This window comes from Bradyrhizobium cajani (genome assembly GCF_009759665.1).
Lineage (GTDB): Bacteria > Pseudomonadota > Alphaproteobacteria > Rhizobiales > Xanthobacteraceae > Bradyrhizobium > Bradyrhizobium cajani.
Map to the genome: position 1 here is coordinate 1 of NZ_WQNE01000026.1, position 57671 is coordinate 57671.

The window sequence follows — 57671 nt, forward strand, 5'->3', positions numbered from 1 at the left end:
GCGTTTCGCTGGTTCCTTTCCCTCGGCGACCCATCTCAGTTCCTCTCGATCTGAGTGAATCTGCTCTAATACCTCGATTCTCAGTTCGATCGGATTGCGATTTTCTGACTCAGTAAGACTAAAGCGCCATGAGATTAGGATGAATCGTCATCGCGCTTTAGGTTGTTGTTTGAGCATGATCTTTTCGGAAAACCGCTGCGCACTTTTCCGGATCATGCTTTAGAACCGCTCCGGCCGGTAGGGCGCGGGATCGATCGCCGGCGTTTCGCCGCTCATGATCTCGGCGAGCAGGCGTCCGGTCGCGGGCCCCAGCGTAAAACCCTGGTGGCCGTGGCCGAAATTCATCCAGAGGCCGTGGTGGTGTGGAGCCTGGCCGAGCACCGGCAGCATGTCGGGCGTGCAGGGCCTCGTGCCGAACCACGGATCGGGCTCGACGCGCTTGCCGAGGTCGATCAGCTCGCGTGCGGAGGCCTCGGCGCTGGCGAGCTGCACGGGCGTTGCGAGTGCATCGCGGCCGGTCAGCTCGGCCCCTGTGGTGATGCGGATGCCCCTGGCCATCGGACCCATGGCATAGCCGCCGCCCTTGTCGACCAGCGGCAGGTCGAGCGATGCACCGCCGCTGTAATGCATGTGGTAGCCGCGCTTGCGCACCAGCGGAATGCGATAGCCGAACTTGTAGAGGAGGTCGGGCGACCACGGTCCGAGCGTCACGACGGCATGGGGAGCGTCGATGCGTCCCTTGTCCGTATCGACCGACCAGCCGGTCGCGGTCTGCTGCAAGCTCTGGGCATCGCCGAGCACAATGGCGCCGCCGAGGCGCTCGAACAGCTCGGCATAGGCCGTGACCAGCGCGCCGGGATCGGACACGGTCCAGGTGTCGAGCCAATGGATGGCGCCGGGGAGATCGTCGCGCAGGATCGGCTCCGCCTTGGCAAGCTCGCTGCCCGAGAGCACGCGGAAGTTCACGCCGAATTCGCGCTGGTCTTCCTCCGCCGTGCTGATCGCAAGATCGAAGGAGGCGGGATCGCGATGCAGCACGCGATAGCCGGCGCGGCGGATCAGATTGTCGGCATGGGCTTCGCGAATGAGGATGTCGTGCTCTGCCGTCGCGTAGGCGATCAGGCGCGCCCACGCCTCGATCGCCTCGCGGTGCCGCTTCGGCGCCGAATGCCACCAGTAGCGGAGCAGGGGCTCGATGTGGAGATGAAGCGACGACAGGCTGTAGCGCACGTCATTGGTGCGGCCGGTCGCTATCTTCAGGAGCGTCGCGAGGTCGCGCGGCATCGGGTAGGGGCGAACCGCCTCGGCCTGGATCATCCCGGCATTGCCGTAGCTGGTCTCGCGGCCGGGCTCCCTGCGGTCGATGAGCGTGACGGACCAGCCGCGCTGCTGGAGGTGCAGCGCCGCACTGACGCCGATCATGCCGCCGCCGAGAACAACTGCACTTTGCATCGGATGTGTCCTCGCCAAATCAAAACCGCCCGGTTTGGCCGGGCGGTTTGAACTGGATGCTCGTCTTACTCGCCGCCGCCGAAACGGCGTGACCACCAGCCGGCGCGACGCGGCGCGGCCGGCGTTTCGTTTGCCGCTTCCGGCGCGGGCTCAACTACCGGCGCGGGCGGGATGACCGGTTCGGTTGCCTGTGCAACCGGCGTTGCGGGCTCGGGCTGGGCGTTGAGCATGAAGCTCACCTTCTCGCGAACCGTGGAGCGGCGTCGCGCGGCTTTGTCGTCGGCCGGCTCTTCTTCCGCGGCAGCGGCAGCCGCAGCCGGCTCGGGCTGGACCGGCGCCTCGGTCTGCACCTCGGCGTGCGGCTCGGGCTGGCTGAGCTGAGGCTCAGCGCTGTGTTCGTCCTGCGCGATCGAAGGTGAAGCCTCGCCGCCCACGCCATCGAAATCGGCGACAGCATCGGTCGCTTCCGGCGGCGCGTTGCCAGTGAGCTCATCGCCGATCGAGCCGGCAAGACCTTCCTCGCCGCTACCGCCACGCCGACGGCGACCACCGCGACGGCCACGCCGGCGACGGCGCTCGCCGCTGCCCTGCTGCTCGCCACGGGCCTGAGCCGCCTGGTCCTCGCCTTCCTCGCCGTCCTGCTCGGACTCGGCATCTTCCTCGCCATCGCCGGCAACCATCGCCGGTTCGGGAAGGGCCGTCGCGCCGTCCTCGCGCAATTCGCCGTCGCGCTGGCCACCGCGGCCGCGCCGACGCCGGCGGCGCTTGCGGCGCTGGCCGTCCTGCTCGGAAGCCGCTTCGCCCGCAGCCTGCTCTTCGGTGAGACCTTCGGTCTCCTCGGACTCGACCTCGGACTCCAGTTCCGCATCGAACTCCTCGTCGTCATAGGCTTCTTCGACCACCGGCGGCGGGCTCGCGGAGGCTTGCGCCGCGAGCAGCGCCTTGGCGGCTTCCAGCGTGTGCACCTGCTCGCCGCGGTCGATGAGGTAGGCCTGCGGCCCGCTGACGCTGGGATCGGCGATGATCGACAGCGTGACCTTGAAGCTGTTCTCGAGGTCGCGCAGATGGCCGCGCTTGTGGTTCAGTACATAGAGCGCGACGTCGGTGCGGGTGCGGACCACGAGATTGTGGGTCGCGCCCTTCATCAGGATCTCTTCGAGGCCGCGCAGGAGCTGGAGCGCCACCGAGGAGACCGAACGCACGTGGCCGGTGCCGCCGCAATGCGGGCAGGGATCGGTCGAGGATTCCAGAACGCTGGCGCGGATGCGCTGGCGCGACATCTCGAGCAGGCCGAAATGCGAGATGCGGCCGACCTGGATGCGCGCGCGATCCTGCCTGAGGCAGTCGGACAGCTTGCGCTCGACCGCACGGTTGTTGCGCTTCTCGTCCATGTCGATGAAGTCGATGACGATCAGGCCGGCGAGGTCGCGCAGGCGAAGCTGGCGGGCGACCTCCTCGGCCGCTTCCAGATTGGTCTTGAGCGCTGTGTCCTCGATATGGTGCTCGCGCGTCGAGCGCCCCGAGTTGACGTCGATCGAGACCAGCGCCTCGGTCTGGTTGATCACGACATAGCCGCCGGAGCGTAGCTGCACGGTCGGCGAGAACATCGCGTCAAGCTGGCTCTCGACGCCCATCCGCGAGAACAGCGGCTGGCCGTCGCGATACTGCTTCACCGCACTGACATTGGCGGGCATCAGCATCTTCATGAAGTCGCGCGCTTCACGGTAGCCGGATTCGCCGGCAACCTGAATCTCGTCGATCTCCTTGTTGTAGAGGTCGCGCAGCGAGCGCTTGATCAGCGAGCCTTCCTCGTAGACGAGGGTCGGGGCCTGCGACTTCAGCGTCAGGTCGCGCACCGTCTCCCACATCCGGATCAGGTACTCGAAATCGCGCTTGATCTCGGGCTTGGTGCGGGAGGCGCCTGCGGTGCGCAGGATGATGCCCATGCCCTCGGGCACGTCGAGATCCTGCACCACTTCCTTCAGGCGGGAGCGATCCTGGGCGCTGGTGATCTTGCGGCTGATGCCGCCGCCGCGCGCGGTGTTCGGCATCAACACGGCATAGCGGCCGGCGAGCGAGAGATAGGTCGTCAGCGCCGCACCCTTGTTGCCGCGCTCTTCCTTGACCACCTGCACCAGCATCACCTGGCGGCGCTTGATGACTTCCTGGATCTTGTACTGGCGGCGCGGACGGAAGGTACGCTCCGGCACCTCCTCCAGCACGTCGTCGCCGCCGACGGATTCGACGACTTCCTCTTCGGCTTCCTCGCCGTCCTCGTCTTCATCCTCGCCGTCGTCGGCCGGCACTTCGGCGGTCTCGGCATGCGGCGCCTCGGCGGTTTCGCCGGCAGCGTAAACGGCATCCGCCGGCTCGTCGGCGGAGGTCACGGCCTCGGCCAGGGCGTCGGCGTGCGCTTCCGAGGCTTGAGCTTCGAAGGTCTGGGCTTCTTGCTCACCAACGGTCTCGGCCGCGACGACGGGTTCGGCGCCGACGGCTGCAACCGGCGCGGGCGTCTCGTCGGCATGATGATGATCGTGATGATCGTGCTCGCCATCATGACCATGGTCGTCGTGGTCGTGACGGTGATCGTCATCATGGGCGTGATGCTGGTCGTCGTGCCCATGCTCGTCATGATCGTGCTCGTGATGATCATGAGTCTCGTGCTCGCCGTGATGCTCGAGATCGACGTGCAGAGCGTTCTCGGGCAGCGCCTCTCCCTCGACCGGCTGGGCCACCGGATCGGCGCCGGCCTCGAGGCCTTCGACGATGTCGCTGCGCACGCGTTCGCCATGACCGCGGCGGCGGGCGTTGCGGTGGCGCGAGCGGCGGCGGCCGTGGGAGCGGTTCTCGCTCTCTTCCTCGGCCTCGCGATGAGCCTGCTCTTCGGCCTCGATCAGAGCCTGCCGGTCAGCAACCGGGATCTGATAGTAATCGGGATGGATTTCGCTGAAGGCGAGGAAGCCGTGGCGGTTGCCGCCATATTCGACGAAAGCGGCCTGGAGCGAGGGTTCGACCCGGGTGACCTTGGCGAGGTAGATATTTCCGCGCAGTTGCTTGCGTTGCGCGGTCTCGAAATCAAACTCTTCGACGCGATTGCCGCGGACCACGACGACCCGGGTCTCTTCCGGGTGGGTGGCATCGATCAACATCTTGTTGGGCATGTCTTAACTCTTGGCGGCGGCGGGCGCGGTTCACCGTGGGCGCGTATCGCGCCGCCGGGTGACGCGACGGTCCACCTGATTCGGGGGTGAGGGGAAGGCCGAAACGCCGTCTCTCGCGCCTTGCCGAAGCGGAAGCTTCAGGACCGAGGCGGCGCGCGGAATGGTCACTCCGCAGCGTCGCGAACGGTCCTTCAGAATTCGTCGGCACACTCTGGCGCATCAAGCGTCGGCCCGTATGAAACATTGGGCGGCGGGGCCGCCCCTCAATCAGTTGCTGCTGGCCAGGCATGGCGCGAGCGCGCTCGCCCTGGGATCACGAACCGCTCCCTCGGGATCCAAGGCTTGGGATCCAAGGGACCGGGTAATGGGTTACGTCGCTGTCAGAACCGTCCCGGAAACGTGAGCGGTAACCGGGGACCGTCCACCGCCGGGGCTTGACCCGCTCCACCTCGCTGCCGCGCACCGCGCTGGCCTTAGAGGAGAACGGAAAAACGCTGGAATTCCCAAACCTTGGGAGCTCCGGCGCTGCACCGGGAGGCTGAATGCGACACAACCGGAAATATCGGCCGTCAGCACTCCGTACATACGAGGAATGGACCATCGGTGCAAGGGAGCGTCGCACGGCGGTCACAGTCAGCTAGTTTCGCGTTTCCGTCATTAAGGATCAATTAACCCTGTGGTTCTATTGCGTTAAAAGAGCTGCTCGGAGGCACGGAATCGGTGGCGAGCCGCGCAAAACAAAGGGTTCTGCTGGGATGCGCGCTTCTGTGCGCTGCGGCATTGCCTTGTGCTGATTCCTCTCGCTTGAGCGCGGCGGAAAGTCAGGCGCAACCCTCTGTTGCGGCGGCGAATTTTCCAATCGCCTCGGCAGCCCGGCTGGCCGGCGATGGCAAGCAGACCCGCTTCATCCTCGACCTCGACCAGAGCGTCACCTTCCGTGCCGTGACGCTCGCCGACCCGTACCGGGTGGTGGTCGACGTGCCGCAACTCAATTTTCAGCTGCCCGCCGGGACCGGGACGGGACGGGGACTGGTCAAGGCCTTCCGCTACGGGCTCGTCATGCCGGGCGGCTCGCGAATCGTGTTCGATTTGACGGGGCCGGCGAAGATCGCCAGTTCCCACGTGCTGGAGGCCGCCAACGGCCAGCCGGCCCGGCTGGTGCTTGAGCTGGAGGAGGTCGACCGCGCCGCCTTCGCGCCCTCGGTCGCCTCGGAAAACCGACCCGAGCTGCGGCCCGCGATCGCTGCCGCCCCGCCTGCAACGGTTCCCGCCACGGCCGACGCGGCGCAGCAGAAGGTCGATGACCGCCCGGTGGTCGTGATCGATCCCGGTCATGGCGGCATCGACAACGGCACGCAGTCGAGTGGCGAAAGCGAGAAGAACCTGGTGCTGGCCTTTGGCCGCGCGCTGCGCGACCGGCTGGAAAAGACCGGCAAATACCGCGTGGTGATGACGCGGGACGACGACACCTTCATCCCGCTCAATGACCGGGTCAAAGTCGCCCGCAACCTCAAGGCCGCCTTGTTCGTCTCGATTCACGCCGACGCACTGCCGCGCGCCGAAGGCGATGCGCAGGGCGCGACGATCTACACACTCTCGGACAAGGCCTCCGACGCCGAGGCCGAGCGGCTGGCGGATGCGGAAAACCGGGCGGATGCGATCGCCGGCTTCAATCTGGCCGAGGAGCCGACTGACGTCGCGGACATCCTGATCGATCTCACCCAGCGGGAAACCCGCACCTTTTCAAATCGTTTTGCCCGCCTGTTGATGGGCGAGATGAAGTCGACGGTGCGAATGCACAAGCATCCCCTGAAGTCGGCCGGCTTCCGGGTGCTGAAGGCGCCCGACGTGCCCTCGGTGCTGGTCGAGATCGGTTACGTCTCCAACAAGGGGGATCTCGAGCACCTTGTCTCGGAGGGCTGGCGGTCCCGGGCTGTGGGATCGATGGCACAGGCGATCGACGCGTTTTTGGCCAAGCGGATGGCCACGGCCGGGGCCGGACCCGCGAATTGAGAAAGGGTTTTTCCGTCCCGCCGCAAAAGCCCTAGTTTGGCCACAGCGGGCGCTTTATAAAAACGCCGCAGGGGGTTCCGGAATCGACGAGAATCCCGCTCGGCAAGCGTCTTTAGGTCCGGCATTGGTGTAATTGTGTAGGCCGGTGAACTCGTGACGTGACGTTGGCGCCTGTTTGGGGTGCCTTGGGCTGATGGATTGAACGGATAAACAGATAATGCGCTTGCTGGTGCGGTTCATGGGCTTCCTGTTCGCCGCGGGAACAGTGCTGTTCCTTGTCGGTGTCGGGGCCGTGGCAGGCCTGATCTGGCATTTCTCCAAGGACTTGCCGGACTACTCTCAGCTCCAGGATTACGAGCCGCCGGTGATGACGCGTGTGCACGCGGTCGACGGTTCGCTGCTCGGCGAATACGCCAAGGAGCGGCGGCTGTACCTGCCGATCCAGGCGGTGCCCAAGCTGGTGATCAACGCCTTCCTTGCGGCCGAAGACAAGAATTTCTACGAGCACGGCGGCATCGACTACACCGGCATGGCGCGCGCCGGATTGGTGTATCTGCAGAACTACGGCTCCAACCGCCGTCCGCAGGGCGCCTCCACGATCACCCAGCAGGTCGCCAAGAACTTCCTCTTGACCAACGAGGTCTCCTTCGCCCGCAAGATCAAGGAAGCCTTGCTGGCGATGCGGATCGAGAAGACCTACTCGAAGGACAAGATCCTCGAGCTGTATCTGAACGAAATCTATCTGGGCCTCGGCGCCTACGGCATTGCGGCTGCGTCGCTGGTCTATTTCGACAAGTCGGTGAACGAGCTGACGGTGGCTGAAGCCTCCTACCTGGCGGCGCTGCCGAAGATGCCCGCGACGCTGCATCCGGTGCGCAACCGCGATCGCGCCATTGAGCGCCGCAACTACGTGATCGACCGTCTGTTGGAGAACGGCTGGATCAAGCAGGCCGACGCCGACAAGGCGCGCAAGGAGCCGCTGGCCGTCACCAGCCGCTCCAACGGCGCCCATACCTTCGCCGGCGAATATTTCGCCGAGGAAGTCCGCCGCGATATCTTCGAGCGCTACGGCGAGAAGAAACTCTACGAGGGCGGTCTCTCTGTCCGCACCACGCTCGATCCGAAGATCCAGGTCATGGCGCGCAAGACCATGGTTTCGGGTCTCGTGAACTATGACGAGCAGCAGGGCTATCGCGGCGCCATGAGCAAGCTCGATACGTCGGGCGACTGGGGCGTCAGGCTCGCCGAGATCAAGTCGCTCTCCGATATCTCGCCGTGGCGCATGGCGGTGGTGCTGGAGACCAGTGACCAGTCCGCGCGCATCGGCTTCCAGCCGAGCCGCGAGCTCGGCGGTGCCGTCAGCAAGCAGCGCGAGACCGGCATCGTCACCGTCGACGGCGTGCGCTGGGCGCGGGCCGCGCAGGGCGGCACCAAAGGCAAGACGCCGACGGCCGTGTCGCAGGTGCTTCAGCCCGGCGACGTGATCTACGCCGATCCGCTCTACAAGGACGGCCAGCCCGTCGAGGGCCAGTACCGGCTGCGCCAGATTCCCGAAGTGTCGGGCGCCATGGTGGTGATGGATCCCTGGACCGGCCGCGTGCTCGCCATGGTCGGCGGCTTCTCGTTCGACCAGAGCCAGTTCAACCGCGCCACGCAGGCCTACCGGCAGCCGGGTTCGTCGTTCAAGCCGATCGTTTATTCGGCCGCGCTCGACAACGGCTATACGCCGTCGACCGTCGTGCTCGACGCGCCGATCGAAATCGACCAGGGCCAGGGCGCCGGCGTGTGGCGGCCGGAAAACTTCTCCTCGGGCAAGTTCCAGGGACCGGTGACGCTGCGCAACGCGCTGCGACAGTCGCTGAACACCGTGACCGTGCGCCTCGCGCAGGACATCGGCATGCCCCTGATCGGCGAATATGCCCGCCGCTTCGGCGTCTATGACGAGCTGCCGAACTATCTGTCCTACGCGCTCGGCGCCGGCGAGACGACGGCGATGCGCATGGTCACGGCCTATTCGATGCTCGCCAATGGCGGCCGCCGGGTGAAGCCGACGCTGATCGACCGCATCCAGGACCGCTACGGCCACACCATCTTCAAGCACGACCAGCGCGAATGCCGCGGCTGTGATGCACCGGGCGGCTGGAAGAACCAGCCCGAGCCGCAGCTGATCGACCGCCGCGAGCAGGTGCTGGATTCCATGACCGCCTATCAGATCACCGAGCTGATGGAAGGCGTGGTGCAGGCCGGTACGGCCACGGTTATCAAGGCGGTCGGCAAACCGATCGCCGGCAAAACCGGTACCACCAACGAGGCCAAGGATGCCTGGTTCGTCGGCTTCTCGCCCGACATCGCCGTCGCCATCTACATGGGCTACGACAAGCCGCGCCCGCTGGGTAAGGGCAACGCCGCGACCGGCGGCCATCTGGCAGCCCCGATCGCGCGCGACTTCCTCCAGCTCGCGCTCGCCGACAAGCCCGCGGTTCCGTTCAAGGTGCCGGCCGGCATCAAGCTCGTGCGCGTCGTTGCCAAGACCGGCATGCGCGCCGGTCCGGGTGAATCCGGCGGAACCATCCTCGAAGCCTTCAAGCCGGGCACGGCGCCGCCGGATAATTATTCGGTCATCGGCGTTGCCGATGCGGACGGCCGTATGCCGGCCTCGCAGCAGCAGCAGCCGGATTCCGGCTTCTTCATGCGTCCAGGCACCGGCGGGCTGTACTAGCGGATAACGCCGACGTTTGAGGGAGCGGGCGGTTGCGCTTTGGCGCCTCCGCCGCTACATCGGCGTTGCAATCAGACGCGGGAACAATTCCGCGAGACCAGAGAACGACATGCGCGCCGAAATCGAACGGTTGGTAGAAGAGATCAAGCAGTCAGTCGGGCTGCTGAGGAGGCATCTTTGACGTCGAGAAATCGACGGCGCGCCTCGCTGAGCTGAACAAGCTCGCAGAAGATCCCAACCTCTGGAACGATCCCCAGAAGGCCCAGAAGCTGATGCAGGAGCGCACCTCGCTTGAGGATTCGCTGTCGGGCATTGGAAAGGTCGAGCAGCAGCTCGAAGACGACATCGGCATGATCGAGCTCGGCGAGGCCGAGGGCGACGATGGCGTCGTTGCCGAAGCTGAAGCCGCGCTGAAGAATCTGAAGAAGGAAGTTGCGCGCCGCGAGCTCGAGGCCCTGCTGTCGGGCGAGGCCGACCGCTTCGATTCCTATCTCGAGGTCCACGCCGGCGCCGGCGGCACCGAGAGCCAGGACTGGGCGCAGATGCTCTTGCGCATGTACACGCGCTGGGCCGAAACCCACGGCTTCAAGGTCGAGTATCTCGAAGAGTCCGAGGGCGAAGAGGCCGGCATCAAGTCCGCGACCATCCAGGTCTCCGGCCACAACGCCTATGGCTGGCTGAAGACCGAGGCGGGTGTGCACCGTCTCGTCCGCATCTCGCCGTTCGATTCCAACGCGCGTCGCCACACCTCGTTCTCGAGCGTGCAGGTGTTCCCCGTCATCGACGACAGCATCAAGATCGACATCAAGGAGTCCGACGTCCGCACCGACACGATGCGCTCGGGCGGCGCCGGCGGCCAGCACGTCAACAAGACCGAATCCGCGGTGCGGCTGACCCATATTCCGACCGGTGTCGCGGTGGTCTGCCAGGCCGGCCGCTCGCAGCATAAGAACCGCGCCCAGGCCTGGGACATGCTGCGTGCCCGTCTTTATGAAATCGAGCTGAAGAAGCGCGAGGAGAAGGCCGCGGCCGACCAGGCTGCCAAGACCGATATCGGCTGGGGCCACCAGATCCGCTCCTACGTGCTCCAGCCCTATCAGATGGTGAAGGATTTGCGCACGGGCGTGCAGACCTCGGACACGTCGGGCGTGCTCGGCGGCGATCTCGACGAGTTCATGGCGGCGACGTTGGCGCAGCGCGCCTTCGGCACCACCACCGGTGACATCGAGGACGTGGACTGATCATGCCGCGCGTCGCCTTCATCGGGCTTGGGCGGATGGGCCACGGCATGGCCGGCCGCTATCTCGATGCCGGCTTCACGGTGACGCTGTGGAATCGCAGCCAGGCCAAGGCGGAAGACCTGATCGCGCGCGGTGCGCATTGGGCGACCTCGCCGGAGGATGCCGCGATCGACGCTGATGCCGTCGTGACCATGGTCGCGGACGACGAGGCCTCGCGCGCGGTCTGGCTGGGGCCGAAGGGCGCGGCCAAGACTGCGAAGGCAGGCACCATCGCGATCGAATGCTCGACCGTCTCCTATGACCACGCCCGCGAGATGGGCCGCGAATTGAACGCGCGCGGGCTGATCTACATCGACTGCCCGGTGACGGGATTGCCGGACGCGGCCTCAGCCGGAAAGTTGACGCTCCTGGCTGGCGCCGATGCCGCCGATCTCGCGCGCGCCCGCCCATTCCTCGAACCGATCGGCTCGACCATCCGCCATTTCGGCGCCGTGGGCACCGGCACGGTCTACAAGCTCATCAACAATCTGATGGGCGCAATCCAGATCGCGGGCCTCGCCGAGGGCCTCGCCATCGCCGAGCAGGCCGGCCTCGACATGAACCTCGTGCTGGAGTCGATCCAGGCGGGCGTCGCCGCAAGCCCGCAGGTGCAACGCCACTCGAGGCGCATGGTCGCTCGCGATTTTTCCGGCGCGACCTTCACGGCGGCGCTGCGGCACAAGGATGCCGCCTATGCCGTGAAGCTTGCCGAGAGCCTGCTGGCCGGCAAGCCGCTGGTCTCGCGTGCCGCGGTCGAGGCCTACGCGCAGGCGAAGGCTGCGATGCCGGATGACGATGAAGGCAGGATGATCGAGCTGGTGTCGCGGCCGAAGACGAAAACCTCTTAGCCGGTCATCTGGACATGGGGCAGCCTCGTTCGGAACGCGGTCTCGGCATTGCCCTCGTCATCGCCGCCGCAATTGCCTGGAGCACGGCTCCGTTCTTCACGCGCCTGCTTCCATTCGACCCCTGGACCATCCTGTTCTGGCGCGGCCTGTTCGCCGGCAGCCTGATCACGGTGTTTCTCGTGGTGATGCAGGGCCGCGCCGCGTTGGGGCAATTGCTGGCGCCGGGCCGCGGCGGCTTGCTGGTCGCATCCTTGTCCACGCTCGGAATGGTCACCTTCATTCCCGCGCTTCAGATGACCAAGGTGATGAACGTCGCGGTGCTGATTGCAACCCAGCCCTTCGTCGCCGCCGCGCTGGCGTGGCTATGGCTCGGTGAAGCCGCGACATGGCGCACGCTGATCGCGAGCGTCATTGCCTTTGCCGGTGTGGTCATGACGGTCGGCGGCGTTACGGCCGCCGGCGATATCGGCGGCGTGGCCCTGAGCTGCCTGATGGTGCTCGCCATCTCCTCCATGACGGTCGTGATCCGACGCCATCGCCAGACCTCGATGGTGGCGGCGGCCGCGCTGTCGAACTTCCTCGGCAGTCTCGTCAGCCTTCCGCTCGCCCACGACATCACCCATGTCGGCGGCAACGGTCTCGCCATCCTCGCCATGTTCGGCTGCCTACAGGTCGCGCTCGGCCTGACGTTCTACGTACTCGGCTCGCGCTGGCTGCCCTCCGGACAGGCCTCCCTGATCGCGACCCTCGAAACACCGCTGATGCCGTTCTGGATCTGGGTTGCCTTCCGCGAGATCCCGGCCGTTCACGCGCTGATCGGTGGCGTGCTGGTGATCGGAGCTGTCGTCGCCGACGTCGTTGGCGACGCCCGCTCGCGCGAACGGTCCTGAGACGCAGGCGCGTTGTCGGGAAACGGGTGGCAAACGCCGCCACGCCGTCCTAGTCGGCAGGCCCGGCCACCGAGATGAGACGCCATGCCCGTTACCGACAATCGGATCGACGCGCGCGACTGGTCGCTGCTCGCGGTGCTCTCGATTCTCTGGGGCGGCTCGTTCTTCTTCAACGGCGCGGGGTTGCGGGAATTGCCGCCGCTGACGCTGGTGTTCCTGCGCGTCGCGCTGGGGGCCGCCATTCTCCTGCCGTTGCTTCGCATGCAGGGGATCGGCTTTCCCAGCGGCCTTGCCGGCTGGAGGCCATTCGTTGCGATCGGGTTGCTCAACAATGCCATTCCGTTCTCGCTGATCGTGATCGGCCAGACCTTCATTCCGAGCGGATTGGCGTCGATCCTGAATGCCACGGCGCCGATGTTCACGGTCATCGTGATGGCGGCCGCAGGCGAAGAGACGTTGCAGATGCGTCGCGTGGCCGGGGTGGCGCTGGGGCTCCTCGGCGTGATCATCCTGCGCGGATGGGGCCTCGAGACGAGGGCCGGGCAGGGACTTGGCATCCTGCTCTGCCTCGGCGGCGCCTTCAGCTATGGCCTCGCGGCGCTGGCGGCGCGACGGCTGCTGAAGGACGCAGCCCCGCTTGGCACGGCGACGTTTCAGCTGATGGCCTCGACGGTGATGATGGCAGCCGTCGCCGGTGCGGTGGAGCAGCCGTGGCGTCTTCCGATGCCCGGCCCGACGACGTGGCTCGCGGTGCTTGGTCTGGCCGGCGTGTCGACGGCGCTCGCCTACATCGTGTTCTTTCAGATCCTGCGGCGCTCGGGCGCGACCAATGTGATGCTGGTGACGCTGCTCATTCCCGTCACCGCCATCCTTCTGGGTTGGTTGGTGCTGGGCGAGCCGATTTCGGCGCGCGAGATCGCGGGCGCAATCGTCATCGGCAGCGCGCTGCTCGTCATCGACGGACGTATTCTCAATCTGCGGCGGCGCGGCGTGTAGGTCCCGGCCGCTGGTGCGCTTCAATGGGCAGGCCACGAGCGCAGCAGCGGTCACGGCTGGCGGCCGGCTCTTGCCTTGAGGACCGTACCGCCGGCAACGCCGACGCCGAGCACATACATCCAGCCCTCGTGAAAATCGAACAGATGCGAGTTGAGCACTGAGCTCGCGATGTTCTGCACGACGGCGAGGAGGCCAATCCAGGCAGCAAGGCCGTTGCCCGGGAACAGGCGGAGATGCACGATCCACATCGCGTAGAGCAGGATGACGCCGAGCAGGCCCCACTGCATCGCGACGTTGAGGGTCTGGTTGTGCGGATTGCTGACGACCTCCGCATCGAGTTTGCTCTCGCTCGTGGCGGCGCGCTCGAACTGTCGCTTGATCGAGCCGGTGCCGTGGCCGATCAAGGGCGCCTCGGCAAAGGCATGGATCGCCTTGCGCCAATAGGTCAGCCGCTGCGCGGTCGAGGCGTGGCCGATGTCCTCATGGCCGTGGCGGTATTCGACGGCGATATCCGTGATGCGCTGGCGCAGATAGGCCGACGTGGTCCAGGCGAGCGCGCTCGCGGCAACCGCGCCGGCGAGCAGGACCAGTGCTGCCCGCCGGCTCAAATGCCTCCAGGCGAACAGGGCCAGCAGCAGCGGAATGCAGAACAAGGCCGTACGGGCCGAGACGACGAACACCATGTTGGTGGCGAACAGCAGGATCGGCGCCAGGCAGGCCGCTGTCGCGACCACGTTTCCGTTGCGCCAGAATGTCAGCGCAGGCAGCGCCAGCGCGAAGGCGCAGAGCGTGAATTCCTGGCTCTGGTCGATGTAGTTCTTGACGGGAACGCCAGCCGACGCGGTGGCGGTGATCTTCCAGGCGGGATCGAGCAGCACGATCCAGGAATAGACTGCAAGCAGCACACAGGAGGCCAGAAAGGCGAGGCAGACCTCGCTGCCGCGCTCCGACCGCCTGAAATGGTAGAGCAGGGGTGGGATGAGCACGAGCTTTGCTACCGGCTTGATCGCATGCAGCCGGTCCGGCCAGTCGCCGTCCGACCATAGCGTGCCGAGCAGCGCGAGCAGCAGCAAGGCGAAGGGCAGGACGAACACGGGCCTCGTGAGATCGCGCGCATAGGCGCGCCAGTCGATGGTCGGCGTTACCGCCATCAGCCAGAGCCCGACGAAGATCGAAGGCGCCGTGGTCGACCACGGCAGCGACGCCGCGATCAGGATGACCAGCACGTCTGCCGTGCGGATCAGCGCGGCGGAATTGCCGAAGGCCTGCCATCGGTCGCGCAATGTTTGCGGGCCGGGCCATGCCACGGGTTCGGCAGTCATGTGGGTGACGCCTACTGCGCTGCGACCAGGCATTCCCTAGGCATCTCATGCCCGAGGAAATCGCGCGCCTGGGTCTCGTAGCCGAAGCGTTCGGCCAGCTCGTGGCGCCTCGCCCGGATCTTGCCGCGGCACTCCTCCTGCCGCGTCAGCACGCGGGTGACTGAAGCTGCGATCGAATCGGTCGAGAACGGATCGAAATAGTCGGCGAGCTCGCCTGCGACCTCACGGAACACGGCGATGTCGGAGCACAGCACCGGCGTGTTCGCAGCGAGCGCCTCGATGATCGGCACACCAAAACCTTCGGCAAGGCTCGGCATGATCAGCCCGTGCGCCTCCGCGATCAGGGCCGCCTTTTCGTGCTCGTCGACATAGCCGGCGAAGCGGACGTTTTGGGGCAGGTTGCGCATCCGGCTGATCTCGCCGGCATAGCCGATCACGACGAGATCGGCGTGGGGTACGCCACGGAAGGCGCGAACGACGGTGGCGACATTTTTGCGCGGCTCGTTCGAGACGATGACGACGAAGCTCGGCCGCCCCGGACGCCCCGACGGGGCTGGCAGGTGCAGGACATCCGGGGCGTCGAACCGGGTGCGGGGATACACGACCCGCGCCGGCAGGTGCGCAAATTGCGGCAGCAGTTCCCTGAACCGCATCATGCTATAGTTTGAAACGAAGGCGAGCTCGTCAGCCTGCCGCAGGCTGGTGAGGAGCCGCGACAGGAACAACCGCGTGGCGACATCGCTGAGCTTGAGATCGGTCAGCGGCAACAAATCATGGACGACGCAGATCACCTTGGCATCGGGCCTGCGCCTGATCGCCACCCGGGTCGGGGTGTCCACGACGATGACGTCGTAGTCGCGCGCGTCGACCCGCGGCGGCGGCAGCAGGAAGAAGGCCGAAGAGTCCTGATAGCTGTAGAAGCCGGGCTCGAGCTGGAAGTCGCGGAACAGCTCGAGATGGCGCAGGTCCGGCGGGATGTATTCCAGCGCAGCGGTCCTGTTCTCGATCAGCCTTGCGTGTAGGCCACGCAGGCCGACGGCGCGCAGGAAGCAAAGGACATAATCCCACGACACCGACATGGTGGCCTTGTGGCGAAGCCAGTCGAGCGTGCGCCGCAAGCCGTTACGCGTCACTGGCTCGCTCATGTTGATCTCGTCGAGGAAGCGGTAGAGGGCGAGCAGTTCGATGTTGCGCGACTGCGCCGGAAACAGCCTGGTGCGCCGCTCGCGCCGATGCAACTTGCGATAGCGCCGATTGGTTTCCACCAGCAGCGTCAGCTCGTGCCCCTCCGCCGCGAGCGAGCGCATCAATTCGCGCGTGAAGTGGAAGATGCCGCGCTTGTGGTTGGGCTCGCCAAGCGCTTCGGAGACGACAAGGATGTTCTGCTTCATGCGCGTTTCTCGCGGAGCTCGAAAGGAAGTGCCGACGGCGGCTCGACCGTGACAGTCGAGGCGATGCGGCCATGGTCGAGGTTGATGATGCTGGTGCAGGTGCGGCGCAACAGCGGCTGGTCGTGTGAGGCGATGATCACGATCGCCGCCTGCGACACGAGGTTCAAGAGCCGCGCCTGCGCCTTCTCCGCAAAGTGCTCGTCGACGACGCTGAGCCATTCGTCGAGCAGGAGGATGTCGGCCGGAAACGCGGTGGCGGTCGCAAACAGCACCCGCATCAGCATGCCCGAAGAGAACATCCGCAGCGGCAGCCGCTGCATGCGCGTCTCGAGCTCGGTGAAGGCCCAGATCTCGTCGATCACGCTGCGGGTCGGCTTGCGGCCGCTGATCCGCAGCAGCAGCGCGATGTTGTCCTCGGCGACGAAATCCAGATTGACGCCGGCGTTGAGGCCGAGCAGGGGCATGATATTGCCCTGGATTGCGACGCTGCCGCTGCTCGGCGGATAGACGCCGGCAATGAGGCGCAGCAGGGTCGACTTGCCGGAGCCGTTGGGGCCGGCAAGTCCGATGCGGGCGCCGGCTTCGGCTTCGATCGCGACGTTGTCGACGGCGCGGATGATCCGCATCTCACCCGGCTCGCGGATGAGATGGCCGAGCAGCCGCCGTTTCAGCGAATAATCGTAGGCACCGTAGAGCGGATAGTCGAGACAGACGTTGCGAAGGCTGATCGAGACCATGCGTCAGATCCAGAATGCGGCTTTGCGCAGGTGGGCCAGCGTCAGCACGCTCGCACAGATCAGCAGCGCCAGCACGACCAGGACATAGATGATGCTGACCGGATCGACATGGCCGCCCGCCAGCGGCTCGCGCCACACCGCGAACAGATGCGTCAGCGGATTGATCCGCATCACCGTCGAGCGATGGTTGATCATCTCCGACGACCAGATGATGGGCGAGGCGAGAAAGGCGAGCATCAATGTGGATTCGATGATCGGCTTGAGGTCGCGGTAGCGCGTTGCCATCGCGCCGAGGACGAGGCTCAGAGCGAAGGTGCAGACCACGAAGAGGACGAGGCCGGGCAGCGCCGCCAGCGCGTGAGAGAGGTCGTGGGGCGTCAGGGCGAGCCACAGCACCAGCGGCACGCAGGCGTTATGAAGCGCGAACAGCGCCTGCCTGAACGTGCATTGCAGGAGGAAGATGACCGGCGGCAGCGCCCGGTCGCGGATCAGGCTCGCGGAGTTCTGAAGCGCCGTGGTGGCATCGAGGACGACACTGTTGAGAAAGGTCCAGGCCGTCATCGACAGCGCCAGCATGGGCAGGCGCGACAGGACATCGGCGTTCGACATCTGGCCGATCACCGAGCCAAGTACCGCGACCACGATCGCCATCTGGAGCGACATCCAGAACGGTCCGAGCAGCGAGCGCACATAGCGGTGGCGCATGTCGGACCAGGCCAGCGCCGCCGCGATCCGGACGGTGTCCACCCATCCCGCCGCCTGCGGCGGCTCGGCAGCAGCCGATCGCGCCTCGCGTGGCGCGGCGACGGCGTCGCGATAGACGGCCTCCATGCCTTGCTTGAAGGCCGTGGCCGAATAGCGGTTGAAGGCACGCGTCCGCGCTGCAAGTCCCATGCGGCGGCGGCGCTCGGGATCGCGGATCAGGGTGTCGATGGCTTCACCCAGCTTCGCGGCATCGCCGGGCGGAACGGTGATCGCCTCCATGCCGTGGCGGGCGACCCGCGGCACCGCGGTGTCGAGCGCCGTGTTCACGACCGGGCGGCCGGCCGCCATGGCCTCCAGCTGGACGAGGCCGAATGTCTCGGCATTGGTGACTGACGGCATCACGAAGACGTCAGCGAGGCACATCAGCTTGATGCGCTCGCAATCATTGACCGAGCCTAGCAGCCGGACGCGTTCCCCGAGGCCGAGCTCCCGGATCAGTTGCTCGAGCCGCGGTCGCTCGGCGCCCTCGCCGATGATCCAGACCTCGAAATTGTGCGCGGCCGCGGCGCGGATCAGCACGTCAAAGCCCTTGTAGGGAACCAGCCGGCCGCAGGCGAGCACCAGTCGGCCGCGATCATTGACCTGGTGTGGCTCGATCTTCGGCCAGTCGTAGCCCGTAGTGTCGATGCCGAACGGTACGACGTGGCATTTATCTTCGAATTCGCGCAATAGCGGCGTGCTGTCGACCAGCACCTCGTCCGAGACGATGATCGCCTTGGCGCGGCGCAGCGTCCGCCGCATCAGCGGTTCGATGAACCAGCGCAGGCCGGCATGAGTGACGATGTCGGCGTGCCAATGCACCACCAGCGGCCGCCCGGCGCCGAAGCCGAAGGCGAAAACGAGATCGGCGAGCGGGAAGGGCGCATGGAGGGCGAGCAGATCGTGCTCGGCGATCTTGCGCCACAGCCGCCAGGGATAGGTGGGCGCGACGGGCAGCGACAGCAGATTGCCGAGCGAGCGGACACGCTCGACCGGCACGTCGTTGACGACGATCTCGCGTCGCTCGGCCGATTGCGAGCAGACCAGCACGGCGGGGGCGAAGGCATCCTTCAGACTCGCGCAGATATCGCGGATCACCGTGAGCGTGCCGCCGAACAGGTCGGGATAATAGATCTTGAAGATGTGCAGCACCGACGGACGGCGCGGGTTGTCGTTGGTGTGATGCATGATGGCGGTCAGCCTGCAAGAAGCGCTGCGACGAACGGTGCGGACAGCACCGAGATGAAGATCACGCCGCGCAGAAGTGCGGGCAGTATCGGCTCGATTGCGCCGCGCCCCCAATCGGGAGCCGGCAGAGCACGCAGTGAACTGGAAGTGCAGACCAAGCGGTCGGCCATGGGTGTGAATCCCTTCTACGTCGCGCCCTCAGTGGTGTCCCGTATATGTGGGAAAATTTACCACGTCAATTGGCAAAGCGAAAAAAGTGGGATTGTGTCCCACGCAAGGCGCCGTTACACTTCAGACATGAATGCCAAGTCCGGGTCCAAGGCAGCGGCTCCGCAGCCCAATGCCGCCGCGAAGCTGCACGCGCCGCTGGCGCGGCTGCTGCGCCCGCTCGTGCGGCTCTGCATCCGCAGCGGCATGACCTTCCCGGCGCTGGCGCAATTGCTCCGCGAGCTCTTCGTCAACGTCGCCGAGCACGATTTTGCGCTGGAAGGAAAGGAGCAGACCGACAGTCGCGTCAGCCTGCTGACCGGCATCCATCGCAAGGAGGTGGCGCGGTTGCGCGGCGCGGGCGCGCCCGTGCACGAGGCGCCGGCGGCAGTCTCGCTGACGAGCGCCGTGATCGCGCGCTGGATCGCCGCGCCGGAATTCACCGACGCAAAGGGCGAGCCGCTGGCACTGCCGCGCACCGCCGAGGGCGATGCGCCCTCGTTCGAGCTGCTCGTCGCCTCCGTCACCAAGGACGTGCGCCCCCGCGCGGTGCTCGACGAATGGATCGACCGCAAGCTCGTCACCATCAACGATGATGACGAGATCGAGCTGGTCGAGGCCGCCTTCGTTCCGAGCGGCGAAGACGACGGCAAATGGCACTATCTCGGCCGCAATCTCCACGACCATATCGCGGCGGCGGCAGAGAACGTCTTGGGGCCGGCACCGCGCTTCCTCGAACGCGCGGTGCACTACAACAACATCTCGCCGAAGCTGGCGAGGCGCCTGGAGGCACGCTCGCGCGAGCTCGCCATGGACGCCCTGAAGACGGCTAACCGCGAGGCGAACCGCGCGCTCGCCAAGGACAAGGGTGGTGACGCCCGCTGGAATTTCGGCATCTACATCTATTGCCAGGACGCCGACGAAGCGGGCGAGGCGAAGGAAGGCGGTAGCACGCAGGGCGGCAAAGAGGGTGGTTCTTCATGAGCCGGCCGCCCCTGATCTCCCGGCGTCTGCTGCTGACCGGATTCTGGCTCGCGGGCACGGCCATTGCCCGCGCACAGGTCAAGCGCGGCACCGATCAGGGCATCGGCGGCACGGGAATCACGCGCGGCGATGATCATGGCATCGGTGGCACCGGCATCGTCGGTGTGATCCAGCGGTTCGGCAGCATCTACGTCAATGGCGAGCGCATCACCTATGCGAGCGACGTTCCGGTCCGGATCGACGGCGAAGCCACCAGCGCCAGGGCGCTGCGCATCGGCCAGCTCGCGCGCGTGGTCGCAACACGTCAGGCCGACGGCACGCTCGTCACGCGCAACATCACGATTGCGAGCGAGGTCGCAGGTCCGATCGAGCAGGTGAAGGGCAACGAGCTGACGGTGCTCGGTCAGAAGATCGTCGCGAGCGACAAGGAGAGCAAGCTTCGTGCGGGAGCGCAGGTGGCGGTCTACGGCCTGCGCCGGGCCGACGGCCTGATCGTCGCGAGCCTGGTGGAGCCGCGCCGCGATGCGGCTGCGCGCGTCACGGGTCTGGTCGAGCGCGGGCCGGACGGCCTGCGCATCGGCGGACTGAGGCTGAACGGCGTCGATCCCTTGCTGGTTGGTCAGCGCGTCCAGATCGAAGGCCGCGTGAGTCAGGGGGCGATGCAGGCCGCGCGCACGCGGATCGACGATTTTTCCGATCTCGTCGGCGCAAACAGGCTCTCGATCGAGGCCTATGTGCAGCGCGTGGGGGCGAACCTCCAGCTCGGCTCCGGATTCATCGCCCGCGACAGCTCGCGCTTCGGCCCTGCCGCGGGCGAAGCACGCATGGTGGTCAACGGCATGTTCGATCGCTCGCGCGGCTTCCAGGTGGATTCGGCGCAGGCCGTCGGTCAATTCCCTGGATCGTCGGGGCAGGCGCCGGGCGGAGCGGGCAATCCCGGACGCTCGCCGGGCGGCTCGATCCTGCATCCAAATCGCGGCGCCACCACGCCGGGTGGCGGTCCATCCGCTGCACCGGGGGCACCCATGCCGGGATCTCACGGCGGTGCGACGCCCGGCTCCGCGCCGACAGGGCCGGGCGGTCCGTCGGGCTCCGGGGGGCCGGGCTCGCCCGGCGGTCCCATGGGACCCATGGGCCCAGGTGGAATGGGTGGTGGCGGTTTTGGCGGTCCCGGAGGCGGGATGGGTGGCGGCCGGCGCTGAAGGGGTGCTGTGCCGAAAGAAAGTGGCGCGAGCCTAAAGCGCGATGAGATTAAGATGAATAGTCATGGCGCTTTAGGTTGTCGTTTGAGCATGATCTTTCCGGAAAACCGCTGCGCACTTTTCCGGATCATGCTTTAGGGCGTGTATTCATAAATGGCCGGATGGGAAGTTTGCTTCCGGGAGCATAGCAGACCAATTGTGCTCAACGTGAGTTCTTCGGATTTTGACCCGCTGCAGACTTCGCTCAAGATTTGCCTTGGCCGTTCCTCGCTGGCCGCATTCGAGCGGGCTAGGGCGTGGACTCATTAACGCGAAGCCATAGCCTGATTGAGGCGAGCTGAACGAAAGCAAGGTAGTTCGCTGCCAGCTTGTCGTAGCGTGTTGCCACTCGACGGCATTGCTTGATCCTGTTGAAGAACCGCTCGACCTGGTTGCGAGCGCGATAGAGATACGGGCTGAAGCAGATCGGATCGCTGCGATTGCACTTCGGCGGAATGTTTGCCCACGCGCCCTTCTTCATTGCAAGTTCTCTGATCCAGTCGGCGTCATAACCACGGTCGGCGAGCAACATTGACCCGGATTTCAGACGAGACAGCAGTTTTCCGGCAAGTCGCACGTCATGGGCTTCACCGGGGCTCAGCGCCAGCCGTACCGGCAGACCCTTGCTATCAACCAACACATGGATTTTGCTCGTCAAGCCGCCGCGGGACCGTCCCATCGATTGGAGCTTGTTTTTTGTGATGCAGGATCCATGCTGATGCACTCGGACAATCGAGGTGTCGATCATCTGGACAGCGGCATCGTGGGCAGCGGCAAGTGCGTCTATAATGCGGCCCAGACACCAGCCCGCCGCCAGCGGACGAAACGGTTATAGCAGGTCGTGTAAGGGCCAAAATGATCCGGCAAATCGCGCCAAGGTGCCCCGGATCGCAGGACCCAGAAGATGCCGTTGAGGACACGTCGATCGTTTACCCGAGGAACGCCACGCGGCTTGTTCGGCAGCATCGGCTTGATGGCAAGCCATTCATAGTCGGCGAGTTCGTAGCGCATGATTCGACCCCAGTTTGGGAGTTTGAATCACGCGGGTCGGTCCAAGCGCAAGGCTTCTGGCCCGGCCCTTGGTTCGGCGCTCACGGGGCAGAAGCGGACTTTGACCTGCCGACAACCCCCGTTGAATCCGTCGAAAAAGACCTCAAGTGGACAAGTTGGATGATGACGCCGGGCGCAATTCGACTAAATTGGACCCGCTGGTGAGTGCTAAGTTAAATCTGGGAGTGTTCTAGTTTGGCGAAATAGTTTTCGCTACGAACAATGAGCGATGAGAAGTCCTTCAAAGCCTGATACCGGCGCCGGGAAAGCACTCTCGCGACGCTCTGTCCTGACGGGACTTGCGGCAACCTGCGTTGCGGCGTCGGCGAAATGGAGTTGGGCTACCGAAATCGGTGGTGGCCCGTCCTTTTTCGCTGATGGCCCGGACGCCGAACTTTACGGCGCGGGCGAGAACTACCCGATCAAGGACCGGTGGCAGATCTACCAGCCCGGCAATCCGGCCTCGCCAAAATACCGCGTCGGCGCATTCAGTCATTACGATGAGATATTCCCGACGCGTCACGTCGATCGCGCGGCCACGGCCTGGCCATTCAAGCGAACGCCGGCGGATGTCAGCTACCAGTACAAAGGAAACCGCGCTTCGCTTGCGGATTATCTGGCGCGCAATCCGGTGACGGGCCTGTTGATCGCCAAGGATGACCGGATTCTGGTCGAGCGCTATCAGTACGGCCGCACCGATCGAGACCGGCTGATGTCGCAGTCTATGGCAAAATCGATCACCGGCATGCTGATAGGGATCGCGACAGCGGAAGGCGCGGTCAAGTCGATCGACGATGCTGCGGAGACCTATGTTCCCGGCTTGAAAGGCACGGAATACGGTGCAACCCCGATCCGCGCGCTGCTGCACATGTCGTCTGGTGTGAAGTTCGGTGAAGAGAACGACGAAGCGAAAGGCAGCGGAGACGACCTCGATCGCCTGTGGGGCGACATGGTGCGCAAGCACTGGTTTTCCCAAAAAGGCACCGTTGCCAGCATCGCGCAATTCAACCAAAGGATCGCGCCGCCGGGGACGCGATTCCATTACGCCAGCATCGAGACGGATGTGCTTGGTCTCGTGCTGCGTTACGCGACCGGTCAATCAATGTGCGGCTATCTCCAGGAAAAAGTCTGGCAGCCGATCGGCACGGAAGCGGATGCCAAATGGCTGATTGATGCGGAAGGCCGTGAGGTAGCGCACGGGTTCTTCAATGCGGTACTGCGCGACTACGCGCGGCTCGCCCGTCTGCTGGCCCACGACGGAGCGTGGGAGGGCAAACAGATCATACCTGCACAGTGGATGATTGATGCGACCACGGTGCGCGCCTCCGAGACGTATCTGGCAAAAGCCGAGGGAGGGTTCGGGTACGGCTATCAGGTCTACCTGTTTCCCGGCAGCAGACGGCAATTCGCGCTCTTGGGGCACCTCGGGCAGCGCATCCTCGTTGATCCGCCCTCGAAGCTGGTCATGGTGCAGACCGCCGTCGATGAAAAGTCCCCCGAAATCTGGCGTCTGTGGTCGGCCGTGGTCGCGCAGTTCGGGTGACGCCACCTTCCTTCTCCTCTTGTGGGAGAGGGGAAGAGAGATCACTCCGCCTTCGACGTCGGAATCTCTTTATGAAAGAGCAGCCCGAGCTGCGAGGTCTGCTTCTGGCCTATCATACTGCGCTGCCGCACGAACTCGGCCGCTATAGGGGCAATGCGGACATTGTGTTCGTCGCATCACGCCGCTGGGTTTATGGGTACACGGCCTAGCCCGCGCTGAGGCGCACGCCGGCGCGCAAGAACTTCTGCGGATCGACCGCTTCGCCCTCGATGCGGGTCTCATAATGCAGATGCGGACCGGTGGAACGGCCGGTCGAGCCGACGAGGCCGACCACCTGGCCGATCTTCACGATTTCGCCGACCTTGACGTTGATCTCGGAGAGATGGCCATAGCGGGTCGACAGCCCGTTGCCGTGATCGACCTCGACCATGCGGCCATAGCCGCCGGACCAGCCGGCTGAGACCACCTTGCCGTTGGCGGTGACGCGAACGGGGTCGCCGGTGGCGGCGCGGAAGTCGAGGCCGGTATGCATCGCCGGGCGGCCGAGGAAGGGGTCGCTGCGCACGCCGAAGCCGGAGGTGAACTCGNCCTCGCCGATGACGGGCTTGCGATAGGGCACCAGCGCAAGGGTGCGATTGAGACGGTCCATCTCGGCACGAGTGACGTTGATGCGGTTGAGCTGCTTCTCGAACGGCCCGGCATTGGCGGTGAGCTTCACCGGCACGAATGGCCCGCCCATTGCGGTGCGCGGCACGGCAGCTTCGAGACTGGCGAGATTGAGGCCGAGATCGCTGACGACGCCGCGCATCCGGCGCATGCGCGAATCCATGCCTTCCTCGACGGCGCTGAGCGCCGCCATCTGGCGTCGCTCGACCTGATCGAGCGACGTCGTGAGCCGGATCAGGACATTGTCGAAGCTCTGGTTCCTGGCGAATTGACTGACCGGCGGGGCTGCAACGGCCGGCGCACGCGACTCGAGTCGGGCTTCGCGATCCGGGGGCGCCACGAAGATCACGGTGTCGCTGATCGGCGACGGCTTTGGCGTGCCTTGCGCCGTGCCCTGACCGGCGTCGCCGCGCTGCGGCGCCGCGCGGGGAATCGATCCTGTCACGTCAGGCATGGCGCCAAGCGCCGTGGCGCGGGACTCCAGCGCCGTCTGGCGCTTCATGATCTGATCGAGCTTCTGGTCGAACTGTTCCTGGTCGAGCAGCTGGCGGCTGGTGGTACGGTCGACCTTGGCGCGCAGCTCGGCGATGCGGTCCTCATAGGCATACTGCATCTCGGCCTGGCGCGCGATCAGCCGGGTCAGGACGTCGTCGCGGAAGGCAAAATAGGTGGCGGTCGCCGCCGACCAGAGCCCGAGCAGCACGACGGTCCCGACCACGATCCAGAATACCACGGGCCCGAAGCGAACCTGCTTGCCGGCGTGGACAATGGTGTAGTCGTCGTCCGTTGAGGGTAGGGGAAGCGCGGCTGCCACCGTGGCAGCGCCCGGACGGCGGTGGAAGGCCCGTCCGTGGTCGTGAGGATGATGCTGGGGGTACTGCGAGTATTGGGCAGAACTTTTCGACATCGGCACTCCCGGCGCCGGTCGGATGGGGTCCTTGCGGCCTAATTGCCGCAGCAATCTGGGCCGGTCATGGTTAATTTTCCGGAAACGGGAACACGCGAATTTAAAGGGCTGGTTAAAGACTTCTTGCCGCCTCCAGCACCTCGTCGGCATGGCCGTCGACCCTGACATTGCGCCAGATCCTGGCCACCTTGCCGTCGGCGCCAACCAGCACCGTGGTGCGAAGAATCCCAAGGAAACTCTTGCCATACATGGATTTTTCGCCCCAGACGCCATAGGCCTCCAGCATCTCGTGGGTCTCGTCGGAGACGAGGGGGACGCCGAGCTTGTGCTTGTCGCGAAACTTCTCCTGAGCCTTTAACGGATCGGCAGAGATGCCGAGCACGGCCGTGCCGGCAGCAGTGAAGGCCTCCGCGAGGCGCGTGAAGTCGATGGCCTCCCTGGTGCAGCCGGGCGTGTCGGCACGGGGATAGAAGAACAGGACGAGCTTTTGGCCGGCATGGTCCGCCAGCGTGACCACATCGCCGCCGTCGCGGGGCAGGCGGAAGGCGGGAGCCTTCTGGCCCTCGGCCAAGGTGGCCTTCGCTGCCGCCGCGGGGATCGGGACCGATTTGGAGGAAGTTAACCGTTTCGATGCGGCCTTATGCGACGCTGCTTTTGCTATGGTCGCGGTTGATTTGCGTGCCGGTGTCCGCTGTGTTTTCGCGGACTTTGTTTGAGTCGTTGCCCGTGCTTTCGGGGCTTTCTTTTTAGCCGTTGCGATGCCGGAGGGCGTTTTGGACGATTTCTTTCGGGATTTCTTGGACATACGCCTTCCTTTCGACGCTTTCGGCGGGTCAACCAAAGCGGTATTGCAGCTCTCGTCCGGTGTGCCGGAATCGCGCCCTCGGCTGGGCAAGTCTGACGACGCCGGAGTATGGTTACAAGGAATTCCACGCACCACCCCACTGCTCGTTGAACGCGCTCCCGGGGCGAAATGACGAACAGCAGGAACATTCGAGGTATGGCGGCAATGCCGGCGCAGGGGGCTTCGCTCCCCGTCGACGGCTGCGGTCCCGGCGGCGCTCAACCCTTTGACGGGCGCCTGTATCGAGAGGCAATGGCAAGGAATACGTCGCCCCAGGACTACAATCGGGATTTCGATCGGCGCGGCGGCCAATCTGAGCCGCGGGAATGGGACGAAGCCGACTGGGATCCGGATCAGGAAGCGGCGGCGGGCCATCGTGCGCGCCGGCTGTTGTCGCGTTCCAATTCGGGATTCCATCGCTTCGGTGACGGGTTGGGGTCGTTCCGTCGCTGGCTGGACGGCGGTCGCTGGCTGAAGCGGCTCGTCGTCGTCGTCGGTGCCCTCGTCGTCATCTTCATCGGCTGCTTCGGCGCGCTGTGGTGGCGGCTCGGCGCGGGTCCGATCAATCTCGATATCGCGACACCATGGCTGGCCGCCGCCATCGAGGACAATATCGGCCACGGCAACACCGTGGAGATCGGCGGCACCCAGATCGAGCGGGCCGGGCGGGTTCGTATCGCCGTGCGCATCCGTGACATCATCGTCCGCGACCGCGACCACGCCATCGTTGCCAGTGCGCCGAAGGCCGAGGTGAAGCTGTCCGGGGTGGGTCTGTTGATGGGCCATCTGCGCGCCGAGAGCCTCAATCTCGTCGATGCCGAGCTCGCGATCCGCATCGCGCCTGACGGCACCGTCACGGTCTCGGCCGGCGACACCGCAAAGCCGCTGGCAACCGGCGTTGCGTCCAAGAAGGATGCCGGCCTGCCGCCGACATTCCCGCGCAGTGGCGTGCCGCCGCCGCCCTTCGCCACGGGGCCGGCGAGCCAGGATCCATCTCAAGCCGCATCGCAAGCCGCGCAGCCGACCGCTCAGAGCGGGATTCTTCAGGGCCTCGACTGGCTCGACAGTCTGAGCATGACCGGCCTCGATGGCCAGAACCTCAACGAGATCGGCCTCAAGAACGGCAATCTGATCGTCGACGATCAGCAGCGCGGCAGCAAATGGGCGTTCGAGAACATCACGCTCAGCCTGCGACGGCCGAGCCGTGGCGGCGTCGCGCTCAGCCTCGGCGAGGAGGGCGCGCACCCATGGATGCTGCGCGCCACGATCGGCCCGGCCGAGAACGGCGTGCGCTCGGTCGACATCAAGGCCGACAAGGTCTCGACCTCCAACATCCTGCTTGCGCTGCGGGTGAAGGATCTCACCTATACTGCCGACCTGCCGCTGACCGGCGAGCTCAAGGGCGAGCTCGGCCGTGACGGCGTGCCGACCTTCTTCCGCGGCAAGATCGCGGTCGGCGCGGGCAACATCATCGACACGGACACGCCCGATTACCCGATGGCGATCGACTCCGCCGAGATCAACGTCGAGTGGGACGCCAATCGGCGGGTGCTGGTCGCTCCCTTCAAGGTTCTCTCCGGCGCGAACCGCCTGACGCTGCTGGCCCACCTCGAGCCGCCGAATGGCAACGTCAATGATTGGCAGCTCGGCTTCAGCGGCGGCTCGATCCTGCTTGGCGGCATCGACAACGAACCCCCGCTCGTCTTCAACCGCATCGCGATCGGCTTCCGCTTCGACACCGACCACAAGCGCATGCTGCTGACGCAGGCGGACATCTCCAATGGCGAGATCGGCGTCGCCGGTACCGGCGCCATCGACTATTCGGGCGAGCCGCGGTTGACGCTGGGCTTTGCGGGAACGCCAATGTCGGCCTCCGCGCTCAAGCGGATGTGGCCGACCCTCATCGTTCCCGAACTGCGCGAATGGGTGATCGAGCGGATCGAGCGCGGCACGCTCCAGCGCATCGAGATCGGCATCAATTCGCCGGTGAAGAACCTCCCGCGCAAGGGGCCGCCGATCCCCGACGATGGTCTTGCGGTCAATATCGTGGCGAGCGGCGTCGCGGTGCGCCCGGTGGATGGCATGCCGGTGGTGCACGATGCCGATTTGAAGGCGCGCGTGACCGGGCGCACGGCCACCGTGACTATCGGGCAGGGCATTGCTGACACGCCTGCCGGCCGCAAGGTCACGATCTCCGACTTCACCTTCGAGGTGCCTGACATGGCGCCCAAACCGTCGCCATCGCGGAGCAGGTTCCGCGTCGACGGCCCCGTGCCGGCGGCGGCCGAAATGCTCGCCAACGATCGCCTGAGCGATCTGTCGGCGACTGTCGTCGATCCCAATACCAGCAAGGGGACCTTCTCGGCCAACATCCAGCTCGGCATGCCGGTCAAGGGCGAACTGACCAAGGCCGACACCACCTATGCCGTCACCGCCGACCTCAACGGTTTTGCCGCCGACAAGCTGGTGATGAACCAGAAGCTGGAGGCCAACAACCTCAAGATCGTCGCGAGCAACCAGGGCTACCAGGTCAAGGGCGACGTCAAGATCAACGGACAGGCGGCCTCGCTCGACTATCGCAAGCCGGCCGAGGGCGACGCCGATGTCAGATTGCAGGCGACGTTGGACGATGCCAGCCGGGCCCGGCTGGGATTCGATCTCAGCCCCGCCGTCAGCGGTTCGCTGCCGATCAAGCTGTCGGGCAAGATCGCGAGCGGCCCGGACCAGACGACGAAGCTCGGCGTCGAAGCCGATCTGACCTCGGTCAAGCTCGACAACATCCTGCCGGGATGGGTCAAGCTGCCGGGCAAATCGGGCAAGGCTACCTTCAAGGTGGTGCCGACGGCACAATCGACGCGCTTCGAGGACATCGTCATCGAGGGCGGCGGCGCCTCGATCAAGGGCTCGCTCGAGGTCGACGCGAACGGCGACCTCATGAATGCGAGCTTCCCGACCTATTCGCCGTCCGACGGCGACAAGGCGTCGCTGAAGGTCGAGCGCGGCCAGGACGGCGTGGTCAAGGGCACGATGCGCGGCGACGTGTTCGACGGCCGCGGCTTCCTGAAGTCGGCGATCTCAGGCAATTCCAAGGACGACGCCAAGAACAAGATGAAGAACGTCGATTTCGATATCGACGTGAAGCTCGGTGCCGTCATGGGTTTCAACGGCGAGGCGATGCGCAGCGTCGACGCCAAGATGTCCCGCCGCAACGGCGCGGTCAAAGCCTTCACGCTGAGCGGCAGGATCGGCAAGGACACGCCCGTGGCCGCGGATCTGCGCGGTGGTCGCGCCCAGGGCAACCGCGAGGTGATCTATCTCCAGACCAATGATGCCGGCTCGCTGCTGAAGTTCACTGACACCTACACCAAGGCGGTCGGCGGCCAGATGGTGGTGGCGATGGAGCCGCCGACATCCGAGCCGAACACCTCGCGCGAGGGCCTGATCAACGTCCGCGACTTCACGGTGAAGGGCGAGGCGCAGCTCGAGCGCGTTGCCGCCGGGGCCCCCAACGGCACCGGCAATGGCATCTCCTTCAGCGCGCTCCGCGCCGAGTTCACGCGCCAGAACGGCGCACTCACGATCCGCGACGGCGTGGTCAAGGGCCCGATGATCGGCGCCACCATCGAGGGCTCGATCGACTATCCCGGCAACCAGGTGTGCATGAGCGGCACCTTCGTGCCGATGTATGGCGTCAACAACATCTTCGGCCAGATTCCGTTGTTCGGCATCTTCCTCGGGGGCGGCAACAACGAGGGATTGATCGGTGTGACCTACGAGGTCGTCGGCACGCCGGCGGCCCCCGTGTTGCGCGTCAATCCGATCTCGGCGATGGCGCCGGGCCTGATCCGCAAGGTCTTCGAGTTCAACACCGGCAAGCAGAATTCGCCGTTCGACGAATTCCCGTCGCAATCGAGCGACGGATCGACCGGATCGACGCGTCAGCTATCGAGCGGTTGCAGCCCCGCGCGGCGATAGGCGCGCGCTGCTTTTCTCCGGCGTCGTGGCCGGGTTTGTCCCGGCGATCCACGCGCATCCGCGCACGCGGTGCCCAAGAACGTGGATGCCCGGGACAAGCCCGGGCATGACGATCCCTTGAAACGTTCGCGTTCCCTACGCCGCGCGTACGCCCGCGAGGAACGTTCCGACTTCACCGGAGAGCTGCTCGGCCTGCTTGGAGAGGTTCGAGGCCGCCGCGAGCACCATGCCGGCGGCGTTGCCGGTCTCGTTGGCTGCGGTCGAGACGCCGCCGATATTGGTGGTGACTTCCTTGGTGGCTTCCGCGGTCTGCGAGACGCTGCGGGCGATCTCGGCGGTGGCGGCGCCTTGCTCCTCGATGGCGGCGCCGATCGAGGTGGCGATGCGGCTGACCTCCTCGATGGTGGCGGTGATGCCGCCGATGGCGTCGACGGCCTCCCTGGTCGCGCCCTGGATCTGGGCGATCTTGTCGCCGATCTCGCGGGTGGCTTCCGCGGTCTGGCTGGCGAGCGACTTCACCTCGGAGGCGACGACGGCGAAGCCGCGGCCAGCTTCACCGGCGCGCGCGGCTTCGATGGTGGCGTTGAGCGCGAGCAGATTGGTCTGCGCCGCGATGCTGGAGATCAGCTCGGCGACATGCTCGATCTGCTGGGCACCGTCCGACAGCGCGCGGACGATGGTGTCGGTGCGGCGGGCGCTGTCCACGGCGCGGCCGGTGACTTCCGCGGACTGTGCGACCTGGCGGCTGATCTCGGTGATGGAGGAGGAGAGCTCTTCGGCTGCGGCGGCAACGGTCTGGACGCGCTGGCTGGCTTCGGTGGCGGCGGAGCCGACCACGGCGGCGCGGCGATTGGTGCCTTCGGCGGTGGACGACATCGACTTGGCGGTGGTCTCGAGTTCGCCGGAGCCGGAGGCCATCAGGCCGACGAGCTGGCCGACGGAGGCATCGAACCGGTCGGCGAGCGCGATCAGGGCGTCGCGCTTCTCCTGCTCGTTGCGGGCCTTGGCCGCGACCTGCTCCGCCTCGAGGTTACGCGCCGTCAAAGCGGTCTGCCTGAGCACTTCGAGCGTCTCGGCCATGCGTCCGATCTCGTCGCCGCGATCGGTCTCCTCGACCGGCTTGTCGATGGCGCCGTCGGCGATTTCCTGCATGCGGTTCTTCTGGCGGTCGAGCGCGCCGAGCACGTCGCGGGCGATCAGCCAGGACAGCGCCGCCATCAGCAGCATCAGGCCGACGCCGATGGCGGCGAGCTCCAGCGTCAATGCACGCACGTCGGCATCGATGTCGTCGACATAGAGGCCGTAGGCGATCGCGACGTTCCAGGGCGCGAACTGGCGAGTGAACACCAGCTTGCGGACCGGAACGGTTTCACCCGGACGCGGGAAGAGATAGGACAAGATGCTGCCCTCGGGCGTCTGCTTGGCCGCGTTCACCGTAGCATCGCCGATCACGATGCCATTGGCATCCTTGATGCCGTTGTTCTTGCCTTCGAGCTGAGGCGCGCCGCCATTCATCATCACCGTTGAATCGGCGGTATAGACCACCGCATAGCCTTGGCCGCCGTTGAACTTCATCCGCCGTCCGCGCAGCTTGAATTCGGCTTGCGCATCGGCGAGCGTCATCTTGCCGGCAGTGACCTCGTCCTGAAGCGATTGCGCGAAGCCGTGCAGCAGATCGACCGCCGTCTGCATCTGGCGCGCACGATCTTCGAGCATGCGGGTCTTGCTGAGATAGGCTGATGCGACGATGAGGGCGGTGACGGTGAGTGCTGCGAGACCGACCATGCTGGCAAGCTTGGTGCGGATCTTCAGGTGACTGAGCAGCGTCATGACGGCCTCGCGGTTGTGGAAGGCTTGTTCTCGCGTAGCCGTATCAGGAAGTTCTTACCAATCCTGAACGCAGGGAACGGCGTGCTTGCATGCGGCGCAATTCGCGCAGCTATAGACACGCGTGTGCAGTCGAGGCACCGACGCCTGCGGCGATGTACTAAAAAAATCAGATCGTGATCGCGTTCGCGCGATCAGGCCGGTCCGATCCAGGCATCGATTCGCCGATGCATCATCGCGTTCGGACCAGCGCAGATGTCGCGCGGCTACGCCGCGCGAACACCCGCAAGGAACGTTCCGACTTCGCCGGAGAGCTGCTCGGCCTGCTTGGAGAGGTTCGAGGCCGCCGCGAGCACCATGCCGGCGGCGTTGCCGGTCTCGTTGGCTGCGGTCGAGACGCCGCCGATATTGGTGGTGACTTCCTTGGTGGCTTCCGCGGTCTGCGAGACGCTGCGGGCGATCTCGGCGGTGGCGGCGCCTTGCTCCTCGATGGCGGCGCCGATCGAGGTGGCGATGCGGCTGACCTCCTCGATGGTGGCGGTGATGCCGCCGATGGCGTCGACGGCCTCCCTGGTCGCGCCCTGGATCTGGGCGATCTTGTCGCCGATCTCGCGGGTGGCTTCCGCGGTCTGGCTGGCGAGCGACTTCACCTCGGAGGCGACGACGGCGAAGCCGCGGCCAGCTTCACCGGCGCGCGCGGCTTCGATGGTGGCGTTGAGCGCGAGCAGATTGGTCTGCGCCGCGATGCTGGAGATCAGCTCGGCGACATGCTCGATCTGCTGGGCACCGTCCGACAGCGCGCGGACGATGGTGTCGGTGCGGCGGGCGCTGTCCACGGCGCGGCCGGTGACCTCCGCGGACTGCGCGACCTGGCGGCTGATCTCGGTGATGGAGGAGGAGAGCTCTTCGGCTGCGGCGGCAACCGTCTGGACGCGCTGGCTGGCTTCGGTGGCGGCGGAGCCGACCACGGCGGCGCGGCGATTGGTGCCTTCGGCGGTGGACGACATCGACTTGGCGGTGGTCTCGAGTTCGCCGGAGCCGGAGGCCATCAGGCCGACGAGCTGGCCGACGGAGGCATCGAACCGGTCGGCGAGCGCGATCAGGGCGTCGCGCTTCTCCTGCTCGTTGCGGGCCTTGGCCGCGACCTGCTCCGCCTCGAGGTTACGCGCCGTCAAAGCGGTTTGCCTGAGCACTTCGAGCGTCTCGGCCATGCGTCCGATCTCGTCGCCGCGATCGGTCTCCTCGACCGGCTTGTCGATGGCGCCGTCGGCGATTTCCTGCATGCGGTTCTTCTGGCGGTCGAGCGCGCCGAGCACGTCGCGGGCGATCAGCCAGGACAGCGCCGCCATCAGCAGCATCAGGCCGATGCCGATGGCGGCGAGCTCCAGCGTCAATGCACGCACGTCGGCATCGATGTCGTCGACATAGAGGCCGTAGCTGATCGTCACGTTCCAGGGTGCGAATTTGCGCGTGAACACGGTCTTGCGGACGGGCTCGGTCTGGCCCGGGCGGGGATAGAGATAGGAGGTCACGCCGCCCTGTGCGGCCTGGTCGGCCGTCTTTAAAATGGCGTCGGCGATCAGGACGCCGTTGGAGTCCTTGGCGCCGGTGATCTTGCCTTCGAGCTGTTGGTTGGCGCCGTTCACGAGGAGGGACGTGTCGGGATTGTAGACGACAGGATAGCCCTGGCCGCCGTTGAAGCTCATGCGGCGGCCGCGCTGGTGGAACTGGGCCTTGGCCTCGGCCTGCGTCAGCTTGCCGGCGGCGACCTCGTCCTGAAGCGATTGCGCGAAGTTGTAGAGGAGTTCCACGGCGGTCCGCATCTGCTGGACGCGGTCCTCCATCATGCGGCTCTTGCTGAGATAGGCCGATACGCCGATGATGGCTGTGACCGTGAGCGCCGCGAGACAGACCATGCTGGCGAGCTTGGTGCGGATCTTGAGATGACTCAGCAGCTTCATCGCAGCCTCTAGAGAATGGTTATTATTGCTCGCGTCGGTAGCATGAAGTTCTTACCAATCATGAATGGACGCATGCGACGAGCTGCCGCGAGAGCAGCATTCGCAGCTGCATGCGCAAACATGCAGGTTCAATGCGCCCCACGATGCGCGTGCCGCGTCAGGTCGCGGAGAAAAATGATGTCGGAACGTGGCCAGGGCCAAGCCTGGCCGGAGCAGCAATGAGCCGATTCGCGCACCGTATCGTCATGTCGGTGCTGCTCGTGGCGGCCCTCGTTCTCATCTGGAACGTGCTGGGGACGCGATGAGTCGGCACCGGCAGATCCGCCGGTGCCATCCATTACTTGCGCGTCAATTGCACGCGTCAGCGTCGCGCGAAGGCGCCGCCGGTCGAGCCGCTCTCCTTGCCCATCACCGCATCGACGCTGACAGGGCCACCGCCGGCCGCCGAGAGGTAGAGGCAGGCAAAGCAGAACAGGATCGCCGCGGTGCCGCCATTGAGCACCGGCAGGAACACCGGCGCTTCGCCCTTGAACATGTGTCCCATGAAATAGGCGAAGGCCATTTCACCCGAGAGAATGAAAGCCGAGAGGCGGGTGAACAGGCCGATCATCAGCAGGCCGCCAATCACCAGTTCAAGCGTCCCGGCTGCGCCGTAAAGCGACATCAGTTCGACTTTCGCGAACATCGGTACAGGCGGAAACTTGAACAGCTTGGCGATGCCGTACTGGAACAGCAAGAGGCCGGTGATGAAGCGAAACAGGCTCAGGAGAACCGGTTCAAAGCGACTGAGATAGGGAAAGTTCATTGGTTTGTGCCCTCCATCCAATGGGCGACTTGGACCGTATTCAGTTCGGCCTCGCAAGCCACCCGGGGTCAATTCCGCGCTGACATTTTTGTCATGTGGACAAAATATCGCAGTTCGTCCCTTAACTCCGGTTGCGCCCGACTGTTTCACACGCGGTGCCGTGTGTGTCGTCCGTAATTTCCCGGTGACGCGGAGGAATGCAGGTTACGTCGGGGAGACCTACTCCCGCAAGGCGGGGACAATCAGGAATGGAATCATTCCGAGGATCACGCTCGCTAGTGCGAAGACGAGCAGGAGATTGTAGCCGTGCGTGAAGTCGTGGATCAGACCGCCGCTCCATGAGCCGAACGCCGATCCCAATCCGCTGCCAATCGAGATCGTGCCGTAGATCGTGCCGACGCGCCTGCCCCTGAAGATCTTCATCGCCGTTGCCGTGATCAGCGGCCCGCGCGAGCCCATCATGCTGCCGAAGCAGACGACGAAGCCGGTGAGCAGGAGAATGTTCGGATAGTATTGCAACAGCCAGAGCAGGAAGATGCCAAGGATCGAGATCGCGTAGCTCAGGAGCACGGAGGGCCTGCGTCCGATCAGCCCGTCGAGCGCTGAGACCCCCAACATGCCGAACACCAGCACCACGCCCGAGAAGCCCCAGGCCGTCGCGGCCTGGAGCGGTGGAAAGCCGGCATCGATCAGATAGGCCACGATCTGCGCTGCGATCGCATACATGCCGACGGCGGTGAAGAAGAAGGTCGAGAACAGCGCCCAGAAGGCGTGATGGCGTATCGCGGCCGGAAGCGTCCAACCGTCGTCGACGAAGTCGGGGTCGGTCCTCTTCACGACATGCGGCGAGCCCGAGGCGAACAGCCGCCACGGCAGCAGCATAAGCGGCAGCAGCAGGCCCAATACGGCGAAGCCGAAGAGCTGGTAGGTGCCGCGCCAGCCGAGATGGTCGATCAGGAGCTGCGAGGCGGGCAGCAGCGCCAGCACGCCGCCGCCCATCGCCGAATAGACAACCGCCATCGCGGTCGGCAGCCTTGGCCCGAACCAGCGGCCGAGCAGGATCGAGTTCGGCACGTTGCCGATGAAGGCGACGCCGATGCCGACGAACAATCCGATCGAGAGCTGGAACTGCCAGAGCGCCTGCGCGTGGCCGGCAATCAGGAAGGCGGAGCCGAGCAGCAACAGGCCGAGCGCGTAGACGATGCGCGGCCCGGAATGATCGAACAGGCGCCCGACCAGCGGCGCGGTCAGCCCGCTGACGAGCCAGGTCAGCGAATAGATCGAGACGACCTGTGCGCGGTCCCAGCCGAAGCTTACGGAGATCGGCTTGAGGAAGACGGTGAAGCTCTCGCTGAGGCCGCGGCCGAGAACTGCAAGCGTGAAACACAGTGCGAGCACGACGAGCGCGATACGCACGGCGTCTTGCGACGTGGCCGCGGCGCGTTCCCCGGTCATCTCCCTGGGCGTGTTCTGGTCCATTGCCGGTCAGGGAGCGCGCTTCGGCGCGCCCTGACAAGCATCAAAAGCTCATACGCCTATGCAGGCCTGATGAGGACGTGCTTCTTCTTGCCGAAGGACAGCTTGATGACGCCTTCCGGCGTCAGATGGCCCGTGGACAACGCCATCTTCTCGTCGTTGACGGGCTCGTCGTTGACGCGCAGGCCGCCGCCCTTGATCTGGCGTCGCGCCTCGCCGTTGGAGGCAACGAGGCCCGCCTTGACGAAGGCATTGAGCACGCCGAGACCGGCGTCCAGCTCGCCGCGCGGAATTTCGATCGTCGGCAGGCTTTCGGCCAGCGCGCCTTCCTCGAAGGTGCGGCGCGCGGTTTCTGCGGCTTCGTTCGCGGCGTCGCGGCCATGCAGCAGCGCGGTCGCCTCGGTGGCGAGCACCTTCTTGGCCTCGTTGATCTCCGAGCCACCGAGCGCCTCGAGCTTCTTGATCTCGTTCATCGGCAGCGTCGTGAACAGCTTCAGGAACTTGCCGACGTCCGCGTCCTCGGTGTTGCGCCAGTACTGCCAGAAATCATACGGCGAGAACTGGTCGGCGTTGAGCCAGACCGCGCCTTGCGCGGTCTTGCCCATCTTGGCGCCCGAGGCCGTCGTCAGCAGCGGCGTCGTCAGCGCGAACAGCTGGTGCGTGCCCATGCGGCGGCCGAGATCGACCCCCATGATGATGTTGCCCCACTGGTCGGAGCCGCCCATCTGCAAGCGGCAGCCGGTGCGCTTGGCGAGCTCGACGAAGTCGTAGGCCTGGCAGACCATGTAGTTGAACTCGATGAAGCTCATCTCCTGCTCGCGTTCGAGGCGGAGGCGCACGGAGTCCATGCTCAGCATGCGGTTGACCGAGAAGTGCCGGCCGACGTCGCGCAGCATCTCGATCCAGTTCAGCTTGGTCAGCCACTCCGCATTGTCGAGCATCACGGCGTCGCTCTTGCCCTCGCCATAGCGGAGCACCTTCGCGAACACGCCGCGGATCGAGGCCTTGTTGGCCTCGATCTCGGCGACGGTGCGCATCGCGCGCGTCTCGTCCTTGCCGGAAGGATCGCCCACCATGGTGGTGCCGCCGCCCATCAGCGTGATCGGCTTGTTGCCGGACTGCTGGAGCCAGTGCAGCATCATCATGGTCAGGTAGTTGCCGATATGCAGCGAGGGGGCGGTGCAATCGTAGCCGACATAGGCGGTCGCCTCGCCCTTGGCGGCGAGCGCATCCAGCCCCTCGAAATCGGAGCACTGGTGGATGAATCCACGTTCCTGCAGGGTATTGAGGAAATCCGATTTAAATGCAGTCATCTGTCGGCGAGCCTGACAATTCTTGGTTTACTGTTTTGGGGGCAATTTAAGAGTCTTGCGTGGGAACCCGGTTGCCGCCCGCCACTTTTGGCGCTGTGGCATTATAAGATGTGTCCCTCTGGCACAAGATCGGCATGCCAGGGCGGGTCTGTTGAGGACGCTGATCCATGATGTTGACGGCACTCGGTTTGATGAGCGGCACCTCGCTGGACGGGGTCGATGTCGCGCTGATCGAAACCGATGGGAGGCAGGTGAAAGCGTTCGGACCCTCCGGCTACCGGCCCTATAGCCCGGCCGAGCGCAATCTGCTGCGCCAGGCGCTCTCCGAGGCGGTGCATTTGCAGCAACGCGATGCCCGGCCAGGCGTTCTGGCCGAGGCCGAGCGCGCTGTGACGCGGGCCCATGCCGAGGCGGTGGCCGCCTTCGTTGCCCAGAACCGGATGAAGCCGGAGGACATCGACATCGTCGGCTTCCACGGCCAGACCGTGCTGCACCGGCCCGAAAAGCGCCTGACAGTGCAGATCGGCGATGCGCCGGCGCTGGCCAAGGCCATCCATATTCCGGTGATGTATGATTTCCGCACCGCCGACGTCGAGGCCGGCGGGCAGGGCGCGCCCTTCGTGCCGGTCTACCACCGCGCGCTCGCCAACTCGCTGGAGCGCGAGGGGCCGATCGTCGTGGTCAATATCGGCGGCGTCTCCAACATCACCTATATCGACGGCAACGATACGCTGATCGCCTGCGACACCGGGCCCGGCAACGCGCTGCTCGACGATTTCATGTACCGCACCATGAACCAGGCGTTCGATGCGGAAGGAAAGTTCGCCGCCCTCGGCAAGGCGGACGAAGCCTGGATCGTGCGGGCGCTGGAGCTGCCGTTCTTCGCAGCTCCGCCGCCAAAGTCGCTCGACCGCAACGACTTTGCCGCGCTCAGGCTCGGCGAGGTGCCGCCGGCCGACGGCGCCGCGACGCTGACTGCCTTTACCGCCGCCGCGATCGCCCGCATCATTCCGCTGCTGCCGCGGCGGCCGCGGAGCTGGATCGTCTGCGGCGGCGGCGCCCGCAATCTCACCATGCTGCGGATGCTGCGGGAGCGGGTGGGATCGGCCACCGTCGAGGCCGCCGAGACGCTCGGCTGGGCCTCGGACGCCATCGAGGCGCAGGCCTTCGGCTTCCTCGCCGCCCGCGGGCTAAAGGGCCTGCCGCTGTCCTATCCAGCGACCACCGGCGTGCCGATGCCGATGACGGGCGGGGTGATGGCCCGGCCCTGAGGCCGCGGGTTCATGCAGAAGCATTGACCTTGACAGGTAAATGCAAGTGCATCTATATTGATGCAGTTGCATCTAACTGTCGGGATCCTCGCCATGACCGCTACGCTCAAACTGATCAGCCACAAGCTTTGCCCGTATGTGCAGCGCGCGGTGATCGCGCTCAAGGAGAAGGGCGTCCCGTTCGAACGGATCGACATCGATCTCGCCGACAAGCCCGACTGGTTTCTAAAATTGTCGCCGCTCGGCAAGGTGCCGGTGCTGGTGGTGACGACCGACAAGGGTGAGGTCGCGCTGTTCGAGAGCAACGTGATCTGCGAGTACATCGAGGAGACGCAAGCCGGCGCGAAGCTGCATCCGGCGGATGCCTTGAAGCGGGCCGAGCACCGCGCCTGGATGGAGTTCGGTTCGGCGATTCTCGGCGATCTCTGGGGCCTGGAGACCACGACCGATCCGGCGACCTTTGAAAGCAAGCGCCAGGCGGTTGCGTCAAAGTTCGCGCGTGTGGAAGCGGCGCTCGGGGCAGGGCCCTATTTCGCAGGCGAAGCATTCAGCCTAGTCGATGCGGTGTTCGCGCCGGTCTTCCGCTATTTCGACCTATTCGACGAGCTGACCGATCACGGCATCTTCCGCGATGTGCCGAAGGTCCGCGCCTGGCGCGCTGAGCTTGCAAAACGGCCGAGCGTACGCACTGCGGTCGGCGCGGACTATCCGCAATTGCTGCGCGCCTTCCTCGTGCGCCACGACGCGCATCTGCTCAAGCTCGCGGCCTGAGTTCACGTCCATGTCGCAATCCATGGCCTGGCTGATGCTGGCAATCGCCGGCGCACTCGATGTCGGCTGGGCGATCTCGATGAAATATGCGGAAGGCTACACGCGGGCGGGCTGGAGCATCGCTTCGCTCGTGCTGCTCGCGGCCTTCGTCTTCCTGCTCGGGCGTGCCTTGAAAGTGCTCGAGGTCGGCGTCGCCTATTCGGTGTGGACCGGAATTGGTGCCGCCGGCACGTTCCTGATGGGCGTCGTGCTGTTCGGCGAGTCCCTGAGCGCGATGAAGCTTGCGGGCATCGCGCTCGTCTTGATGGGAATCGTCGCGCTCAAGATGGCTTAGGCGCAGGCCTTAGCGGACGTTCGCCAGCCGCATGTCGAGATAGGCCGTGATGGTTTCCATCAGCGGCTCGAGCTTGGCGTCGAAGAAGTGGTTGGCGCCGGGGATGATCTGCTGGTCGATCACGATGCCCTTTTGCGTCTTCAGCTTCTCGACCAGCGTGTTGACGTCCTTGGGCGGCACCACCGCGTCCTTCTCGCCGTGCACGATCAGCCCTGAGGACGGGCAGGGCGCGAGGAACGAGAAGTCATAGAGATTGGCGGGCGGCGCGATCGAAATAAAACCTTCGACCTCGGGACGGCGCATCAGCAGCTGCATGCCGATCCAGGCTCCGAAGGAGAAGCCGGCGACCCAGCAGGCGCGCGCTTCGGGATTGATGGTCTGCGCCCAGTCGAGCGCGGCCGCCGCATCCGACAATTCGCCGGTGCCGTGGTCGAACGAGCCCTGGCTGCGGCCGACGCCACGGAAGTTGAAGCGCAGCACCGAGAAGCCGCGATGCGCGAAGGCGTAGTAGCACTGATACACGATCTGATGATTCATCGTGCCGTGGAACTGCGGATGCGGATGCAGAATCATCGCGATCGGCGCGTTCTTCTGCTTGGCCGGGTGGTAGCGGCCTTCGAGACGGCCGGCGGGGCCGGCGAAAATGACTTCAGGCATGATGGTCCCTGATTGAGTCCCTTGAAGGTGATTCCTGAGCAATCAACCGATCACGCCTCCATCGGCCGTTCCGCCGACGAAAGCACAATGAAGGGTAGAGGGGCGCGCCCTCGGATGATGCGCGAGTGGCGCGCGGGTGAACTGACGCGCGCCTTCTAACACGAGGCGAGGGTCAAAAAGCAAGCATCTTGAACATCTCTCAATGTGGTCAAGACGTTAGCTGGTCATCGCGGCGTCATGGATGACTCCTCGCCATCGGCCTGCCGCCGTCACGATCGAGCGAGACCGATCGCGAGAGCCTGCCTTGAGTTTGCGCGCCACGGTCAAGCGATTGGAAACACGGTGATTTATCGCTTGCTGGCGATTCCCGATCCGCTTCAGGTCGAGGCATTATCGCTGCTGAGCGAGGCGACCGCCGGCCGGTAGCGACGGCTGCCCTGAAGCGTCTGCCCGTTGTCGAAGGTGAGCTCGAAATCGCCCGATGGCTTGAGATCGACCCCGCTGACCCGGCCGAGATTGGCAAGTCTGGTCCGGTGGATGCGAACGATGCCAAAGCGAGCAAGCTCGCCTTCGGCCACGGCCAGCGTACCGCGGATCAAGTGTTGGGCGCCGTCAGCGAGACTGTACTCGATGTAGTTGCCGGCGGAGGCGACCCAAAGGATCTCGCGCGGGGCGACCCGAATGCGGCTTGCGCCGTCCCGCAGCCAGATCAGGTCGGGAGGCGGAGACTGTCGCGGGGCGGCCGGCCCGGAGGGGGCGGCCATTGCAACCTTCTTCAGTTCGCGGCGGCTTTCGAGCAGCCACAGCGTGCCGCCGATCAGGAGGACGGCCACGCAATCCTTGCGAAACTCATACAGGACGGTCGCAAGCGAGAAGTGGAAGTCGTAGGTGCCTCCGGCGAGCCAAAGCGCGAGTTTCCGGATCCAGACCATGCCGGTGATGTGGAGAGCCGAGAAGCTGACCAGGGCGACCACTCCGATTCCGGCCCGTCTGGCGAGACCCGAGGCACGGCGCATGCGCCGGACGGCGAGCACGAGGATCGGCAGCAGCAGCAGAATGGTGGCGATGCTGGACATTTCCCAGAACAGGCGCCGGCTGACGTCGTAACTGTCGCCGCGCCAGGCAGCATCCTGTGCGCCGGAGAGCGCGTTCACGATTCCGATCGCCACCGAGACCGCTGCGATGGCGCCGAGCATTGTCCAGTCGCCGCCACCGCTGGCCCCGAAAAGTCGACCGCTCGTCCCAGAGGCCTGCGGCTCGTCCCGAGCGCTGCGGTCCCCATCCCAAGGCGGCTCGACGCGCTCCGTCCGTGGTGCATTTTCGGTGTCAGCCATGGCCAAAGAACCGTGCTTGGCGTCCCGTCAAGGAGCAGAAAACCATGTCAACACCACAGCAACTCTCGAACCCGGAACGGCGCATCGATCTGGACTGGTTGCGGATTGGCACCTTTGGGCTGCTGATCTTCTACCACGTTGGCATGCTCTACGTGTCCTGGGGATTTCACATCAAGAGCGTGCACCGGCTGACCTGGCTCGAGCCGCTGATGCTGGTCCTCAATCCCTGGCGGCTGTCGCTGCTGTTCCTGGTATCGGGGGTCGCGACCCGTTTCATGCTTGGTAAGTCGTCCAGCCTGGCTTCGCTCGCCGGTGCGCGCTCAGCGCGACTGCTGATCCCGCTGATCTTCGGCATGTTCGTGATCGTACCGCCCCAATCCTATCTCCAGATCGTCGAAAGCCTCGGCTATCCTGCCGGCTTCGTCGACTTCTACGTCCATCACTACCTGGCTTTCGGGGCGCAGTTCTGCCCCAATCCGTGCATCGTCCAGCCGACCTGGAACCATCTCTGGTTCGTGGTCTATCTGTGGGTCTACACCATGGCCGTGATCGGCGTGCTTGCGCTGTGGCCGGCCGCTGCGGATTGGCTGGGCCGCAAGCTTGCCCGGATGCTCGCGGGGCCGCGGTTGCTGATCCTGCCGTGCCTCGTATTCGCGGCTTGGCGGCTGTTTCTGTTTCCAGTCTTTCCGTCCACCCACGCCCTGTTCGGCGACTGGTACAACCATGCCGACTTCGCGACCGTCTTCCTGATCGGCTTCCTGCTCGCGAAGCAGGTCGACGTCTGGTCCGACATCGAGCGCCGGCGCTGGACTGCGCTGGCTCTCGCGGCCGGTTGCTTCATCGTCTTCATGGTGCTTTTCGCAGGCCTGCTGCCGCCGTCGCTGCTGCTGAAACGATGCGCCAGCATCGCCTATGGCTGCTATCAGTGGCTTGCGATCGTAACTGTGCTTGGTTTCGCGCGACGGCACTTCACCGCCGATGGGCCCGTGCGCCGCTATCTGACGGAGGCGATTTTCCCGTACTATATCGTGCATCAGACCGCGATCATCATGATTGCGCACGCGCTGCAGGGCGCTGGTCTGTCGGCCGGAGCCGAAGCCTCCATCGTGATTGCCGGCACGGCGCTGGCCTGCGTGGTCACCTACGAGATCGTGCGGCGGATCGCCTGGTTGCGGCCGCTGTTTGGACTGCGGGTGCAGGCGCGCCGCCCGCTCGCGATCGCGCAGCAGGCGGCGTGATGGCAACGGGTTCCGATTGGCGCGATGGCGAAAGCTGCTAAGAGGGCACATGCCTGACCGCGTCTATCTCGATTGGAATGCGACCACGCCGCTGCGCCCCGAGGCGCGGACTGCGATGCTCGCCGCCTGGGATCTCATCGGCAACCCGTCCTCGGTCCATGCCGAGGGGCGAGAGGCGCGGCGGCTGGTCGAGGAGGCCCGTGCCGCACTCGCGGCGGCGGTGGGCGCGCTGGCGCGGAACGTCATTTTCACCTCCGCGGGAACAGAGGCCAATGCGCTGGCGCTATCGCCGGGCCTGCGCGGGCCATCCGGAGGGCCGGTTGGGCGGCTCCTGGTCTCGGCTATCGAGCATGCCTCGGTGCTGGCGGGTGGGCGCTTCCCGTCGGACAAGATCGGACAGATTCGGGTGACGCGCTCCGGCGTGGTCGACCTCGACCATCTCAAGGCCCAACTCAAGGGCGGCCCGTCGGCACTGGTCTCCATCATGGCGGCCAACAACGAGACGGGCGCGCTCCAGCCGGTCGCGGAGGCCGCGCGGATCGTTCATGAGGCCGGCGGCCTCCTGCATGTCGACGCGATCCAGGCGCTGGGAAAAATTCCGTTCGATATCAAAGCTATGTGCGCAGACCTTGCGACCTTTTCTGCGCACAAGGTGGGCGGCCCAAAGGGCGTCGGCGCGCTGGTCGTGGCGGAAGGGCTCGTCGGCCTGGAGCCGGTGCTGCGGGGCGGGGGGCAGGAGCTCAACCGCCGGGCCGGCACCGAGAACGTCGCGGGCATCGCCGGGTTCGGCGCGGCAGTCACGACAGCAGCTCAGGCTCTGCCTGAGCTTGCGGAACATATGGCAACCCTCAGAAATCGTTTGGAAAATGGTATCCGTGCCATTGAAGGGGCGACGGTGTTCTCGGATGACGTGGAGCGGTTACCCAATACCGTCCTGTTCACGGCACCTGGGCTCAAGGCCGAAACGGCCGTGATCGGTTTCGACCTCGAAGGGATCGCGGTTTCCTCGGGTTCGGCCTGTTCCTCGGGGAAGGTGCAGCCGTCCCACGTCCTGTCAGCCATGGGCTTCGAGCCAGCCGTGGCCCAGGGAGCGGTGCGTCTCAGTCTGGGCTGGTCCACGGAACCGGATGACATCAATAGGGTGTTAGAGGCTTGGCGAAAGCTTGGTAATACCCTACTTAGAGCATAGGCGACGAAACACGGCTTGAACGGTTCTAAGCAGGTGCTTTCCGCCGAAAAACATCGTAAGAGACACGTAATACTCGTCCAAGTTTGATCCACCGCGGTCCTTGAAACCGCGAGCGGAGGATGGAATGCCAGCCGTACAAGAGACGGTCGAGCGCGTGAAGCGCATCGACGTCGACCAGTATCGTTATGGGTTTGAAACCCTGATCGACTCCGAGAAGGCCCCCAAGGGGCTGTCGGAAGAGATCGTAAAATTCATCTCGCAGAAGAAGAACGAACCCGCCTGGATGCTCCAGTGGCGGCTGGAAGCCTATCGGCGCTGGCTGACCATGACCGAGCCGACCTGGGCGCGCGTCGAGTATCCCAAGATCGACTTCCAGGACATCTACTATTACGCGGCGCCGAAGCCGAAGAAGACGGTCACCTCGCTCGACGAGATCGATCCGGAGATCCTGAAGACCTACGAGAAGCTCGGCATCCCCTTGCGGGAAGTCGCCATGCTCGAAGGCGTCGAGCCCAAGGTGGGCGAGGAAGACCCGGCCCGCCGCAAGATCGCGGTCGACGCGGTGTTCGACTCGGTCTCGGTTGCGACCACCTTCAAGGCGGAGCTGAAGAAGGCCGGCGTGATCTTCATGCCGATCTCGGAGGCGATCCGCGAGCATCCCGAGCTGGTGCAGAAATATCTGGGCTCGGTGGTGCCGACCTCGGACAATTTCTACGCGACGCTGAACTCGGCGGTGTTCTCCGACGGCTCGTTCGTCTACGTGCCGCCGGGCGTGCGCTGCCCGATGGAGCTGTCGACCTATTTCCGCATCAACGAGCGCAACACCGGCCAGTTCGAGCGCACGCTGATCATCGCGGACAAGGGCTCCTACGTCTCCTATCTCGAGGGCTGCACCGCGCCGCAGCGCGATGAGAACCAGCTGCACGCGGCCGTGGTCGAGCTCGTCGCGCTCGACGACGCCGAGATCAAATATTCGACGGTGCAGAACTGGTATCCCGGCAATTCGGAAGGCAAGGGCGGCATCTACAATTTCGTCACCAAGCGTGGCGACTGCCGCGGCGCCAATTCCAAGATCTCCTGGACCCAGGTCGAGACCGGCTCGGCCATCACCTGGAAATATCCGAGCTGCATCCTGCGCGGCGATAACTCCAGCGGCGAGTTCTACTCGATCGCAATCTCGAACGGCTTCCAGCAGGTCGATTCGGGCACCAAGATGATCCACCTCGGCAAGAACACGTCGAGCCGGATCATCTCCAAGGGCATCGCCGCCGGCAAGTCGCAGAACACCTATCGCGGGCTCGTCACGGCGCACCGGAAAGCGACCGGCGCGCGCAACTTCACCGCCTGTGATTCCTTGTTGATCGGCGACAAATGCGGCGCGCACACCGTGCCGTACATCGAAGCCAAGAACTCGTCGGCGACGTTCGAGCACGAGGCAACGACCTCGAAGATCTCCGAGGACGTGCTGTTCTACTGCATCCAGCGTGGCCTCAGCCAAGAGGAGGCCGTCGGCCTCGTCGTCAACGGCTTCGTCAAGGACGTGCTTCAGCAGCTGCCGATGGAATTCGCGGTGGAAGCGCAGAAGCTGATCTCGATCTCGCTTGAAGGGTCGGTTGGCTGACGCCGACCCTCGCGGTGCGCTCCGGCGCTCTAACATCAATTGAATAGACTGGATACCAAGATGGCTTTGCTTGAAGTGAAAGACCTGAAGGTTCGTGTCGAGGAACGTGAGATCCTCCACGGGCTGACGCTGACCGTGAACGAAGGTGAGGTGCACGCGATCATGGGGCCGAACGGCTCCGGCAAGTCGACGCTGTCGCATGTCATCGCCGGCAAGCCCGGTTACGAGGTCACTGACGGCCAGATCCTGTTCAAGGGCGAAGACCTCTTGGAGATGGATCCTGAGGAGCGCGCTGCCAAGGGCGTGTTCCTGGCGTTCCAGTATCCGGTCGAGATCCCCGGCGTCGCCACCATGACCTTCCTGCGCACCGCGCTGAACGCGCAGCGCAAGGCCCGCGGCGAGAGCGAATATTCGACGCCGGACTTTTTGAAGAAGGTCCGCGAGGTCTCGAAGTCGCTGAACATCCCGCAGGACATGCTCAAGCGCGGCGTCAATGTCGGTTTCTCCGGCGGCGAGAAGAAGCGCAACGAGGTGCTCCAGATGGCGCTGTTCGAGCCGAGCCTGTGCATCCTCGACGAGATGGATTCCGGCCTCGACATCGATGCGTTGCGCATTGCGGCCGACGGCGTCAACGCGCTGCGCTCGCCGGGGCGCGCGATGGTCGTTATCACCCACTATCAACGGCTGCTCAACTACATCGTGCCCGATTTCGTGCACGTGATGTCGAAGGGCCGTGTCGTGAAGAGCGGCGACAAGGAGCTGGCGCTGGAGCTGGAAGCGTCAGGCTACACCCAGTTCGAGGATGCCGCGTAAGGATTGGTCGTGATGAACGTTGCTGTGGCAAAGACCGGAGGTGGCCGCGCGGTGAGCGATCTGTTCGCCAGCGCTGAAGGCCGCTTGCCGGGTTCGCCGGCTGTGATCGCCGCGCGCCGCGAGGCCTTCGAAGCCTATGAGCGGCTCGGCCTGCCGCACCGCCGGCTCGAGGAATGGAAATACACTGACCTGCGTGCGCTGGTCGGCGAGGTGCTGCCGCTGGCAGCGAGCCCCGATGCCGCCGCGCTGAAGCGCGCTGCAGAGGCGGTGAAGGCGCATGCGATCGAGGGCGCCCGCAAGCTGGTGCTGGTCGACGGCATCTTCGCGGCCGATCTCTCCGACGTGAAGGCATTCGCGCCCGAGGTCAGCGTCGGGACGCTGCGTGAGATCCTGGCGAATGAGGCCAATCCTGCCGCCGGCGATCTGCTCCAGACCGCCTCGACCGACGCCGTGATCTCGCTCAATGCGGCCATGGCGACGGACGGTGTGGTGGTCTCGGTCGCTGACGGCGCGCAGTTGGCCGCGCCGATCCAGATCATCCATGTCGCGACGACGGCTGGCGCGTCCGCATTCACCCGTTCGCATCTGCGGATCGGCAAGGCGACTCGCGTCACGGTCATCGAGAGTTTCGTCGCCGCCGGAAAGACAGGCGGCTATCACGTTAATGATGCGGTGATCCTGTGGATCGGCGATGACGCCGACGTCGCCCATATCCGCCTGATGGACGATGCGCCTGACGCGGTGAACGTCACCTCGCAGTTCGTCACCGTCGGCGCCAATGTGAAGCTCAACTTCTTCAACATGACCACCGGCGCCGCGGTCAGCCGTCTCCAGGGCTTCATCACGCTGGCGGGCGAGGGCAGCGAGCTCTTGGCCAACGGCGTCAACCTGTTGCAGAAGACCGAGCATGGCGACACCACGCTGGTGGTCGACCATGCCGTGCCGAACTGCGTCAGCCGCGAGATTTTCCGCGCGGTGATCGACGACCGCGCCCATTCGGTGTTCCAGGGCCGCATCATCGTCCGTCCCGACGCGCAGAAGACCGATGGCAAGATGATGACCCGCGCGCTGTTGCTGTCGGACGAAGCGGAGGCTGACAACAAGCCCGAGCTCGAGATCTTTGCCGACGACGTCTCCTGCGGCCACGGCGCCACCGCCGGCGCCCTGGACGACAGCCTCTTGTTCTATCTGAAGGCGCGCGGCCTGCCGGAGAAGCAGGCCCAGGCGCTGCTGATCCAGGCTTTCGTGGGCGAGGCGATCGAGCAGATCGCCGATGACGGCTTGCGCGAGCACGTGATCGGCATTGCCGAGCGCTGGCTGGAGCGGCGGTCATGAGCACGCATCCGGCAGTCAGGAACGGCGCCTACGACGTCGCGCGCGTTCGTCAGGACTTTCCGGCGCTGGCCATGCAGGTCTACGGCAAGCCGCTGGTCTATCTCGACAACGCCGCCTCGGCGCAGAAGCCGAGCGCCGTGCTCGACCGCATGACGCAGGCCTACACGTCCGAATATGCCAACGTGCATCGCGGCCTGCATTACCTCGCCAATGCGGCGACGGAGGCCTACGAGGGCGCGCGGGCAAAAGTCGCGCAATTCGTCAATGCCCGCCGGACCGAGGAGATCATCTTCACCCGCAACGTCACCGAGGCGATCAACCTCGTGGCGTCGTCCTGGGGCGAGCCGAACATCAAGCAGGGCGACGAGATCGTCCTCTCGATCATGGAGCACCACTCCAACATCGTGCCCTGGCATTTCCTCAGGGAGCGCCACGGCGCGGTGATCAAATGGGCGCCCGTCGATGACGAAGGCAATTTCCTGATCGACGAGTTCGAGAAGCTGCTGACGCCGAAGACCAGGCTTGTCGCCATCACCCAGATGTCGAATGCGCTCGGAACGTTCGTTCCGATCAAGGAGGTCGTGCGGCTGGCCCACGATCGCGGCATTCCCGTGCTGGTCGACGGTGCGCAGGGCGCGGTGCATCTGCCCATCGACGTGCAGGATCTGGACTGCGATTTCTACGCGTTCACCGGCCACAAGATCTATGGCCCGACCGGCATCGGCGCGCTCTATGCCAAGCATGAGCACCTCGTCGCGATGCGGCCGTTCAACGGCGGTGGCGAGATGATCCGCGAGGTTGCCAAGGACTGGGTCACCTATGGTGACCCGCCGCACAAGTTTGAAGCCGGCACCCCGCCCATCGTCGAAGCGATCGGCCTCGGTGCCGCCATCGACTACGTCAATTCGATCGGCAAGGAGCGCATCGCCGCCCACGAGCACGATCTCGTCACCTATGCCCAGGATCGGCTTCGCGAGATCAACTCGCTCCGCCTGATCGGCACCGCCCGGGGCAAGGGGCCCGTGATCTCCTTCGAGCTCAAGGGCGCCCATGCCCACGACGTCGCCACCGTGATCGACCGCCAGGGCATCGCGGTGCGCGCCGGCACCCATTGCGTGATGCCCCTTTTAGAGCGGTTCAACGTGACCGCCACCTGCCGGGCCTCGTTCGGCATGTATAATACGCGGGAAGAAGTCGATCATCTGGCACAGGCGCTCTTGAAGGCGCGGGATTTGTTCGCATGAGTGACACGGCCGAAATCAAAGCCAATCCGATGGAAACCCAGTCGGCGCTGCCGCCGGAGGAAACCGAGCGGCTGACGCGCGAGATCATCGCCGGGCTCAAGACCGTGTTCGACCCGGAAATTCCGGCCGACATCTACGAGCTCGGCCTGATCTACAAGGTCGAGATCAAGGACGACCGTTCGGTCGACGTGCTGATGACGCTGACGACGCCGAATTGTCCGGCGGCCGGCGAATTGCCGACCATGGTGGAGAACGCGGTCGCCAGCGTGCCCGGCGTCGGCGTGGTCGACGTCAAGGTCGTCTGGGAACCGGCATGGTCGCCGGAACGCATGAGCGACGAGGCCCGCCTCGTGCTCAACATGTGGTGACGGTCTCGCATTGAATTCGCTTCGCAACGGACCACATAGATAACATGAACCAGGCCATACCAGCTTCGACACCAAAGCCCCGGCGTCCGCGCCCGCAGGTGATGCGGCTGACGGATGCCGCCGCTCAGCGGATCACCGAGCTGACCCAGCGCGCCGATTCCGAGATCGTGGGCCTGCGCGTCGGTGTGAAGAACGGCGGCTGCGCCGGCCAGTCCTACACGGTCGAATACGCCCATGAGATCCGCCCGACCGACGAGGTCGTCGAGGACAAGGGCGTCAAGATCCTGGTCGATCCCAAGGCCGTGCTGTTCCTGCTCGGCACCGAGATGGACTATAAGGCCGACAAGATGCAGGCCCAGTTCGTCTTCAACAACCCGAACCAGGTCTCCGCCTGTGGCTGCGGCGAGTCGGTCGAGCTGCGGCCGGCCAAGATCGACGGGTAGTTCTTTCCGTCATTGCGAGGAGCCCTTGCGACGAAGCAATCCAGACTGTCCCCGCGGCGGTAGTCTGGATTGCTTCGCTTCGCTCGCAATGACTGCGGTGCTATGAAGGCTGACCTGTTCGCCCCGGGAAGGCTCCATGGACCGCGAATTCCTGATCGACCTGTTCGCCGATTTCGGACCCGTCACCATCCGAAAGATGTTCTCCGGCTACGGCATCTCCGCCGACGGCATCAACTTCGCGCTCGCCTTGCGCGCCGGCCTGTTCTTCCGCGCCGACGAGACGACGATCCCGGACTTTGAAGCCGAAGGCTCGAAGCCATTCCAGTATTCGACGCGCGTCAAGACCGTGCTGGTGAACTCCTATTGGGAGGTGCCTGCGCGCTTGTTCGATGATTCCGAGGAGCTGGCACAATGGGCGAGGGCGGCGCTCGCCGCCGCCCAGCGCGCCAAGGTGAGGAAGCGGCCGAAGGGGAAGGGAGCGGCGAAGAAGGCAACGGCGAAGAAGCCGGCTGCCAAGACGCAGCCGGCCAAGAAGGCAGTCAAGAAATCGGTTCGTAGGGTGGGCAAAGCGAAGCGTGCCCATCGCTAGAGATCGTCATGTCGGAGAGATGGTGGGCACGGCGCTATGCGCCTTTGCCCACCCTAGGGCATCTCAGTCCACGGCCTTGGTCAGGCCAACGCGCATATCCTTGGCCACGAAAACGCAGACACCGTCGGCAAGCACGCGGCCATCGGCAATTCCGAGCACCAGCTTGCCGCGCCGGACCATGCGCATGGCTACCTCGTAGCGCACGCATCGTGTGTCGGGAGTGATGCTTCCGGTGACCTCCACCTCGCCGACGCCGATGGCGCGGCCTTTCCCCGGTGAGCCCGACCAGCCGAGCCAATAGCCGATCATCTGCCACATCGCATCCAGGCCCAGGCTTCCCGGCATCATCGCGTCACCTTGAAAGTGACAAGCGAAGAACCAGTGGCCCGGCACAATGTCGAGCTCGCCGACGATATGGCCCTTGCCGAACTCGCCGCCGTCCATGCTGATCTCGGTGATGCGATCCATCATCAGCATGGGCGGGGCCGGCAATTGCGCATTGCCTGGGCCGAAATAGCCGCCTTCGCTCGATCTCAGCAGCTCGTCCCTGGTGTAGGACGGTTGCGGGGTATGAAAATCATGAGGGTTCGGCAAGACGACAGGTCCTCCGGGTGCCCGCGGTGAGGCACCGTGAGGCGGATGTCGGTCGTGAGCTGAGAATGTCAAGCGTGGGCGGTTTTCAGCACGCGCGGCTTTCGCCTCACGCCACCCGGCTGTGCGTCTCGATCGCGTATTCCGGATCGGCTTCGCAGATCACGCGGTTGCGACCGTTGCGCTTGGCGGCATAGAGACAGGCATCCGCACGCTCGATCAGAGCGTCGGTGTCGTCGTCCTGCTTGAGCATGGAGACGCCGACGGAGATGGTGACGCGACCGAGAATCTCGCCGGTGGATTTCTTCTTCAGCTCCTTCGCCATCACGGCGCGGCGGATGTGGTCGGCCACCGTGAGCGCCTGGCGCAGCGCCGTGTTGGGCAGCACGACGGCGAATTCCTCGCCGCCATAGCGAGCGGTGATGTCCTGGCCCTTGATGGTCTGCTTCAGCGACAGGCCGACGAGGCGCAGCACCTGGTCGCCGGTGAGGTGGCCGTAGGAATCGTTGAACGACTTGAAGTGATCGATGTCGAACAGCAGCAGCGACAGCGGCTCGCCCGAGGCCAGCGCGCTCTGCACGGCCATTCCGATCATGCGATCGAAATATTTGCGGTTGCCGAGACCCGTGAGCGGATCGGTCAGGCTCTCGGCGCGGATCGCCTCGAGGCTCTGCTGGAGATTGCTGATCTCGTTCTTCGACAGCATCAGGCGGCCTTCCAGCGCCCTATTGGTCTCGCGCATCTCGCTGGTCGAGCGCAGCAGCGTCTCGACGATCGACTTGATCTGTTCGCGACTCCTGGCCGACGCAAGTCTTTCGGTCGCAGTCGACAGGCTGGCGTCGTAGGAGCCGGTCATTCCGAGCGCTTCGCTCAACACCTTCATCACGTCGTCGATCTCGCCGATGACGCGCGCGCCGACCTTGTCGATACGGTCGGTGGTCTTGATGTGGGAGAGATACGTCTCGTAGATCTGCTCGAGATCGGCTTCGGTCAGCTTGCCGCTACGCGCCAGCGTCTCGTTGATGATCTTGTTGAGCGGGGCGTTATAGCCGGTGGCGTAGACGTACCAGATCTCGTAATTGCGGGGGATTGCGGTCTGCCGCAGCGAACGGATCTGACCGAGCGCCACTTCGGCGAACGCCATCGTGCGTTCGTGTTCGTCGAGCACCTTGACCACGGAACATACCCCACAGCGGTCGGTGCGCCATCGACCGCAGCAATGCTTAAATTATGTTCGTAGGCTAACGGACGATCGTGAACGACCCGTAAATATACGTTCACGAATGCATCCAAAAAATTGCGTAGCGGCCTTTCTCAACCAAACCTGAAGCGCGTCGGCGCTTCAGGCGCCGGCGGGAGAGCGCACCGGCCGCAGCAGAAACGCTGGAAGATGCGAGTGATCGCCGGGCTCGGTATCGACCTCGCGCTGGCGGCGCGGCTCGGGGCGGCCGATCGAGGGCACATGCGACGTGTTGGCCTGAGCGCGCGCGCCGTGACGCGGCTCGGATGCGCGCTTCTCTTCAGAGCGATGCCTTGCTTCAGACGGCTGTCTTGCGTCCGAGGAATGCCGTGCTTCGGAAGCATGCCGTGCCTCGCCGCGCGCCTCGCGCAGCTCGTGGCTGCGCTCCCGGTCGCGGCCGCGCTGCGGCTTGCCGCGTCCGCCGCGCGAACGCTCACGGCCGCGTTGCTCGCGCGGACGCTCGGTCGCATCGGAGGCCGTAGCGTGGACTTCATAGTCGCCTTCGGCGCGCGGAATGCTCTGGCCGATCAGCTTCTCGATCGCCGCCATCGACTTCTGGTCGAGCGGCGTCACGATCGAGATCGCGGTGCCGGTGCGGCCGGCGCGTCCCGTACGGCCGATGCGGTGGACGTAGTCGTCGGCGTGGTGCGGAACGTCGAAATTGAAGACGTGGCTGACTTCGGGAATGTCGAGACCGCGGGCGGCGACGTCGGAGGCGACGAGGAGGGGCAATTCGCCTTTCCGGAACTGGTCGAGCGCGGCCATGCGAGCCGGCTGATCCATATCGCCGTGCAGTGCGCCGACGCTGAAGCCGTGCTTCTGAAGCGATTTGTGAACGATCGCGACTTCACGCTTGCGATTGCAGAAGATGATCGCGTTCTTGAGGTCCTTGGCCTCGCGCAGCAGCCTGCGGAGCAGCTCACGCTTCTCATGCGCCTCGCGCCCGGCGGGCACCTGGGCCTGCGTGACGGTCACGGCGGTGGTTGCGGGCTTGGAGACCTCGACCTTCTGCGGATTGTGCAGGAAGGCTTCGGTGATGCGCCGGATCTCCGGCGGCATGGTCGCGGTGAAGAACAGGGTCTGCCGGGTGAAGGGAACGAGCTTGCAGATGCGCTCGATGTCGGGAATGAAGCCCATGTCCAGCATGCGGTCGGCTTCGTCGATGACGAGCAGCTCGACGCCGGTGAGCAGGAGGCCGCCGCGCTCGGTGTGGTCGAGCAGGCGGCCGGGAGTGGCGATCAGCACGTCGACGCCGCGCATCAGCTTGGCATCCTGGTCACCGAAGGAAACGCCACCGATCAGCAGGGCGACGTTGAGCTTCTGGCCGGCGCCGTAGCGATCGAAGTTTTCCTTCACCTGCGCCGCGAGCTCGCGGGTCGGCTCCAGGATCAGCGTGCGCGGCATGCGCGCGCGGGCACGACCCTTTTCGAGGATGGTGAGCATTGGCAGCACGAAGGCCGCGGTCTTGCCGGTGCCGGTCTGGGCGATGCCGAGCACGTCCTTGCGTGCGAGGACGTGGGGGATCGCCTGTTCCTGGATGGGGGTGGGGTTGGTGTAACCGGTGGCCGCCACTGCGGCGAGGACTTTTTCGGACAGTCCGAGATTTGAAAAGGACATTGAGCCTCTGGTCGAAACCGCCGTTCGGAATCGAGGGTAAAAAGGCTGTCGCGCTCCACCCCGAAACGGCGCGCTCTCAAAGAAGCTGGGGGTGCTGACTCACGCGGACAAAGCGCAAGGCCCAGGAATCGCTCTTCGACCTGAGCCGCGTCGCCCCGGAACATAGGGCGGAATCGGCCAAAGTCAATGGAGCAGGCGCGGGAAGGTCCTAAAAAACCTGAGGTTTTTGCCCAAATAGCGGGCGCGGCTCGGCTTTTCCGGCTCCGGCTGCCGGTCGGTCGCAGCCGTCATCGCGGCGGCTCAGAACCTTCCGAGCCCCGGGCACGGAAATCGCCGGGCGCCATGCCGTAGGCGGCGTTGAAGACCCGGTAATAGGTCGCAAGGCTTTCGAAGCCGCAGGAGGTCGCGATGTCTGCGATCAGACGTTCGGGCGCCTCGCGCATCATGCGGCGACTCTGCTTCAGGCGCTCGTTCGTCACGGTCTGCGAGAAGCTCTTCTCCGCGGCTTCGAACAGCATGTGCAGGTGACGGACGGAGACGCCGAGCAGGTCGGCCACCATCGTCGGCGCCAGATTCGGGTCTTGCAGATGCCGCTCGATCAGGCGCCGCGCCTGGGCGAGACGGGCGGTCCGCAGCGCGGCCTGTCCGCGCCGGCTGCCGGGCCGCACGATGCCGCGCTCGATCAGCGCCAGATGGGCCAAGGCCTGGACGAGGGAGGCTGCATCGACGGGACCGTCGTCGCCGGCAGCCTCACCGAGATCGGCAAAACAGGCCGCGAGAAGGGGCGCCAAAGCGTGGTCATTGAAGGTCTTCGGCGCCAGCTCGCGCATGCGCTTGTCCTGTGCCGGGATACGGCCCATGGGAATCTTCAGGATGCGCAGATGGAAGCCCCCGGCACCGAGCGGCGCCGTGCGGTAGGACAGATCGGTATGGCTGGTGGCGAAGCTGCCGTTGGCGATCGCAAAGTCGGCGCTGCGCATGCCGCCGAACCAGCCGCCGCTGCCAAGCTGCTGGTAGACGCAGATGCTGTCGCCGGGCGCGTAGGCGATGTCGGACTTGCTGCGTTCGACCGTGTACTGCGAGGCCTTCAGCTCGACGAGACCGGCACCGCCGATCTGGCGCAGCGAGAACTCGCCGAAAAAATCCGCGCGCCTGTCGCGCTCGAGTTCGGCGGTGACGCCGAACAGGCCCTTGGCGCGGATCTCGCGCCAATAGTCGAAGCGATCATGCGGCTCGACCTCGTCGGTACACCAGTACATGGCAGCCCTCGCTTCCACGGAATTGCCCCAGAAAAAGCAGATTCCAGCGCAATCTGCCATAGTCCAGATGATGAAACCGGTGGCCTCGGCGGTTGAACCGGCGATGTTGCTGGGCCGACTATCACATCAACGGCAGGGGTTCCCAACGATCCGTTCGCGGGAGCCGGCGTGGGCCGTTTGCAGCGGGAACTTTTGCGATGACGCGTCGGCTCCTCGGAATCCTTGCGGCGCTCGGTCTGGCGGCGAGCCTGACCGGCTTCGCGCTTCCTGCGCATGCCGAAAAGCGCGTTGCGCTCGTCGTCGGCAATAACGATTACAAGCACGTCCCGAAACTGCTCAAGGCGGTCAACGACGCCCGCACCATGGGCGACACGCTCAAGCAACTCGGTTTCTCGGTGATGGTGGCCGAGAATCAGAACCGGCAGCAATTCTCCGAGACGCTGCTTGCCTTCGACAAGGCAATCGAGCCAGGCGACACCGCGTTCTTCTTCTTCGCCGGCCACGGTTTCGAGATCGCGGGCCAGAACTATCTGCTGCCGACCGACGTGCCAGCGGCGACGGAAGGCCAGGAAGAGCTGGTGCGCGACGCCTCGATCCTGGCCGATCGCATCGTCGAGCGCCTTCAGAACAAGAAGGCGCGGACCTCGATCCTGGTGTTTGACGCCTGCCGCAACAACCCGTTCGAGCGCGCCGGCACCCGCGCAGTGGCGGGTGGTGGCGGGCTGGCGCCGATGGTGCAACTGCCCGAAGGCGTGTTCTCGGTGTTCTCCGCAGGTCCCCGCCAGACCGCGCTCGATCGCCTCTCCAACGACGACGCCAACCCCAATTCGGTGTTTACGCGCACCTTCGCCAAGCAGCTGCTCGAGCCCGGGGATAACCTTGTGCAGGTGGCGCAGCGCACCCGCCGTCTGGTCAGCGAGATGGCCGAGACCGTCAGGCACAAGCAGGTGCCGGTCTATTTCGACCAGATGGTCGACGACGTCTTCCTCAGCGGCGCTACCAAGGACGCGGCGAGCGCGCGTCCGGCTGATCCGTCGCCACAGAAGGTCGCGGCGCTGCCGCCGGTATCGGTGCCGCGTGTGCCGAAAGAGGAGACCACCAACGCGCCGATCGCGAGCTTCTCGCGGCACAATGGCGGCTGGAGCGTCGTGTTCTCCTTCGCCGATCCGACGCTCGGCATTTCCTGGCGTATGGCCGGGAAGGGCGATTTCCGCGAGACCGGCTTCATCGACACGCTCGATCCGCGCACGCGCAAGCGGATGCCGAACCCCTCGATCGAGCTGCCTCCGGATGCGGCCGCCGGCACGATCGAGGTCCGCTATGTCGATCAGTCCGGCGAGATGAAGGGGCCGTTCCCGATCAGGTTCGATCCCGAGGCCGCCCTGATCCGCGACCAGCGCAAGATCCTCGACATGACCTCGACCAGCTGGCTGTCGTTCCGCGAGTTCAATGGACTGCTGGTTTATTACACGCACCTCGTGTCCTACCGCTGCGCCATCCGCGAAGTGCGCATCGGCATCGACACCGCCGTTCCCAACCAGGTGCTGAAGATGCCGAACTGCGACATGCGCGACCCCAGCGCGATCACCGCCAGCATGCCGCTCTACATGAAACTCGCCCCGGCCACGCAGTTCGTCTCGGTGGAGCTGACCTATCGCGACGGCAGCGTGTCGGAGATCAAGAGTTTCCGCGCCGCCAACCGCAGCAACAACTGAGCGGGTTCGGCGCCGATCCGGCGGGCCAGCCGCGCTATTGGCGTTGCTTCCGGAAGAAGCGCTTGATGGATTCGATGGCCTCGATCAGGGGAGGCGCGAGCGAAAAGAACGTTCCCATGGCGATCGAGATGATCACGTGGCGGAGCAGGAGCTTCTCCTCCTGTTCCTCGAACGGATAGCCATTCTGGTCGATCCGCACCGGGGCAAGTGCGCCCGTGTCCTGCGAAGTCGCCTTACGCGGCTTGCGCGGGGGGATCATGATCAAGACGAAAAGCACGTTGATCAGGATCCAGATGCCAAGCAGTATGAGAATAGTCCGCACCGCAACGTCCTGAAAGAAATAGAAATCTCGGCCACGCTACTGTTCATTCGGCAATGCGGCAAATTAAATCCTGCCTGCTGCACTGCGGTAGCGACGAAAGTGGTAAGCGAGGATGCTGAACGGAGATATGCCAGCGACGGCAGAAGGTCACTCCGTTAAATCACGGTGTTGTATCGTCGG

Annotated in this window: 46 protein-coding genes (1 of these 46 running past the window's edge); 24 read left to right on the top strand and 22 right to left on the bottom strand. The window is 65.0% G+C overall.

Annotated elements, in window-relative coordinates:
* Positions 1–219 precede the first annotated feature (219 nt).
* Positions 220–1452 carry an NAD(P)/FAD-dependent oxidoreductase gene (locus GPL20_RS26420; protein WP_157333138.1) on the bottom strand — a complete coding sequence of 411 codons (1233 nt, stop codon included), beginning with the start codon at positions 1450–1452 and terminating at the stop codon, positions 220–222.
* 65 nt (positions 1453–1517) lie between these two features.
* Complete coding sequence (locus GPL20_RS26425) at positions 1518–4613, bottom strand: Rne/Rng family ribonuclease (protein WP_157333141.1); 3096 nt, start codon at positions 4611–4613, stop codon at positions 1518–1520.
* Positions 4614–5333: 720 nt separating this feature from the next.
* Between GPL20_RS26425 and GPL20_RS26430 the strand changes: the two genes are divergently transcribed.
* The 6 genes from GPL20_RS26430 (at position 5334) to GPL20_RS26455 (ending at position 13359) form a co-directional block, all read left to right on the top strand.
* A complete protein-coding gene (locus GPL20_RS26430) occupies positions 5334–6626 on the top strand; it encodes an N-acetylmuramoyl-L-alanine amidase (RefSeq protein WP_254125870.1) in 1293 nt (430 codons plus the stop codon).
* A gap of 217 nt (positions 6627–6843) precedes the next feature.
* Positions 6844–9345: a penicillin-binding protein 1A gene (locus GPL20_RS26435; protein WP_157333143.1), complete on the top strand. Its 2502-nt coding sequence runs from the start codon at positions 6844–6846 to the stop codon at positions 9343–9345.
* Positions 9346–9454: 109 nt separating this feature from the next.
* Positions 9455–10586 (top strand): peptide chain release factor 2 gene (gene prfB / locus GPL20_RS26440; protein ID WP_157333145.1). Its coding sequence is split into 2 segments (ribosomal slippage): positions 9455–9523 and positions 9525–10586, totalling 1131 coding nucleotides; the frame shifts between segments, so codons are not numbered across the junction.
* 2 nt (positions 10587–10588) lie between these two features.
* Positions 10589–11473, top strand: coding sequence for an NAD(P)-dependent oxidoreductase (locus GPL20_RS26445; protein ID WP_157333147.1), 885 nt, complete (start codon positions 10589–10591; stop codon positions 11471–11473).
* A 14-nt stretch (positions 11474–11487) separates the two neighbouring features.
* Entirely contained in the window at positions 11488–12363 is an 876-nt protein-coding gene (locus tag GPL20_RS26450) for a DMT family transporter (protein ID WP_157333149.1), read from the top strand.
* Between the two features lie 84 nt (positions 12364–12447).
* Positions 12448–13359, top strand: a complete 912-nt coding sequence (locus tag GPL20_RS26455) for a DMT family transporter (RefSeq protein WP_157333151.1) — start codon at positions 12448–12450, stop codon at positions 13357–13359.
* Positions 13360–13409: 50 nt separating this feature from the next.
* Here the strand turns inward: GPL20_RS26455 and GPL20_RS26460 are convergent, their stop codons facing one another.
* Genes GPL20_RS26460 through GPL20_RS38990 form a run of 5 tightly spaced genes read right to left on the bottom strand, consistent with a single transcriptional unit; the run spans position 13410 to position 18911 of the window.
* A complete protein-coding gene (locus GPL20_RS26460; RefSeq protein WP_157333153.1) occupies positions 13410–14681 on the bottom strand; it encodes an O-antigen ligase family protein in 1272 nt (423 codons plus the stop codon).
* An 11-nt stretch (positions 14682–14692) separates the two neighbouring features.
* Positions 14693–16072, bottom strand: a complete 1380-nt coding sequence (locus GPL20_RS26465; RefSeq protein ID WP_167533223.1) for a glycosyltransferase family 4 protein — start codon at positions 16070–16072, stop codon at positions 14693–14695.
* Positions 16069–16809, bottom strand: coding sequence for an ABC transporter ATP-binding protein (locus tag GPL20_RS26470; RefSeq protein ID WP_157333155.1), 741 nt, complete (start codon positions 16807–16809; stop codon positions 16069–16071). Before GPL20_RS26470 ends, GPL20_RS26465 begins: the two co-directional genes overlap by 4 nt.
* Before the next feature lie 3 nt (positions 16810–16812).
* On the bottom strand, positions 16813–18741 hold the full coding sequence (locus tag GPL20_RS26475; protein WP_157333157.1) for a glycosyltransferase: 1929 nt from the start codon (positions 18739–18741) through the stop codon (positions 16813–16815).
* An 8-nt stretch (positions 18742–18749) separates the two neighbouring features.
* Entirely contained in the window at positions 18750–18911 is a 162-nt protein-coding gene (locus GPL20_RS38990) for a hypothetical protein (RefSeq protein WP_167533224.1), read from the bottom strand.
* 127 nt (positions 18912–19038) lie between these two features.
* On the opposite strand from GPL20_RS38990, the gene GPL20_RS26480 reads away from it, so the two are divergent.
* Positions 19039–19932, top strand: a complete 894-nt coding sequence (locus GPL20_RS26480; RefSeq protein ID WP_167533225.1) for a DUF6502 family protein — start codon at positions 19039–19041, stop codon at positions 19930–19932.
* Complete coding sequence (locus tag GPL20_RS26485; RefSeq protein WP_157333162.1) at positions 19929–21134, top strand: DUF5666 domain-containing protein; 1206 nt, start codon at positions 19929–19931, stop codon at positions 21132–21134. The genes GPL20_RS26480 and GPL20_RS26485 overlap by 4 nt, the downstream gene beginning before the upstream one ends.
* 289 nt (positions 21135–21423) lie before the next feature.
* Here the strand turns inward: GPL20_RS26485 and GPL20_RS26490 are convergent.
* Positions 21424–22184 (bottom strand): IS5 family transposase gene (locus tag GPL20_RS26490; protein WP_167533226.1). Its coding sequence is split into 2 segments (ribosomal slippage): positions 21424–21965 and positions 21965–22184, totalling 762 coding nucleotides; the frame shifts between segments, so codons are not numbered across the junction.
* A gap of 268 nt (positions 22185–22452) precedes the next feature.
* On the opposite strand from GPL20_RS26490, the gene GPL20_RS26495 reads away from it, so the two are divergent.
* Positions 22453–23766, top strand: a complete 1314-nt coding sequence (locus GPL20_RS26495; RefSeq protein WP_157333164.1) for a serine hydrolase domain-containing protein — start codon at positions 22453–22455, stop codon at positions 23764–23766.
* Between the two features lie 205 nt (positions 23767–23971).
* On the opposite strand, the gene GPL20_RS26500 is transcribed toward GPL20_RS26495, so the two are convergent.
* Positions 23972–25339, bottom strand: coding sequence for a M23 family metallopeptidase (locus GPL20_RS26500; RefSeq protein WP_157333166.1), 1368 nt, complete (start codon positions 25337–25339; stop codon positions 23972–23974).
* Positions 25340–25451: 112 nt separating this feature from the next.
* A complete protein-coding gene (locus tag GPL20_RS26505; protein ID WP_157333168.1) occupies positions 25452–26144 on the bottom strand; it encodes a peroxiredoxin in 693 nt (230 codons plus the stop codon).
* 204 nt (positions 26145–26348) lie between these two features.
* Here GPL20_RS26505 and GPL20_RS26510 point away from each other — a divergent pair, with 204 nt between their 5' ends.
* Positions 26349–30158 (top strand): YhdP family protein, encoded by a 3810-nt coding sequence (locus GPL20_RS26510; RefSeq protein WP_167533231.1) that lies wholly within the window; start codon positions 26349–26351, stop codon positions 30156–30158.
* A gap of 135 nt (positions 30159–30293) precedes the next feature.
* Here the strand turns inward: GPL20_RS26510 and GPL20_RS26515 are convergent, their stop codons facing one another.
* The 5 genes from GPL20_RS26515 to tyrS all read right to left on the bottom strand — a co-directional run bounded on the left by GPL20_RS26515 (position 30294) and on the right by tyrS (position 37540).
* Positions 30294–31988: a methyl-accepting chemotaxis protein gene (locus tag GPL20_RS26515; protein ID WP_157333172.1), complete on the bottom strand. Its 1695-nt coding sequence runs from the start codon at positions 31986–31988 to the stop codon at positions 30294–30296.
* 263 nt (positions 31989–32251) lie between these two features.
* A complete protein-coding gene (locus GPL20_RS26520) occupies positions 32252–33946 on the bottom strand; it encodes a methyl-accepting chemotaxis protein (protein ID WP_157333174.1) in 1695 nt (564 codons plus the stop codon).
* 361 nt (positions 33947–34307) lie between these two features.
* Positions 34308–34751: a DoxX family protein gene (locus GPL20_RS26525; RefSeq protein WP_157333176.1), complete on the bottom strand. Its 444-nt coding sequence runs from the start codon at positions 34749–34751 to the stop codon at positions 34308–34310.
* A gap of 219 nt (positions 34752–34970) precedes the next feature.
* The gene (locus tag GPL20_RS26530) at positions 34971–36230 is read right to left on the bottom strand and encodes an MFS transporter (RefSeq protein WP_157333178.1); all 1260 of its coding nucleotides are present in this window, start codon (positions 36228–36230) and stop codon (positions 34971–34973) included.
* A 56-nt stretch (positions 36231–36286) separates the two neighbouring features.
* Positions 36287–37540, bottom strand: coding sequence for a tyrosine--tRNA ligase (gene tyrS / locus GPL20_RS26535; protein WP_157333180.1), 1254 nt, complete (start codon positions 37538–37540; stop codon positions 36287–36289).
* A gap of 167 nt (positions 37541–37707) precedes the next feature.
* Between tyrS and GPL20_RS26540 the strand changes: the two genes are divergently transcribed.
* The 3 genes from GPL20_RS26540 (at position 37708) to GPL20_RS26550 (ending at position 39916) form a co-directional block, all read left to right on the top strand.
* The gene (locus tag GPL20_RS26540; RefSeq protein WP_157333182.1) at positions 37708–38811 is read left to right on the top strand and encodes an anhydro-N-acetylmuramic acid kinase; all 1104 of its coding nucleotides are present in this window, start codon (positions 37708–37710) and stop codon (positions 38809–38811) included.
* Between the two features lie 93 nt (positions 38812–38904).
* Positions 38905–39582, top strand: a complete 678-nt coding sequence (locus GPL20_RS26545) for a glutathione S-transferase family protein (RefSeq protein WP_157333184.1) — start codon at positions 38905–38907, stop codon at positions 39580–39582.
* Positions 39583–39592: 10 nt separating this feature from the next.
* The gene (locus GPL20_RS26550; RefSeq protein ID WP_157333186.1) at positions 39593–39916 is read left to right on the top strand and encodes a DMT family transporter; all 324 of its coding nucleotides are present in this window, start codon (positions 39593–39595) and stop codon (positions 39914–39916) included.
* Between the two features lie 9 nt (positions 39917–39925).
* On the opposite strand, the gene GPL20_RS26555 is transcribed toward GPL20_RS26550, so the two are convergent.
* Positions 39926–40573, bottom strand: coding sequence for an alpha/beta hydrolase (locus GPL20_RS26555; protein WP_018641706.1), 648 nt, complete (start codon positions 40571–40573; stop codon positions 39926–39928).
* Between the two features lie 377 nt (positions 40574–40950).
* Entirely contained in the window at positions 40951–41769 is an 819-nt protein-coding gene (locus GPL20_RS26560; protein WP_246251004.1) for a LytTR family DNA-binding domain-containing protein, read from the bottom strand.
* A 182-nt stretch (positions 41770–41951) separates the two neighbouring features.
* On the opposite strand from GPL20_RS26560, the gene GPL20_RS26565 reads away from it, so the two are divergent.
* The 9 genes from GPL20_RS26565 (at position 41952) to GPL20_RS26605 (ending at position 50747) form a co-directional block, all read left to right on the top strand.
* Complete coding sequence (locus GPL20_RS26565) at positions 41952–43145, top strand: acyltransferase family protein (RefSeq protein WP_157333189.1); 1194 nt, start codon at positions 41952–41954, stop codon at positions 43143–43145.
* 49 nt (positions 43146–43194) lie between these two features.
* Positions 43195–44334: a cysteine desulfurase family protein gene (locus GPL20_RS26570; protein WP_157333191.1), complete on the top strand. Its 1140-nt coding sequence runs from the start codon at positions 43195–43197 to the stop codon at positions 44332–44334.
* A 124-nt stretch (positions 44335–44458) separates the two neighbouring features.
* The gene (gene sufB / locus GPL20_RS26575; RefSeq protein WP_157333193.1) at positions 44459–45955 is read left to right on the top strand and encodes a Fe-S cluster assembly protein SufB; all 1497 of its coding nucleotides are present in this window, start codon (positions 44459–44461) and stop codon (positions 45953–45955) included.
* A 60-nt stretch (positions 45956–46015) separates the two neighbouring features.
* Positions 46016–46768: a Fe-S cluster assembly ATPase SufC gene (sufC, locus tag GPL20_RS26580; protein ID WP_157333195.1), complete on the top strand. Its 753-nt coding sequence runs from the start codon at positions 46016–46018 to the stop codon at positions 46766–46768.
* Between the two features lie 12 nt (positions 46769–46780).
* Positions 46781–48103, top strand: a complete 1323-nt coding sequence (gene sufD / locus GPL20_RS26585; RefSeq protein ID WP_157333197.1) for a Fe-S cluster assembly protein SufD — start codon at positions 46781–46783, stop codon at positions 48101–48103.
* Positions 48100–49347, top strand: coding sequence for a cysteine desulfurase (locus GPL20_RS26590; protein WP_157333199.1), 1248 nt, complete (start codon positions 48100–48102; stop codon positions 49345–49347). Before sufD ends, GPL20_RS26590 begins: the two co-directional genes overlap by 4 nt.
* The gene (locus GPL20_RS26595) at positions 49344–49715 is read left to right on the top strand and encodes an SUF system Fe-S cluster assembly protein (RefSeq protein ID WP_157333202.1); all 372 of its coding nucleotides are present in this window, start codon (positions 49344–49346) and stop codon (positions 49713–49715) included. The genes GPL20_RS26590 and GPL20_RS26595 overlap by 4 nt, the downstream gene beginning before the upstream one ends.
* 101 nt (positions 49716–49816) lie before the next feature.
* Positions 49817–50158, top strand: a complete 342-nt coding sequence (locus GPL20_RS26600) for a HesB/IscA family protein (RefSeq protein ID WP_018641713.1) — start codon at positions 49817–49819, stop codon at positions 50156–50158.
* A gap of 136 nt (positions 50159–50294) precedes the next feature.
* Complete coding sequence (locus GPL20_RS26605) at positions 50295–50747, top strand: TfoX/Sxy family protein (protein WP_157333204.1); 453 nt, start codon at positions 50295–50297, stop codon at positions 50745–50747.
* A gap of 63 nt (positions 50748–50810) precedes the next feature.
* Here the strand turns inward: GPL20_RS26605 and fabA are convergent, their stop codons facing one another.
* The 4 genes from fabA to GPL20_RS26625 form a co-directional block, all read right to left on the bottom strand.
* Positions 50811–51341, bottom strand: coding sequence for a bifunctional 3-hydroxydecanoyl-ACP dehydratase/trans-2-decenoyl-ACP isomerase (gene fabA, locus GPL20_RS26610; protein WP_157333206.1), 531 nt, complete (start codon positions 51339–51341; stop codon positions 50811–50813).
* Between the two features lie 106 nt (positions 51342–51447).
* On the bottom strand, positions 51448–52515 hold the full coding sequence (locus GPL20_RS26615; protein ID WP_254125864.1) for a GGDEF domain-containing protein: 1068 nt from the start codon (positions 52513–52515) through the stop codon (positions 51448–51450).
* Between the two features lie 165 nt (positions 52516–52680).
* Positions 52681–54195 carry a DEAD/DEAH box helicase gene (locus tag GPL20_RS26620; protein WP_157333207.1) on the bottom strand — a complete coding sequence of 505 codons (1515 nt, stop codon included), beginning with the start codon at positions 54193–54195 and terminating at the stop codon, positions 52681–52683.
* Positions 54196–54482: 287 nt separating this feature from the next.
* Positions 54483–55454: a helix-turn-helix domain-containing protein gene (locus GPL20_RS26625; protein WP_157333209.1), complete on the bottom strand. Its 972-nt coding sequence runs from the start codon at positions 55452–55454 to the stop codon at positions 54483–54485.
* Positions 55455–55651: 197 nt separating this feature from the next.
* Here GPL20_RS26625 and GPL20_RS26630 point away from each other — a divergent pair, with 197 nt between their 5' ends.
* Positions 55652–57169: a caspase family protein gene (locus GPL20_RS26630; RefSeq protein ID WP_157333211.1), complete on the top strand. Its 1518-nt coding sequence runs from the start codon at positions 55652–55654 to the stop codon at positions 57167–57169.
* A gap of 34 nt (positions 57170–57203) precedes the next feature.
* On the opposite strand, the gene GPL20_RS26635 is transcribed toward GPL20_RS26630, so the two are convergent.
* A complete protein-coding gene (locus GPL20_RS26635; RefSeq protein ID WP_254125862.1) occupies positions 57204–57491 on the bottom strand; it encodes a hypothetical protein in 288 nt (95 codons plus the stop codon).
* Positions 57492–57618: 127 nt separating this feature from the next.
* On the opposite strand from GPL20_RS26635, the gene GPL20_RS26640 reads away from it, so the two are divergent.
* Positions 57619–57671: the 5' end (the start) of an FAD-dependent oxidoreductase gene (locus GPL20_RS26640; protein ID WP_157333213.1), read on the top strand. The gene runs 1192 nt beyond the window's last position; 53 of the gene's 1245 nt are visible here — the first part of the coding sequence; its start codon is at positions 57619–57621; its stop codon lies beyond the right edge, outside the window.

Bases quoted from the DNA above. Each gene is read 5' to 3' on its own strand.
- GPL20_RS26465 (WP_167533223.1), bottom strand. From the start codon at position 16,072: ATGAAGCAGAACATCCTTGTCGTCTCCGAAGCGCTTGGCGAGCCCAAC.
- GPL20_RS26445 (WP_157333147.1), top strand. From the start codon at position 10,589: ATGCCGCGCGTCGCCTTCATCGGGCTTGGGCGGATGGGCCACGGCATG.
- GPL20_RS26480 (WP_167533225.1), top strand. From the start codon at position 19,039: ATGAATGCCAAGTCCGGGTCCAAGGCAGCGGCTCCGCAGCCCAATGCC.
- GPL20_RS26565 (WP_157333189.1), top strand. From the start codon at position 41,952: ATGTCAACACCACAGCAACTCTCGAACCCGGAACGGCGCATCGATCTG.
- GPL20_RS26485 (WP_157333162.1), top strand. From the start codon at position 19,929: ATGAGCCGGCCGCCCCTGATCTCCCGGCGTCTGCTGCTGACCGGATTC.
- GPL20_RS26515 (WP_157333172.1), bottom strand. From the start codon at position 31,988: ATGACGCTGCTCAGTCACCTGAAGATCCGCACCAAGCTTGCCAGCATG.
- GPL20_RS26600 (WP_018641713.1), top strand. From the start codon at position 49,817: ATGCGGCTGACGGATGCCGCCGCTCAGCGGATCACCGAGCTGACCCAG.
- GPL20_RS26550 (WP_157333186.1), top strand. From the start codon at position 39,593: ATGTCGCAATCCATGGCCTGGCTGATGCTGGCAATCGCCGGCGCACTC.
- tyrS (WP_157333180.1), bottom strand. From the start codon at position 37,540: ATGACTGCATTTAAATCGGATTTCCTCAATACCCTGCAGGAACGTGGA.
- GPL20_RS26555 (WP_018641706.1), bottom strand. From the start codon at position 40,573: ATGCCTGAAGTCATTTTCGCCGGCCCCGCCGGCCGTCTCGAAGGCCGC.
- GPL20_RS26625 (WP_157333209.1), bottom strand. From the start codon at position 55,454: ATGTACTGGTGTACCGACGAGGTCGAGCCGCATGATCGCTTCGACTAT.
- GPL20_RS26455 (WP_157333151.1), top strand. From the start codon at position 12,448: ATGCCCGTTACCGACAATCGGATCGACGCGCGCGACTGGTCGCTGCTC.
- GPL20_RS26530 (WP_157333178.1), bottom strand. From the start codon at position 36,230: ATGGACCAGAACACGCCCAGGGAGATGACCGGGGAACGCGCCGCGGCC.
- GPL20_RS26475 (WP_157333157.1), bottom strand. From the start codon at position 18,741: ATGCATCACACCAACGACAACCCGCGCCGTCCGTCGGTGCTGCACATC.
- GPL20_RS26510 (WP_167533231.1), top strand. From the start codon at position 26,349: ATGCCGGCGCAGGGGGCTTCGCTCCCCGTCGACGGCTGCGGTCCCGGC.
- GPL20_RS26620 (WP_157333207.1), bottom strand. From the start codon at position 54,195: ATGTCCTTTTCAAATCTCGGACTGTCCGAAAAAGTCCTCGCCGCAGTG.
- GPL20_RS26525 (WP_157333176.1), bottom strand. From the start codon at position 34,751: ATGAACTTTCCCTATCTCAGTCGCTTTGAACCGGTTCTCCTGAGCCTG.
- sufC (WP_157333195.1), top strand. From the start codon at position 46,016: ATGGCTTTGCTTGAAGTGAAAGACCTGAAGGTTCGTGTCGAGGAACGT.
- GPL20_RS26505 (WP_157333168.1), bottom strand. From the start codon at position 26,144: ATGTCCAAGAAATCCCGAAAGAAATCGTCCAAAACGCCCTCCGGCATC.
- GPL20_RS26570 (WP_157333191.1), top strand. From the start codon at position 43,195: ATGCCTGACCGCGTCTATCTCGATTGGAATGCGACCACGCCGCTGCGC.
- GPL20_RS26590 (WP_157333199.1), top strand. From the start codon at position 48,100: ATGAGCACGCATCCGGCAGTCAGGAACGGCGCCTACGACGTCGCGCGC.
- GPL20_RS26630 (WP_157333211.1), top strand. From the start codon at position 55,652: ATGACGCGTCGGCTCCTCGGAATCCTTGCGGCGCTCGGTCTGGCGGCG.
- GPL20_RS26520 (WP_157333174.1), bottom strand. From the start codon at position 33,946: ATGAAGCTGCTGAGTCATCTCAAGATCCGCACCAAGCTCGCCAGCATG.
- GPL20_RS26545 (WP_157333184.1), top strand. From the start codon at position 38,905: ATGACCGCTACGCTCAAACTGATCAGCCACAAGCTTTGCCCGTATGTG.
- GPL20_RS26470 (WP_157333155.1), bottom strand. From the start codon at position 16,809: ATGGTCTCGATCAGCCTTCGCAACGTCTGTCTCGACTATCCGCTCTAC.
- sufB (WP_157333193.1), top strand. From the start codon at position 44,459: ATGCCAGCCGTACAAGAGACGGTCGAGCGCGTGAAGCGCATCGACGTC.
- sufD (WP_157333197.1), top strand. From the start codon at position 46,781: ATGAACGTTGCTGTGGCAAAGACCGGAGGTGGCCGCGCGGTGAGCGAT.
- GPL20_RS26540 (WP_157333182.1), top strand. From the start codon at position 37,708: ATGATGTTGACGGCACTCGGTTTGATGAGCGGCACCTCGCTGGACGGG.
- GPL20_RS38990 (WP_167533224.1), bottom strand. From the start codon at position 18,911: ATGGCCGACCGCTTGGTCTGCACTTCCAGTTCACTGCGTGCTCTGCCG.
- GPL20_RS26605 (WP_157333204.1), top strand. From the start codon at position 50,295: ATGGACCGCGAATTCCTGATCGACCTGTTCGCCGATTTCGGACCCGTC.
- GPL20_RS26460 (WP_157333153.1), bottom strand. From the start codon at position 14,681: ATGACTGCCGAACCCGTGGCATGGCCCGGCCCGCAAACATTGCGCGAC.
- GPL20_RS26435 (WP_157333143.1), top strand. From the start codon at position 6,844: ATGCGCTTGCTGGTGCGGTTCATGGGCTTCCTGTTCGCCGCGGGAACA.
- GPL20_RS26450 (WP_157333149.1), top strand. From the start codon at position 11,488: ATGGGGCAGCCTCGTTCGGAACGCGGTCTCGGCATTGCCCTCGTCATC.
- GPL20_RS26495 (WP_157333164.1), top strand. From the start codon at position 22,453: ATGAGAAGTCCTTCAAAGCCTGATACCGGCGCCGGGAAAGCACTCTCG.
- GPL20_RS26595 (WP_157333202.1), top strand. From the start codon at position 49,344: ATGAGTGACACGGCCGAAATCAAAGCCAATCCGATGGAAACCCAGTCG.
- GPL20_RS26425 (WP_157333141.1), bottom strand. From the start codon at position 4,613: ATGCCCAACAAGATGTTGATCGATGCCACCCACCCGGAAGAGACCCGG.
- GPL20_RS26560 (WP_246251004.1), bottom strand. From the start codon at position 41,769: ATGCTCGGCGCCATCGCAGCGGTCTCGGTGGCGATCGGAATCGTGAAC.
- GPL20_RS26420 (WP_157333138.1), bottom strand. From the start codon at position 1,452: ATGCAAAGTGCAGTTGTTCTCGGCGGCGGCATGATCGGCGTCAGTGCG.